This is a genomic window from Streptomyces sp. NPDC006624 (assembly GCF_040611555.1).
Taxonomy (GTDB): Bacteria; Actinomycetota; Actinomycetes; order Streptomycetales; family Streptomycetaceae; genus Streptomyces.
The window spans coordinates 1-56,344 of record NZ_JBEXOM010000029.1 but is presented as its reverse complement, the minus strand read 5'-3'; the positions used below and the strand labels follow the sequence as shown (position 1 = coordinate 56,344).

The following is a 56,344-nucleotide window of genomic DNA, read 5'->3' as shown; positions in this document are numbered from 1 at the left end:
CGGGCGGTGACGTCCCCCGGGGCGGGGTGCTCGTCGGGGCCGAGCGTGACGAACGGGCCGCCCACCTCGGTCATGCCGTACACCTGCCGGAAGCCGCAGCCGAGCCGCTCGACCGCGTCCGCGTAGACGTCGAGCGGCATGGGGGCCGCCCCGTACAGGACCTCGCGCAGGGACGACAGGTCGGCGCGGTGGGACGCCTTCGCCTGGAGCATGAAGCGCAGCATCTGCGGCACCAGCCACATGTGCGTGGCGCGGTGCCGCTCCACCGCGGACAGCGCCCGCTGCGGGGTGAAGCCGGGCATCAGCACGACCGTCGCGCCGGCCGCCAGATAGGTCAGGGACACGACCATGCTGCCGTGGTACAGCGGGCAGCAGTTGACCATGACGATGCCGTCGGCCGGGCGGGCCATCACCAGCCAGCCGAGCGCGATGGCCCGGAACGACGCGCTGTCGACGGTGACCCCCTTGGCCTGCCCGGTGGTCGCCGAGGTGTGCAGCACAGCGATCGGGTCCGTGTCGGCGACGTCCGGCAGGTCCCGCTCGGCGGCCAGGGTGCCCAGCGCCGCGAACGCGGGCTTGTCGAGGGCCAGCCGGAGGCGCACCGACTCCGGCAGCGCGCGGTGCCGGTCCAGCAGCTCCGACTCGCCGAGGACGGCCACCGCCCCGACGCGCTCGACGATCCCGGCGACCTCGGGCTCGGCCAGGCTGTGGTTCAGCGGCACGAACAGCGCGCCGAGCCGGGCCAGCGCGAAGTAGCTCTCCAGCACCTCGATCCGGTCCTTGGAGAGCACGGCGACCCGGTCACCCCGCCTGATCCCCGACTCGGCCAGTCCACGCGCCAGTTCCAGCGTCCGGTCGTGGAACTCGGCCCAGGTGACGCTGCGTTCCTCGTCGATCAGGGCGGTCCGGCCGGGCCGGCACTGGCGGTTGCGCTCCAGCAGCTGCGTCAGCCACATCACGCACCGCCGCTCGCCCCGGCGACCGCGCGCTCGGCCACGAAGCGCTCGTAGTCGCCGATCGTGTGCAGCTCCTCCATGTCCTCCGCGGTGATCTCCACGCCGAGCCGCTGCTCGACCAGGAGGACCAGGCGCACCAGGTCCCCCGAGTCGATGCCGCTGGCGGCCAGGACGACGTCGTCGCCGACCCGGTCGGCGTACTCGGCCGTGCCGGTGAGTTCGACCAGCAACTCCCTGATGGTGCTCATGGTTTCCCCTTTCGCCTCGGCGTGCCGGCCGCCGCGCGGTGTTACGACTGTCACCCCCTGTAGAGGCGGTGCGGCCCGCTCCCACTCCCCGGGCCCGCCCGTGAGCTTTGTCACGCGCCCGAACCGCGCGCGGCGGGGATAGCCGGGCCGCGCGCCCCGCCTCTTACCGCAACGAAGCCACCCGCCACCCGGCCCGCCGGGGGCGGTCCGAGCCGAAGGAGTGATGCGAGTGCCCAGGCAGCCGGTACGGGTGCGGCCCCCGGGACGGTGCCCGCAGTGCCGCACCGCGACGGCGGAGCACGGGCGCGCGGGCGGTGCCCGGTGACCCCGCGGACCGCCGGCGCCCCCGCCGCCGTCCCGCCCGCACCCCACGCGCTCCCCGCCACGGCCGGTACCGCCCCCGAGGCGGACGACGACGCACTGCTCGCCCGCTTCGACAGACTCATCGCCGACGGCGAGACGATCGAACCGCGCGACTGGATGCCCGACGCGTACCGCCGCATGCTGGTCCGCCAGATCGCCCAGCACGCCCACTCCGAGATCATCGGCATGCAGCCGGAGGGCGCCTGGCTCACCCGCGCCCCCTCCCTGCACCGCAAGTCGGTCCTCCTCGCCAAGGTCCAGGACGAGGCCGGCCACGGCCTGTACCTGTACTCCGCCGCCGAGACCCTCGGCGTGGACCGCGCCGACCTGCTGGACGCCCTGCACCGCGGACAGCAGCGCGCCTCCGCCACCTTCAACCACCCGGCGCTGACCTGGGCGGACACGGGCGCCATCGCCTGGCTGACGGACGGCGCCGCCGTCATCAACCAGGCACCCCTGTGCCGGACCTCCTACGGGCCGTACGCCCGCGCGATGCGCCGCGTCTGCCAGGAGGAGGCCTTCCACGTGCGGCAGGGCTACGACCTGATGCGCGCGCTGTGCGACGGCACACCGGAGCAGAAGGAGATGGCGCAGGACGCGGTGAACCGCTGGTGGCTGCCGGCCGTGGCGCTGATGTTCGGGCCGCCCGACACCGAGGCGGGCGGCGCCGACGCGCGGACCGCCGCCCTGGGAGCCGCCGTCTCCCGCCGCGCGATGGCCTGGGGCATCAAACTCCACACCAACGACGAACTGCGTCAGCGCTTCGTCGACGGCTGCGTCCCGCAGGCCGAACGCCTCGGCCTGACGCTGCCCGACCCGGCGATCCGCTGGAACGAGCGGCGCGGCCACTACGACTTCACCCCGGTCGACTGGGACACCTACCGCGAGGCGCTCGGCGACGCCACCCACTGGGCGCGCCAGCGCATCGCGCACCGCCGCGCCGCGCACGAGGACGGCGCCTGGGTCCGGGAGGCCGCCGCCGCGTACGCCGCCCGCACGGACGACGCGACGGCAGGAGAGGACGCATGAGCAGGGCACGCGAGGGCGCACCGGCGTCCTGGGAGGTCTTCCTGCGGGCCCGCCGGGGCCTGGCCCACCAGCACGTCGGGTCGGTGCGCGCGGCCGGCCCCGACGCGGCGCTGGCCGCGGCCCGCGACCTGTACACGCGCCGGGGCGAGCCGCTGTCGCTGTGGGTGGTCCGCTCCGACGCCGTGCACGCGGCCTCCCCGGACGAACGCGACCCGTACTTCGCGGGCGCCCGCCACAAGCCGTACCGCCACCCCGAGCACTTCGCGCCGCTGACCGAGAAAGGCCCCGAAGGTGACCACCACGCGTGACGTCCCGGCGGCGCTCCCCGGCCCGCTGCCGGGCGAACCGCCGTCCGCCGCCCCCGACCTCGCCCTGCACGCGCTGCGCCTCGGCGACGACGCGCTCGTCCTCGGACAGCGGCTGTGCCAGTGGATCACCCGCGCGCCGACCATCGACGAGGACCTGGCCCTGTCCAACATCGCCCTCGACCTGATCGGCCACGCCCGGATCCTGCTCGCCCGCGCCGGGCGGCTCGACGGAACCGGCCGCACCGAGGACGACCTCGCCTACACACGCCGCGAACGCGCGTTCACCAACGCCCTGCTGACCGAACTCCCCAACGGCGACTTCGCCACGACCGTGGCCCGGCAGCTCGCCTACACCCACTACGCCGTCCTCCACTACGAGGCCCTCGCACAGTGCGCCGACACCGAACTCGCCGCGTTCGGGACGCGCGCCGCCAAGGAGGTCGCCTTCCACCGGCTGCACGCGGACCGCTGGACGGTGACACTCGGACGCGGCACCGACGACAGCGCCCGCCGCATGCGGCACGCCCTGGACCGGGTGTGGCCGTACACCGGCGAACTCTTCGAGGAGGACGAGGCGCTGCGCCGCCTGGCCGGCTCCGGCGCCGTGCCCTCCCCGGCACCGCTGCGCGGGACATGGCTCGCACGCGTCACCGCCGTCGTCACCGAGGCGGGGCTCCCCGTCCCCGAACCCACCTGGTCGGCCACGGGAGGACGCTCCGGCCTGCACACCGAGGAGTTCGGCCCGCTGATCGCCGAACTGCAGTCGGTGCACCGCCAGTTCCCCGGGGGCACCTGGTGAGCGCGCCCGCACCGTCCGCGGCCCGCGACGCCCGTGAGGTGCGCGCCCGCGTGGAGGCGCTCCCGGACCCGGAACTGCCGGTGATCGGCCTCGGCGACCTCGGCGTGGTGGGCTCCGTCGCCCCGGGCGCCGACGGCGTCCTGGAGGTGGAGATCACGCCCACCTACCTGGGCTGCCCCGCGCTGCCCGAGATCACCGCCGCCGTACGCGACGTCCTCATCGCCTGCGGCCACCCCGACGGCCGCGTCCGGCAGGTCCTCAGCCCGCCCTGGACGACGGACCGCATCACCCCCGAAGGGCGGCGCAAGCTCGCCGCGCACGGCATCGCCCCGCCCCTCACCCCCGCCCCCCACGGCCCGGTCCCCGTCGGGCTGGGCGACGTGCCCTGCCCGCACTGCGGCTCCCGGGCCACCCGGCCGCACAGCCCCTTCGGGCCCTCCCGCTGCCAGTCGGTGCTCTGGTGCACGGCGTGCCGCGAGCCCTTCCCCCACCTGACCGCACTGTGAGACCCACCGTGAACACCGCCACCGCACCGCCCGCCCCCCTCGACGCAGGACCGCCCGGCCCGGCACGCCGCACCGGCCCGCACGCCCTCGACGTCACCGACGTCCGCCCGCTGACCGCCGACACGGCGGCCGTCACCCTGGACGTGCCCGCCGCGCTGCGGGACGTCTTCCGCCACCGCCCCGGCCAGCACGTCACCGTCCGGCACCACCGGGACGGCGCCGAACTGCGCCGCACCTACTCGGTCTGCCCGCCACCGCGCCGGCCCGGCACCCTCCGCCTGGTGGTCAAACGGGCCGGCCCCGGCGGCTTCGGCGAGCACGCCACCACCCGGCTCGCACCCGGCGACCGCCTCGAAGTCTGGCCGCCCGCCGGGCACTTCGCCGTGCCGGAGCTGCCCGGCGCCCACCACGTCCTCCTCGCGGGCGGCACCGGCATCACCCCCCTGGCCCCGATGGCCGCCCACGCGCTGCGCCGCGACCCGGCCTGCCGCGTCAGCCTCGTCCACTCGGCACGCACCGCGGCCGACGCCCTGCTGGCCGACGAAATGGCCGAGCTGAAGGACGAGTTCGTCGACCGTCTCACCGTCCTGTACGTACTGACCCGCGAGGACCCGGGGAGCGGGGCCGGCCCGCTCGCGCGGCGGCTGGACGCGGCCGGGCTGCGCCGGGTGCTGACGGCCGTGGACGCCCGCCCCGGCCCCGGGACCGCGTTCGCCCTGTGCGGACCGCCTGGCCTCACCGACACCGCGCGGCGCGTGCTCGCCGAGTGGGGAGCCGAACCGTCCCTCGTCCGCTGGGAGTCGTTCACCTCCGGCGACGGCCCGGCGCGGCCACCGGAGCCGGCCGGACCGGCACCGGAGGCGGGACAGGCCCGGGTCACCGCCCTGCTCGACGGACGCCGCCGCACCGCCACCGTCCTGCCGCACGACCCCGCCCTCCTCGACGCGCTGCTGCGCACCCACCCCGACGTGCCGTACGCCTGCCGTGAGGGCGTGTGCGGCAGCTGCCGCGCGAAGGTCCTGTCCGGGCAGGTGACGGCGGACCGCCAGCACGCCCTGGACGAGGCGGACCTAGCCGCCGGCTACACCCTCGTCTGCCGCGCCCGGCCGCGCACCCCCGAGATCACCCTCGACTTCGACGCCTGACCCGCACGCCACGCCACCTCTCAGCGAAGGAGACCCACACGATGACCGCCACCGCCCGGCACGAGGGGAAGACCGCCCTGGTCACCGGAGGCAGCCGGGGCATCGGCAGAGCCGTCAGCCGCCGCCTCGCCCGCGAGGGCGCCCTGGTGGCGGTCCACTACGGTCACGACGAGGCGGCCGCCGAGCGGACCGTCAAGGAGATCGAGGCCGACGGCGGCCGCGCCTTCCCCGTGCACGCCGAACTCGGCGTCCCCGGCGACGCCGACACCCTGTGGTCCGCCTTCGACCGGGCTCTGGCGGAGCAGGACGCCCCGGCGGGCCTGGACATCCTCGTCAACAACGCGGGCATCACCGTCCCCCGCCCCCTCGCCCAGGTGACCGAGGCCGACTACGACCGCGTCTTCGCGATCAACACCAAGGCGCCGTTCTTCATCATCCAGCGCGGCCTGGACCGCCTGAGGGACGGCGGCCGGATCGTCAACATCTCCTCCGTCGCCACCCGCGTCGCCTTCCCGGCCATCGTCTCGTACACCATGACCAAGGCCGCCCTCGACTACCTCACCCTCTCCCTCGCCCAGGAACTCGGCCCCCGGGGCATCACCGTCAACGCCGTCGCACCCGGCTACACCGAGACGGAGATCAACCCCACCCTCGCCGTCCCGGAGATCCGCCGCCGCTACAGCGAGGCCTCCACGTTCGGCCGGCTCGGCGATCCGGCGGACATCGCCGACGTCGTCTCCTTCGTCGCGAGCGACGACGCCCGCTGGGTGACCGGCCAGTGGATCGACGCCTCCGGCGGCGCCCACCTCGGTGTGTGACCCGTACGCACCCCTAGGAGACACCATGAACGACCGCACGTCCGCCCTCGACGAGCCGGTGACGGACGACGCCCTGACCCGGCCCTTCACGGGCGCCAGCCCCTACGACGCGTACGTCCACGCCTCCGTCCTCAACTCGCTCCAGCACCCGCTCACCGAAGCCCCGGACGAGATGGGGTTCCTCGTCACCACCCAGGTGATGGAGCTGTGGTTCACCCTGGTCGTGCACGAGTGGCGCACGGCCCGGGTGGCCTTCGCCAAGGACGACCTGCCCGCCGCCATGGACGCGCTGGCGCGCAGCCGCCGCGCGCTCACCGCCCTGGGCGGCTCCTGGGCGCCCATCGCCGCGCTGACCCCCGCCCAGTTCAACGGATTCCGTGCCGCGTTCGGCAAGGCGTCCGGCTTCCAGTCGGCGATGTACCGCCACATGGACTTCCTCCTCGGCGACAAGTCCGCCGGGCTGCTGCGCGCCCACCGCGGCGACCCGGCCGTCCACGAGGCGCTCGCCGAGACCTACCGCGAACCGACCCTGTACGACGAGGTGCTGGCCCACCTTCACCGCCAGGGCCTGCCCGTGCCGCGCCACATCCTGGAGCGTGACGTGACCAGCCCGTACACCGGCGACCCCGGGGTCGTGGACGCCTGGCGGCACGTCTACGCCGGACCACAGCACCACCCGCACCTGGCGCTGGGCGAACTGCTCACCGACATCGCCGAACTCGTCACCCGCTGGCGCTTCGACCACGTCCTGGTGGTCCGCCGCGCCATGGGCGCCAGACCGGGCAGTGCCGGCTCCGCCGGGCTCGCCTGGCTGGAGCAGCGGGCGGCCCGGCCGGTCTTCCCCGAACTGTGGGAGGTGCGCGGTGACGTCTAGGACCATCTCCGCCTTCGCCGCCGAGGAGGAACAGCGCGTCCTGAGTCTGAAACCGGTCCTGGCCCCGGTGCACGGCCGCTACGGCGACCACCCCCACCAGTCCTACGACGCCTGGCCCTCCGAGGACCCCGGCGCCCCGCTGGTGATCCTGCTCCACGGCGGTTACTGGCGCTACGACCGGATGCACCTGACCCCGTTCGCGGCGTGGCTCTCCACCCAGGGGTTCAGCGTGCTGCTCCCCGGCTTCCGGCGCTCCGGCGGCGCGGGCGGCTACCCCGAGACGTTCGACGACGTCGCCCGTATGGTCGACACCCTCCCCGAAGGGCGGCCCTACGTCCTCGCCGGCCACTGCTCCGGCGGGCACCTGGCGCTGTGGTGCGCCGCCCGGGGCCTGCTGCCGCCCGGCTCGCCCTGGCACACGCGCACCCTGCCGACGAGCGTGCTCGCCCTCGCGCCGATCACCGACCTCACCGCCACCCGCCGCGACGGCCTCAGCAACGACGCCGCCCTGCAACTCCTGGGCGGCGACGGGCACTTCGCGCAGCGGCTGCCGCAGGTCGACCCCCTCACCCTGCTGCGCGGCGCCGGCACCACCGGCGTCCCCACCGTGCTGCTGCACGGCGCCGCCGACGAGGAGGTCCCCCTCAGCCAGTTCAGCGACTACGCGGCCGTGCACCGGGACCTCAGGACCGTCGTCCTGCCCGGCACCGGCCACTACACCCTCATCGAACCCGGAGCGCCCGGCGCCCGCGCGGTCGCCGCCACCCTCCGGGAGATGGCCGCCGCCTTCAGCCCGGGCGACCCCGGCCGCGCGGGCGAGGAGGCCGCACACCGATGACCACCGCACTCTCCGCACCGGCCGCCCTGCGCGAACGGGCCGCACGGCTGGACAGCGACGACGACCTGGCGCCCCTGCGCGCCCGCTTCCTGCTCCCACCGGACGTCGTCTACCTCGACGGCAACTCCCTTGGCCCCCTGCCCGCCGCCGTGCCGGCGGCCCTGGACGACGTGGTGCGCCACCAGTGGGGCACCGGCCTCATCGGCTCCTGGAACGACGCCGGCTGGTGGGAGGCACCCCTGCGGGTGGGCGACGCCGTCGGCGCGCTCATCGGGGCCGCGCCCGGGCAGACGGTCGCGGGCGACTCCACCAGCGTGCAGCTGTTCACCGCGCTCGACGCCGCCACCGCGCTGCGCCCCGACCGCCCGCTGCTGGTAACCGACCCCGGGCACTTCCCCACCGACCGCTACCTGGCGGACGCGGTCGCCCGTCGCCGGGGACGGGAGGTACGGCGGGTGCCACCGGCGGACCTCCCGCGCTTCCTCGCCGCCGAGGGGCACCGGGTCGCCGCCGTCAGCTACACGCCCGTCGACTTCCGCACCGGAGAGCTGTACGACATGCGGGCGCTGACCCGGGCCGCCCACGACGCCGGTGCCCTCGCGCTGTGGGACCTGTGCCACGCGGCCGGTGCCCTGCCCCTGGACGTCGACGCCCTCGGAGTCGACCTGGCGGTCGGCTGCGGCTACAAGTTCCTCTCCGGCGGCCCCGGCGCCCCCGCCTTCCTCTACGTCGCCGAGCGCCACCACGCCGCACTGGAGACACCGCTGCCCGGCTGGACCGGCCACGCCGACCCGTTCCGCCTGGCCGAGGAGTACGCGCCCGCCCCCGGTATCGCCCGTGCCCGCATCGGCACCCCGCCGATCCTGTCCCTGCTCGCCCTCGAAGCGGCCCTCACCGCCTTCGACGGCGTGGACCTGACCCGGGTCCGCGCCAAGAGCCTGTCCCTGACGGGCTTCTTCCTGCGCTGCGCGGACGAACTGCTCACCCCCTTGGGCTTCACCTCCGTCACCCCGGCCGACCCCGGCCGCCGCGGCAGCCAGGTCACCCTCCGCCACCCGCACGCCCGGGGCCTGGTCGCCGCTCTCGCCGGGCACGGCGTCATCGCCGACATGCGCGCCCCCGACCTGCTGCGCTTCGGCGTCAACGCCCTCTACACCAGCCACGGCGACCTGCTCACCGCCGCGCTCCGCCTGCGGGACCTCACCCGGAACGCCGCCTACGACCCCGCACCCCCGTCGGCGGGGCCGGTGACCTGAGCGCGACGCCCCGCCCGCCAGGGGCGCACCACCTCGGTCACCTCCTGCCGCGCGGGCGGCTACCGGTACCGGATGTGGAGGTGGTTGTCGTGGTTCGGGTAACTCGTGGTCAGTCCTTCCGAGATCAGCTGCGGATCGTTGAAGTAGACCAGCGCGACATGGCCCGGAGCCTTCGCCCGGATCTCCTGCACCAGCCGCCGGGTGGCCGCGCGGTCGTAGGACGCCGACTGCCAGGTGATGCGTCCCGCGGTGCACTGCGCCGAGTCCGTGCGCACGGGCCACACGTCGATGTCCATGCCCACTTCGTGGCCGGCGTGGCCGGGGATGTCCCCGCCGTGCTCGAAGCTCGCGTCGCCCACCGGCAGCACGCCGTTCCCGGTGCCGGCGAAGGCGGCGGCCGCCGCCTCCAGCTGGGCGGCGGCGCCCGCCGTCGCCCAGTGGGCGTCCGCGTTGCCGTCGGGGCTCCGCGCGCACATCGTGCCCGGGCCGAAGTCGACGTTCTCGAAGTGCCACAGCAGGTTCCGCCACGTGGCGGGTCCGGCGACGCCGTCCACGCCGAGCCCGGCGTGCGACTGGAAGGCGCGGACCGCCGTGTACGTGGCCGGTCCGAAGACCCCGTCCACCGGGACGCCGGCCGACCGCTTGGCGTTGAGCAGCGACTGCACGGCCCGCACCGCGGGCCCGCTGTCGCCCTGCCGGACCGTGACGGCGAGCGCGCCCCAGGTGGCGGGGCCGACGACGCCGTCCGCGGTGAGCCCTTCGGACTGCTGGAAGCCGACGACGGCGCTGCGCGTGCCGGAGCCGAAGACACCGTCCACGGCCACCTGGCGGCCGTGCGCGGCCAGCAGGTGCTGCAGTGCCACGACGTCGGTGCCCCGGTTGCCGTCGCTCGTCAGCGGGAACGCGGCCTGGGGGAACGCCTGCGCGGGCGGGCCCGCTCCGAGGAGCAGGCCGGTCACCGCGGCGAACAGCGCGAGGACGCGGGCGAGTTGCCTCATGGTGTCTCTCTCACCTTCCCGACTGGAGGGCGCTCCAGGTGCCGGAGCCGACGATGCCGTCGTTCGCCAGCCCGCGCGCGGACTGGTAGTCGCGTACGGCTTGTGTGGTGCCGGAGCCGAAGACGCCGTCGACGGCGACCGTCCGGCCGAGCGCGGCGGTCAGGGCGCGCTGCAGGCGGCTGACCGCCTCGCCGGCCGAACCGTCCTGGAGGGTCGGGGTGGTCCCGCGGGACAGCAGCGCGGTCCAGGTCCTCGAGCCGACCACACCGTCCGCCGTGAGCCCCTTGCCCGACTGGAAGTCCTTGACGGCGGTGGTGGTGGCGGAGCCGAAGATCCCGTCCGGTGCGCCCGGATCGTGCCCGGCGGCCCGCAGCAGGCACTGGGCCGCCGTCACCAGGGGACCGGTCGAGCCGCTCCGGACGGTGCTGTAGGCGCTGAAGTCGAGGTTCACCCCGGTGCAGCCCGGCTGCGGCGAGGTGCCGGTCCCCACGTCGAGGTAGTCGCGGTCGATGGTGAGGGGGTGACCGCCGTAGGACTCGGTGACCTCGCCCGCGTACTGGTGGATGCGCTGGTGGCCGGCCCAGTGGGTGGCCGGCACGTAGGGACCGGTGCCGGTGTCGGCGGCGCCGTTCCACCACGCGTAGAAGATGTGGTCGACCCGCGTGTACGCGCTGTTGTCGTACTCGTCGGCCGCGTCCCTGATGCCGGAGGCGGCGCTGGAGTAGAACCCGGACAGGTAGCCGCCGGCGTGCAGCCGCTCGGTCCAGCCGGAGAGGTAGGACAGCACGGCGGCCTTGCAGGAGGGCGTCGAGTCGTACGCCTCGATGTCGCTGTAGAGCGCGCTGCCCGCCGGGATGCCGAGGTCCGACGCGGCGGCGATGGCGTCCGCGGCGGCGGTCGCTCCCTGGGAGCGGGCTGTGGCCGGGTCGGCGGACATCCGCAACGAGTAGCCGGTGCAGGGCGCTTGGCGGCCGACGTCGATGGGGATCAGGCGCCAGCCGCCGGCGGTCTGCTCGCTCACCCAGCTCGCGGTCAGGTTCGGCTGGGCGCAGCCGCGGAAGGAGCCGCTGATGTAGACGCCGATCGCGCCGTAGGGCGAGCCGGTCCGCCAGGCGTCCATGGCGGCTGCCGAGGGCGCGGTGCAGGCGTCGAAGCCCAGGCCCCGGTAGGTGCCCGGTTGCGGTCCGGCCGCGGCCTGGACGGCGGGGGCGGAGCGCGTTGCCGTACGGGGCAGTGCGGTGCGCTCGGCGCCCGGCGTGAGCTCGGCCGAGGCGAGGACGTCGCGCACCAGGCTCTCGGTGCCGGGTGTGTGGACGGCGGTGACGAGGACGCCGGCGTCCTCGACCACGATCTGGATGGTGCCGCCGCCGGACGCGGGGGAGGGGACGGTGGCCCTGCCCTGCGGTGTCCGCGCGGTCGCCCCCGTCACCCGGCCGGCGGAGCGGGCGGTGAGGGGCTCGACGACGAGGCCCGCCGTGCGGCCGACGACCCGCGCGGGACAGTCGGACCGGTCCGCGGGTTCGCCCAGGTGGACGGCGGGGGTGTCGAAGCGCGGACAGGCGTGCGGGGTGTCGGCCAGGTCGACCACGCGCCAGTGAGCGGGCACCTGGACGCGGTAGCCGTGGTAGGTGACGGTCCGCCGCTGCTCGGGTGCGGAGGCCGCCGGGGCGGGCCCGGTGACGGCCAGGGCGGCGAGAGCCGCGAGCAGCGTCGGCAGGACCGTTCCGACGCGGAGGCGTCTGAGGGTGCTCGATGACATCGGACCACTCCTGCTCGGTGGGAGGAGAGCGGGGGAGGCGGGCGCGGCGGGTCTGCTCCGTGCCCGGGGAGCGGTGCGCGTCCCGGCCGGACCGTGGGGGCCGCTCCGTGCCGGGACGCGCGGGGTGTGGGGCTCGGACGCCGGTCAGATGCCGCACGTGGGCGCGGACCAGGAGCGGCTGGTGCGTCCGTCGACGTGGGTGTGGTCGTCGTGACCGGGGTAGCCGGGACCGAAGATGCCGCCGAAGCCGTGGGACCGGGCCCGCTGGGCGAGCTGGCAGAGCGACGGGTTGCCGACCAGATCGGCGGCGTCACCGTACAGGTGCCGGCTGTTCGAGGCGCCGCCGACCGCACTGTTGCACGAGTAGGAACGGAACCCGCTGGTCACGACGAGCGGCGTGTCACCCAGGGCGCGCCGCATGGCCTCCAGCTTCCACATCGTGCGCAGCGCGTTGGACTTGGCCGTCGCCGCACTGACCGCCCCGCCGGACCAGGTGGAGTTGCACTTGTTCATCTCGGCGTAGGTGAAGTGGATCGGCGTGCAGTCCGGGTCCTGGAGGGCGTAGATCTTGCTGAACGTGCCGGGACCCGCGACACCGTCCGCCGGGAGCCCGTACGCCTGCTGGAACTTGGCCACCGCGGCCTTGGTCCGCGCGCCGAAGGCGCCGTCGACGGAGAGGATCTCGCCGGGGTCCACGTGCCCGGCCACCCGGATCTGCAGCTCGGTCACATCGGAACCCGACATGCCCTCCGACAGCGTGCGGTTCCAGGTGTAGCACTCGTCGGCCTGCGCCGGACCGGCCGTGGCCAGCACACCGCCCGTAGCGGCAGCCATGGTCATGACAATTGAGAGGAGTAGTCGGATCGTTCGTCGCAGCATCGCGCCTCCGCCTCGAATCCAGGTCCCCCGTGAGGGGTTCGAGCCGAGTGTGGCGCCGGGGCCGCGACGCTGTCCACACCGTCACCACTTGCCACAGGACAAGACCATCGGCACACGGTGCTGGCAGGTGAACGCGGTGGCGTCACCGGGTGCGCCTGCGCCACGACGGAGGCCGGAATGAGCGGACACGGACGGGGGACGCCCGTGACCGCACGGCGCGTGTCGCAGGTCGCAGGTCGCAGGCCGCCGGTCGACGGTCACCGGCGGGGCCGTACCGGCCGCCGCCCGGCCGCCGCCCGGCCGGCGGTCGGACGGCAAGGGCAGGTGGGATGCCCGGCCCCTGCCGAAGTCGGGCACCGGGTCAGCCCCGCCCCGCGGCGCGCAGGGCCCGCGCCAGCCACTCCAGCTCCTCGGTCGCGTCGGGCGACGCGTACTGCCCCCGCACCCGGGCGACCAGCCCTCGGTACCGCTCCGCCTCCGCCTCGATGCCGGCCTCCAGACTGCGCAGCACGGCGGCACGATCGGCGTCTCCGAACAGCCGGGACAGCACCCCGGCCGCCTCCGGACCCTCGGGGTCCACCCCGCGTTCCCTGACCTCCGCGACGATCTGCACGGCCTGCCTGGCCCACCAGACGGACGCACCGGCCGGACGGCGCTGCCCCGGCGCGGGTGTGTTGAGCTCCAGCCAGGTGCGCAACCGGGCGCGGAAGCCGGGATCCCGCACCAGCTCGGCCAGTTCGATCCAGGCGTCGACCTGCTCGGGTGTGGGATCGTCGGGCAACTCGACGCTGAGGGCGCGCAGGCGGTCGCGCAGACGCGGGTCGAGGTCGAGGCCGCCGAACACCTCCTCCTTGAACTCGTCCATGATCTGCGTGCGTTCGGCGGCGGAAAGCCGCGCCAACCGGTTCATCAGTGCTGTCTCCTCAGCGGTCGAGCCCCGTTTCGCCACGGTGGACAGGACGGCCCGGCTCACCTTGAGCGAGCGGATCCGCGCGTCGAGCGCGGCCACATGTGCCGCTGCGACCTCGGCGACCGTGGCGCGGCCGCTCAGGACGCGGCACACGTCGTCGAGCCCGAGCCCCAGTTCCCGCAGCGTGCGGACCAGCTCCACGCGGGCCACGGACCCGGCGTCGTACAGCCGGTAACCGCTCGCGGAGCGGGCGACGGGCGGCACCGCCCCCGCGTCCGACCAGAAGCGCAGGGTGCGCACCGCGAGTCCGGTGCGGTGCGCGAGCTGGCCGATGGTGAGCACGTCGGGTCGTTCGTCGTCCATGGGTGCGATCCTGGACCTTCCAGCCGCTGGAGACTCAAGCGGCCGTGGGGCACGACTCGGGAGTTGCGGTCCGCGCATGCCGGGCGGTCCCGGCTCCCGCGTGACGCACGGACCGCCCCCGCTTCAGAACAGCCGCTCCTGGCAACCGCGTTGAGCGGAGCGCGGCGCGGGCCGGCCCGTCCTCGCCGGAGCCGGTTCGTCGCCGAAGAGGGGGGCCGTGCCGCACTCGTCCAGCTCGGCGGGGATCCGTCCGTCCACCTCCGGGCGCGGGGGCGCGTCACGGTTGAAGTCGTCCGGAGTCATGCGCACCCAGTCGCGCCCACCCGGCTCACTCACTCCTCGTCACCGCCTCTTCCCCGGGCCCACTCCCGGAAGGCCTCCCGGGGTCACGTGCTGCCCACCCATGATCAGTTCCACGGTCCGGGCGCTTGTGAACACCCGGAGTCCCAGGGCGTGACGAGTGACCAGCCGTGACGGCTCGTCAGGGTACCCGGACCGACTTTGAACACACCGATGACAAAGTATGGACATGACAAGCGAAAGTCTCTTACCTTTGCGGCGCAACCCGCGCTCCACCCCGTGAACGACCGGAACGGTCCGGCACGGTCCGGTCCCCAGCACAGGAGGACCAATGCGCCAACGACCCTTCTCCCGACCCCGAAGACACCTCCGCGCGCTGCTCGCGTCCGCCGTCCTGGCCGGCGGCGCCCTCGCCGCCGCCCCGGTGGCCGCGGCCGATCCCGCACCGCCGCCCGCCGGGCCCTCCGCGGCGGCCGCCGCCGACATACCGCCGCAGGAACCCGGAGTCACGCTGCGCGTCTACGACGTCCAGGCGCCGCTCGGCAAGCTGTGCACCCTCAAGCCGGGACAGACCCCCAACCACGACAAGCTGATGCCCACCGTCGACTGGTCCACGGCCGCCGACTTCGGCGGATTCGAGGACCGGTTCGTCTCGGAGGCGACCGGCTATCTGATCGCCCCGCGCGACGGCTCGTACGTGTTCCGCCTCACCAGCGACGACGGCTCCCGGCTGTCGCTCGACGGCTCCACGGTGATCGACCACGACGGCCTGCACGGCGCCGAACCGAAGGACGGCACGGTCCACCTCACCGCCGGCTCCCACCCCTTGCGCGTCGACCACTTCGAACGCGACGGCGGACAGCAGGTCCAGCTGTCCTGGAAACCGCCGGGCGAGAGCGAGTTCACCCTCGTGCCCACCGAGGCACTGAGCACCGACGCCGATGTGGTCCGGGTGACGGCACCGGGCCGCAAGGAGTGCGAGGCGAGCGGGGACTCACCCGGCGACGGACTGCCCCTCACCTCCGTACGCCCCGACCTCGACCTCACGGACCTGCGCCCCGAGGGTTTCGAGCCGCAGGTCAGCGGCATGGACTGGCTGCCCGACGGGCGGCTCGCCATCAGCACCTGGGGCGGCACTGACAACGTTGCCGGTGAGGTGTACCTGCTCGACAACGTCACCGGCCGGACCAGCCGCGACAAGGTCACCGTCAAGAAGGTGGCCGGGGGACTGCGCGAACCCATGGGAATCAAGTACGTCGACGGTTCCCTCTACGTCTCCCAGAAGCACGAACTGACCCGGCTGGCCGACGAGGACGGGGACGACGTCACCGACACCTACCGCACGGTGGCCACCTGGCCCTACGGAGGCAACTTCCACGAGTTCGCGTTCGGCCTGCTCTACCGCGACGGCTACTTCTACGTGAACCTCTCCGTCGCCATCGACCTCGGCGGCGCGACCACCACCCCGCAGCCCGCTCCCGGCCGCGGCACCACCTACAGGATCAGCAAGAAGACCGGCCGCATCAGCCCGGTCGCGGGCGGACTGCGCACGCCCAACGGCATCGGATGGGGCCCCGGCGGCGGCCTGTTCACCACCGACAACCAGGGCGGCTGGCTCCCCTCGTCGAAACTCGTCCAGATCAAACAGGACCGCTTCTTCAACCACTACACCGAGCCCGCCGGCCCCTTCGAGTCCTCGCCCGTCACCGCACCGGTGCTCTGGCTGCCGCAGAACGAGATCGCCAACTCACCCTCGACGCCGCTGTACCTGAAGAAGGGCCCGTTCGCGGGGCAGATGCTGATCGGCGACGTCACCTACGGCGGTCTCCAGCGCGCCTACCTGGAGAAGGTGAAGGGCCAGTACCAGGGCGCGGTCTTCCGCTACACCCAGGGCCTGGAAGCCGGCGTCAACCGCCTCACCCTCGGCCCCGACGGCGCCGTCTACGCCGGTGGGCTCGGCGCCGACGGCAACTGGGGCCAGGAGGGCAAACTCCGGTTCGGGCTGCAGAAACTGACGCCCAACGGCGGCAACACCTTCGACATCAAGACCATGCGCGCCGTCCCGGGCGGCTTCGACCTGACGTACACCCAGCCGGTGTCCGAGCAGACCGCCGCACAACTCGCCGCGCGCTACCGGATCGAGCAGTGGCGCTACACCCCGACCACCGACTACGGAGGCCCGAAGATCGCCGAGGAGAGACTCGCGGTGCGCTCGGCGACGCTCTCCGGCGACCGCCGCACCGTCCGGCTGCGGACCGACGGCCTCAAGCCCGGCCACGTCGTGCACGTGCGCTCCCCGCGCCCCTTCACCTCGGCCTCCGGTGAGGCGCTGTGGAGCACCGAGGCCTGGTACACGCTCAACGCGATGCCCGGCAAGCAGCCGCCCGCCGCCACCCTGTACGAGGCGGAGGAGGCCCGTCTCACCGGTACGGCCGGCATCAACAGGGACCACTCCGGCTACTCCGGCAGCGGCTTCGTCGACCGGTACGCCACCGAGGGCAAGGCCACGACGACGTTCGACGTGACCGTCCCGGCAAGCGGCACCTACGACGTGAATCTGCGCTACTCCAACGGCCCGAACCCGTTCGCCGGCACCAAGTCCCTTTCTCTGTACGCCAACGGGGAGAAGGTCCGGCAGACCCGGCTGCCCTCGACCGGGGACTGGGACTCCTGGTCCACCCGGACCGAACCGGTGACCCTGCGCGCCGGCCGCAACTCCCTCTCCTACCGTTTCGAGGCCGGCGACACCGGTCATGTCAACCTCGACCTGATCACCGTGCATCCACGCGGCGCCGAGGTGACGCTCTTCGACGGCACCGCCGGCTCCCAGGCCCGGTGGCAGCACACGGACGGGCGAAAGGTGGCGTGGCCGCTGACGGAGGAGAAGGCGATGGAGGTGTGCTGCGGCGACATCCGCAGCAAGGACGCCTACCAGGACTTCGCCCTGCACGTGGAGTTCCGCGTCCCGCTGCTGCCGCCGGACGTCACCGGCCAGGACCGGGGCAACAGCGGCATCTTCCTCCAGGACCGCTACGAGCTGCAGATCCTCGACTCCCACGGCGACACGTCACCCGGCACTGACGAGGCGGGCGCGATCTACCTCAAGAGAGCACCCGACACGAACATGTCGACCGAGCCGGAGACCTGGCAGAGCTACGACATCGTCTTCCGCGCCGCCCGCTTCGACGACAGCGGCAACAAGACCGCCGACGCCCGCGTGACGGTCGTGTGGAACGGCCGGACGGTCCACGACGACGTCGCACTCGACGGACCCACCGCCTCGGGCCGGTCCGAGACACCGGCGGCGGGAGCGATACGGCTGCAGGACCACGGCAACAAGGTCCGCTTCCGCAACATCCAGGTGCGGCCTCTGTAGCGAACCGTCGCCGACGGCATCGACACTCAGGCCAGGAGGGGGCTGGTGGCGGCGGTCACCAGCCCTCTTCCCCGCCGCTCCTCGTGGGTGCGGCACGATGGGACCATGCGAACCCGACCAGTGCTGATCTTCGACGGGGACTGCGGCTTCTGCACCACGTCGGTGGGCGTCGTCCGGCGTCTGGTGCGCCCCCGGTGCGAGGTGGTGCCCTGGCAGCACGCGGACCTCGCATCGCTCGCCGTCACCGAGGAGCGGGCCCGCTACGAGGTCCTGTGGGTGACGCCCACCGGGCGGGTGTACGGCGGTGCGCAGGCCGTGGCGAAGATCCTGCTCAGCGCGGGCGGCGCGTGGCCCGTCGCGGGAGCGGTCCTCACCCTCCCACCCGTGCGCTGGGCCGCCCACGGCGTCTACCGTCTCGTGGCCCGTCACCGCCGGCGACTGCCGGGAGGGACACCGGCGTGTGCGGTGCCCGCGGCGAAGACGCACCGGGCGTAGCCCCGGCCGGCGGTCGGTTCAGCAGGACTCCTCGAACTTCACCGCCGTGAGGGTCACCGGCTGACCGTCCAGCCTGGCGCCCGCCGCGGGCTCCTGCCCGCACACCTTCCAGTTCGACTCCATGAGGACCATGCGGTCCTGCCCGGAGGCGTCCTTGACGGTGATGCTCGTCGAGCGGTCGAGGGCCTGGCGGGCGACCTTGACGGCCTTGCCCTCGAAGTCGGGCATGGTGTCGCCGGCCGCCTCCGGGGAAGCGCCCTCGTCCTTGGCGGGGCAGTCCTCTTCGAGCTTGACCGTCGCGAAGTCGACCTTGGTGTCGGTGGAGTGCACGCCCGCCTTCGGCGTCTGGGAGCACACCTTCCAGTTCCGGTCGAAGGCCTGCATGCGGCCCCGCCCCAGGGCGTCGTGCGAGGTGAGGCGAGAGAAGCCCGCTTCCTGCGCCTGGTCCTGAGCGGACTGGAGCCCCTTGCCGGCCATGTCGGGCAGCGAGGCGGACTCGGCCTTCGCGGTCTCGTTCCCCCCTCGGCCGGGCTTGGAGTCGCTGCCGCCGCCACTGCCGGCGCCGCCTTCGCAGGCGGTGAGGATGAACAGGGCCGCCGCGATGACTGCGGCGACGGCGGTGCGCTGGATCATGGTGTCCCCCAGGTGCGGTGCAGACGCTGAGGGAGCATCATGCGCCGCAAGGGGGCGGCGTGGACGCGGAGTGACGCCACTGTGACACGAACGGGTGCCGGGTTCTGCAGACCGCTGACAGCGGGCGCCGGTGTCTTCGACCATCTCTACGGCACCCTGCTCGCCGGACACGCCACCCGCACCCGCGCGTCACGAGCCCTCTTGCCTCGCCTGCGCCCCTTGGTCAGTCCTTGCCCCGGTAGTTCATGAACCAGTGGGTGTCGAAATAGCGGGCCATCGTGAACGGGTGCTGCGGGTCGACGAGGATGCGGCACACGAACTCCGCGGCCTGACAGTCGAAGGACACGTCCTCGCCGTCGAAGGTCCGGATCACGACGGGCCAACGGTCGGGGTTGTCGTCCTCGGCCCTCCAGCAGTACAGGTTCTCGTGCTCAGTGCACGCCCAGATCAGCAGGCGGTCCTCCCGGTGAAGCGTCCACGGCTCCTGGATCAGACTCAGGAAGCCGTCGAAGGCGCCCTCGCCGAACGTCTCGACCATGCGCCTGTAATCGCCCGGCAGCGCGGTGCCCAGGCGCGACTCCACTTCCGCCCAGTCCACGTCCGGCCGCTGGGCGGGCTGAGTCCAGCCGGTGATCCGTCTGAGCCGCTCCATCCAGTCGACGTCCTCCTCCGCAGCGACCGCCAAGGGCTCAGGCACCTCCCTGTGGGCGACCACCAGCACCGGCCGCTCGACCCCCTCGGCGTCGCGCGCCGTGCCCGTGCCGACCCACTGATCCCCGTAGGCCCACGCCCGTATCGTCACGGCTCGGTCTCCGAAGGGGACGAGCAGTGCCGCGCCCTTGGACTCGTCCACTGTCGGATCGGTGAAGCCGTCGAGGACGAGCGTGCGAGGGGCGCCGTACCTGCCGTCGAGCAGGCCGGTCAGCTCCTGCGCGTCCAGGTCGTCGGGCAGATACAGGTAGCCGTCCCCCGGGCCGAGTCGGGCCAGCAGGTCGTTGACGGTCGCTTGCGTGAGCTCCATGGCGGACAGTGAAGCGCACTGCACTGACATGCGCCTGCCCACGGACACAGGTGACGGCGATTCGGGCGGCGTCGGGGCTCACCGCCCGCCCCGCCCGCGTCAGACGCGATGCGCCGTCCCGCGGTTCCTGACCGTCTTCACGTACAGGAGGAAGTCCTTCGCCATGGCCAGCACCTGCCGGTTGGTCATGGCGGACGCCACGTCAGGGCGGTGGTCGGGATACCGCAGCGACTCCAGGGTGCTGAACTGCGCAGCGGCCTTCTCGTAGACGCGGTAGGCGTTGTCGGTGCACAGGTATGAGGTGACCGAGGGAGTCCGGACGGGCTTCACCCCGTCCGTGAAGAACGGCTCCTCGACCACTCTGACCGAGAAGTCGTCGTTGCCGGCTGCCAGGTCGTGGGAGTAGCCGAAGTCGATCTCGTCGCCGGCGATGGGCCGGGGTGAGGTGAAGCTCGTCGACTGGGCTCTGGTGGCCCGGCGCATGATGTTGCCGATGAGGAACTGCCCGTCGTCCGGCTGCAGATAGACGACCTCCTTCACCGAGGCCAGGCACATGATGCCGGTGCACTGCGCGCAGGATTCCAGCGAGGTGTACACGGTCACGTCGCTGAGCAGCGTCGCGTAGCCGGAGGAGACCCGTTCCAGGCCCCTCGGGGTGGCCGACTCGGCCCGGTCCGTGAGCGCGGTCGCGAACATCCGGCGCTCCTGGCGCTGCGGAACGCCGGCTCCGTGCCGCGCGTTGGCCTCGTCGAGCTGCCACGGGTCGTAGACCTGGTTCAGCGCGAACACCCGCCGCACCAACCGGGATTCGGCGTGCTCGACCGAACTGTCGAAGATGTCGTTGTGGTTGAAGTCGTAGTCGATGACGCGGCCCTCGGCGTCCACCGCGAGCGCGGCGATGTTGTGCCCCTGGTAGGTGCCGCCCCTGTAGACCTTGGGCGATGCGGACAGCAGCTGGTTCGCCCGCCACTGCCCGTAGTCCCCGGCCTCGCCGTACTTGTTGCCGTTCCAGCGGTCGAGGATGATGCTCATCAGCAGCAGCGAGTAGATCCGGTGGCGCTCCTGCACGGGCGGGTCGACGGGCTGCTCGTCGAGCTGCACGAACTCGCGCACGCTCTTGTCCCAGAACGGCTTCAGGCCGGGAGGGACGGGCCTGACCGGTGCCCCTCCGACCCTGCTCCCGGGGCGCTCCTCGATGTCCACCATGCCGGCTCCTTTCGTTGAGGTCGCGCTTATCTCGTGGTGCCGGTGCCGTCCCGGTCCGCCTGCTGCCGGCGGAGGTTCGAGCAGGCCGAGGGGTAGGTGTCGCAGTAGCTCCTGTACTGCCGTACGGAGGTGGCCGCGAGCATGGCGTGCGCGACCGCACGGGAGAGGGTGTCGGCCGCCGCGGCGCTGATCCGGGACAGGGCGGGGGCGTCGTCCGCGTCGTTGTTGGCCAGTTTCCGGCCGTTTCCGGTGGCCACCGAGAAGACGGTGTCGCCGTCGTCGAGGGTGTGCGCGGGGTTCATCGCCCGGGCCAGACCGTCCTGCGCCGCCGCGGCCATCCTGGTCACCGCCGCGTTCTCCATGCTCGCGCTGGTGGCCACGACCGCGATCGTGGTGTTCCGCTGTGAAGCCTTCCCCGTGACCGGTCTGCACTCGGCGCGGGAGGGCCTTCGCAACCCGGCGAACTCACGGCCGATGCCGAACGCGGCCCCGTACAGGGTGCAGTCGCGCGGATTCACGGTCGAGCCCAGGGCGTTGACGACGACCAGCGCTCCGACGACGGTCCCGTCGTCCAGGACCACGCTGGCCGTGCCCACCCCTCCCTTGAGTGAGCCGTACCCGGTGAGGGCCCCGGTCCCCGCTCCCACGGTGCCCTGCCGCACCGGCCCGCGCCTGGCCGCGTCCATCGCCCGGTAGCCCCAGGAGGCCGTGGGCCTGGCCTTGTCGTCGCCTCCCCGGCCGATGTCGTAGATCACCGCTCCCGGCACGATGGGGATCGTGACCCCTTCGCGGTCCTCCAGCCAGCGCATCACACCGGTGGCGACGTCCATGCCCCAGGCGCTGCCCCCGGTGAGCACGATGGCGTCCGTCCCGGGATTCGCGCTGGCAGGGCTGAGCATGTCCGTCAGCCACGTGCCCGGCGATCCACCGCGCACGTCGACACCGGCGACCGGCTCGTCCGGCGTGCGGACCACGGTCGACCCGGTCAGATAGGGCGGCCTGGTCGACTGCACCTGGCCGACCAGGATGCCGGGGACGTCGGTGATGGCGTTGAACCGGCCCGGCACACCGTCGCCGGTCCTGACCGGTGTGACCTCCGGGGCGGCGTGAGCGCCGCCCAGCGCGAGACAGGCCGACATCGAGGCACAGACCAGGGCGCAGGCAAGCAGGCGGGTGGGGCGAGACGTCATGGGACTCCTTCCGCGCAGGGCGCTGACGGGCACGCCGCCCGGCCCGGCGGTGGCCGAGAGGGACGCTATCGGCGCCGGTGGCCCACGCCCGGGTGACAGGCGGGGCGCTGGCCCGAACGAGGAGGAACGGCGCCGCGGCACACGCCGGACGGCCGATCACCCGGTTTTCGCGACGGCCGGGTCCGTCGTCTGATCGCGGGCCGCCCGCCGATCTCACCGGACCGGGCCGCCCGCCGATCTCACCGGACCGGACCGGCCGGCGCCCGGTGGCCCTCACGGGTCCGCGCGCCACCCGCTGCGTCAGGCGCCGTACGCCCGGGAGGACCCGGCCGGCCCGACCGGCCACGAAGGCGGCGACCGGCCCCGCCGCTCCGGGGCGCCGAGGGCGGGGGAGCGCTTCAGTCGCCGCTGCCGGGACCGCTCATCCCGCCGACGCCCGCCGGATGCGAAGGGCCCGGCGGCGTGCGAGCTTGGCCGCAGGGCGTGCCCGTCGGACATGACCGGGGGATTCGTCCCGCGCAGTCGGGTACCCGGCGCCTGATCACAGACCCCCCACCGCCGTGGCCGCGCGCCGGCCGCGGCTGATCGAAGCAGAGGGACGAGAGCGATGAGCCAGCCCAACCCCGTCAAGCGGGCGGCAGACAAGGTCAGCGAGGCCATCCGGGGCACCGGGGAGGGACCGGAGGAGGGCGTCCCCGGCAAGCCGGCCCCGGAGTCCCCGAGTGTCGCGGAACCGACGCAGCCGCGCGAGCCGCTGCCGCCGAAGCCCGACCAGAGCGGACCCGACACGATGTCACCCACGGGGCAGGCGACCGGCGCGGCCCAGGCCCGCATGGCCCAGTCCGGCGCCTACCTCACGAACGCCCAGGGCACACGGCTGTACGACACCGACCACTCGCTCAAGGCCGGCCCGCGCGGTCCGGTGCTGCTGCAGGACCACCACCTGCGTGAGAAGGTCATGCACTTCGACCACGAGCGCATCCCCGAGCGCGTCGTGCACGCCCGCGGCGCGGCGGCGCACGGTGTCTTCAAGAGCTACGGCACCGCGAGCGCGGTGACGAAGGCGGCCTTCCTGGCGCCGGGCGCGGAGACGCCGGTGTTCGTGCGCTTCTCCACGGTCCTGGGATCCCGGGGCTCCGCCGACACGGTGCGTGACACGCGCGGGTTCGCGACGAAGTTCTACACCGAGGAGGGCGTCTTCGACCTCGTCGGCAACAACATGCCGGTCTTCTTCATCCAGGACGCCATCAAGTTCCCGGACATCATCCACGCCGGCAAGCCGCACCCGGACCGGGAGATCCCGCAGGCACAGAGCGCGCACGACACCTTCTGGGACTTCGTCACGCTGCACACCGAGGCCACCCACCACACCCTGTGGAACATGTCCGACCGGGGCATCCCGCGCTCGTACCGGATGATGGAGGGCTTCGGCGTCCACACCTTCCGTCTGGTGGCCGCCGACGGCTCCACGACACTCGTGAAGTTCCACTGGAAGCCGAAGCTCGGGGTGCACTCCCTCGTCTGGGAGGAGGCGCAGATCGCGGGCGGCGTCGACCCCGACTTCCACCGCCGCGACCTCGCCGACGCCATCGAGGCGGGTGCCTACCCGGAGTGGGAGCTCGGCATCCAGACCTTCCCGGACACCCCGGACCAGACCTTCGAGGGCATCGACCTGCTCGACGCGACCAACCTCGTCCCCGAGGAGCTCGCCCCCGTGCAGCCGATCGGGCTGCTGACCCTCGACCGGAACCCGTCGAACTACTTCGCCGAGACCGAGCAGGTGGCCTTCCACGTCGGTCACCTCGTGCCCGGCATCGACATCACCGACGACCCGCTGCTCGCCGGACGGCTGTTCTCCTACCTGGACACCCAGATCACCCGGCTGGCCGGCCCCAACTTCGCGCAGATCCCCATCAACCGGCCGCACGCGCCGGTCAACGACATGCAGCGGGACGGCTTCCACCAGGACGCCGTGCACCGGGGCGTCGCGCCCTACCGGCCCAACTCGCTCGACGGCGGCTGCCCGTTCCTGGCGGGGGCGGAGACCGGGGCGTACATCGAGACGCCGGTGAGGGTGCCGGAGGCGACGAAGGTCAGGGAGGCCCCCGAGTCGTTCTCCGACCACTTCAGCCAGCCGCGCCGGTTCTGGCTGAGCATGAGCGAGGTGGAGCAGGAGCACATCATCGGCGCCTACACCTTCGAGCTGGGCAAGTGCTACGAGCAGGCCGTCAAGGAACGGGCGTTGCAGGTGCTGGCCAACATCGACGCCCGGCTGTGCGCCCGGGTCGCCGAGGGCCTCGGCCTGCCCGCGCCCGAGGCGACCGTGCCGCCGGCCGATGTGGAGCCGAGCCCGGCGCTGTCCCAGGTCGGGCGGTCCTGGCCCACCGACGGCCGCCTCATCGGCATCGTCACGGGCCCGGACGGCGACCTGGAGGGCGTGCGAGCGGCGCGCGAGGCGGTACTCGCCGCGGGCATGGTGCCGCTGGTCGTCGCCCCGACGGGCGGCGAGGTCGGCGGCGTGACGGTGCAGCGGACGTTCGTGACCGCGCGTTCCGTCGAGTTCGACGCGCTGCTGGTGGCCGGTGCGCCCGCCGCGGGCAACGACGCCCACGGCTCCCGCGACGCCAAGGCGGCCGCCGCCGGTACGCCGGGGGCTGTCGACCCGAGGGTGACGCTGCTGCTGACGGAGGCGTACCGCCACGGCAAGGCGATCGGCGCCTGGGCGAAGGGCGAGGCGGCACTGGAGGCGGCCGGGATCCCCGCCGGCGCGCCCGGCGTCGTGGTCGGCCGGGACAGCGCCTCCGCGCTGGAGCGGCTGCGGGAACTGATGGCCACGCACCGCGTGTGGGACCGGTTCGTCACCACGGTCTGAGCCCCCGGCTGCCGCTTTCGCTGACACTCCGCGTGCCTTCGCCTCCTGCGAGGCGAAGGCACGTTCGGCAGGGGCCCTACGGGTGGAGCGTCTACGGGTGGAGCGTCCCCTCGCCGGTCACCAGGATCGCGGCTTCCTGCCCGGGCCCCACCGCCACGGGTCCCGCGACCCGGACGTCGACCGGATCGTCGAGGCCCCGCACGGCCACCGTCACCTTGGCGTCGTGGCCGTAGTAGAGCACGTCCCGGACCGTCCCGCGCACGGCCTCCTCCGTCCGCGGATCCGCCAGGCGCAGTTGCTCCGGGCGCAGGACGACGGTGCCCGAGCTCCCGCCCTGAGGCGGTGCCGCCAGTGCCACGGTCCCCAGGGGGGTCGAGGCGGCGGAGTCGCCGTCGTGGACCTTCCCGGGCAGCAGTACGGCGTCGCCGACGAAGCCGGCCACCCACGGGTCGGCGGGGCGCCGGTACAGGTTCTGCGGCGTGTCGCACTGGGCGACGCGCCCCTGCCGTACGACCGCGACCAGGTCGGCGGTGGACAGGGCCTCCTGCTGGTCGTGGGTGACCAGCAGCGCCGTCGCCCCGGTCGCCAGGAGCGCGGCGCGCACGTCCGCGCGGACCCCGGCGCGCAGCGCGCTGTCGAGGGCGTTGAACGGCTCGTCGAGCAGGACGAGCGCGGGGCTCGGGGCGAGTGCCCGGGCCAGGGCTATGCGCTGCTGCTGCCCGCCGGACAGCTCGTGCGGCATCCGGTCGCCGTACCCGGCGAGCCCCACGAGGTCGAGCATCTCCTGCGTCCTGCGGCGGCGTTCGCCGCGGTCGAGTCCGGTCAGGCCGAAAGCCACGTTGCGGGCCACGCTCAGGTGCGGGAAGAGGGCGCCCTCCTGCGGAACGATCCCGATACGGCGCCGCTCCGGAGGCAGATGCACGCCGGGACCCACGACGGTGCGTCCGCCGAGCGTGACCGTGCCCGCGTCGGCGCGCAGGAACCCGGCGACGACGCGCAGGAGCGTGGTCTTGCCGCAGCCGGAGGGCCCGAGCACGGCGGCCAGCGTCCCGCCCGGCACGGTGAGGTCCAGGCCCCGCAGGACGGGGGCTTCAGGACCGTAGGACTTGGTGAGTCCCTCGATGCGCAGTTCGTTGTGGTCGTCGCTCATGTGCGGTGCCTGCCCAGGAGGTAGGAGGGGACGGCGGCCAGGAGGATCAGGGCTGCGGCGTAGGGCGCGGCGGCCGCGAAGGAGCCGGCCCCGGTCTCGGTCCACAGCCGGGTGGCCAGGGTGTCCATGCCGGTGGGGCGCAGCAGCAGGGTGGCGGGCAGTTCCTTCATGCACACCACGAAGGTGAGCGCGGCGCCGGCCGCCACGCCGGGTGCGGCCAGCGGCACGGTCACCTCCCGCAGCACCCGCAAGGGGGAGCGGCCCAGCGAGCGCGCCACGTCCTCCAGGACGGGGGGCGACTGCAGGACGGCGGCTCGGGTCGCGGCGACCGCGACCGGCAGGAAGAGCACGGCGTAGGCGCAGATCAGCAAGGGGAGTTGCTGGTAGAGCGGGTAGGCGTAGCGCACCGCGAAGAAGACCAGGGAGAGCGCGACGGTGATGCCGGGCAGCGCGTGGCCCGCGTAGGCGGTCTGTTCCAGCAGCCGGGCTCCGCGGCCCCGGTGCCGGGCGGCGATGACCCCGACGGGCAGCGCCAGCAGCGTGGTGAGGGCCGCTCCCGCTGCGGCGACGCCCAGGGTGGCCCAGGCGGCCTCGGACAGCGCGCCGAGGTCCCAGGTGGCCGAGTTCCCCACGGCCAGCCAGTAGCCGAGCGTGCCGAGCGGGAAGGCGACGGCGGCCGCCACCAGCGTGGCGCACCAGGCGAGGGCGGGGACGCGCCAGCGTCCCAGAGGGGCCGGGACGGCCGGCCGGGCGGTGCCGCCACCGGTCCTGGCATGGCCGGCGCGCCCCCGGGTGCGCGCCTCGGCGGCGACCAGCGCCACCGTCATCACCACCAGCACGACGCTGAGGGCGGCGGCCGGGGTGCGGTCGAAGGAGGCGCGGTAGGAGGTGTGGATGGCCCGGGTGAACGTGTCGTACCGCATCAGCGAGACGGCCCCGAAGTCGGACAGCACGTACAGCGCGACGAGCAGCGCTCCGCCCGCCGCCGCCGGGCGCAGCTGCGGCAGCGTGACCCGCAGGAAGGTGCGCACCGGCCCGTGTCCGAGGGAGCGCGCGGCCTCCTCCTGCGCCGGGTCGATGCCGCGCAGCGCGGCGGCGACCGGCAGGTGGACGTACGGGAAGCTCACCAGGGTCAGCGCCAGCGCGGCCCCCGCGAATCCGGCGGTGCCCGGTGCGGCGGCCAGCCAGACGAAGGCGGCGACGTAGCTGGGCACGGCGAGCGGCAGGGTGACCAGCACCGACCAGGCGCGGGCCCCGGGCAGGGCGGTGCGTACGGTCAGCCAGGCCAGGGAGACGCCGAGCACCAGGCAGGCCGCCACCACGACGGCCGTCAGGCCGAGGCTGCGGGCGAGGAGTTGAGCGGTGCGTTCGTCGGCGACGACGTCCCAGGCGTAGCGCGGCCCGCGCTCGAGGGCGCGGACCGCGAGGTAGCCGAGGGGCACCAGGGCGAACAGGGCGGCGACGCAGGCGGGGACGAGCAGGACCCACGGGGGCCTGCGGCCGGCGCCCGGCCTGCGCGGCGTACGGACGCGCCGGCGCCCGGCGGGAGCGGGTGCTCCGGCCGGGGCGCCTGCGGACGCCGTTGTGGTCATGTGGGGCTCACGGTTTCCGTCGGTCTTCTCACGCTTCCCCTGCTCCTCAGACCAGTCCGGCGTCCTGGAGCATGGCCAGCGTCTCCTGGAGGGATTCGAGCTTGCCGAGGTCGATGTCGGGGGATTCCAGGGAGTCCAGCGGCGGCAGGTCCTCGACGCTGCTGGTGACGCCCGCGGCGAGCGGGTACTCCTTCGTCTCGTCGGCGAAGTAGGTCTGCGCCTTCTTCGACAGCAGGTAGTCGACGGCCTTGCGGGCGGTCTCGGACTGGCCGGTGTCCTTCAGGACGCCGACGCCGGCGACGTTGACGAGCGCGCCGGGGTCACCGCCCGGGAGGAAGCTGAGCCTGGCGTCGACGTTGTCCTCGCCCTTCTCGGCGACGCGCTCGTACCAGTAGTAGTGGTTGACCAGGCCGAGGGAGACCTCGCCGGACTCGACGGCGTCCAGGGTGGCGAGGTTGTTGGTGTACACCTTGCCGTTGGCCTTCAGGCCCTCGAGCCACGCGCGGGTGGCGTCGTCGCCCTCCAGGACGCGCATGCCGGTGACGAAGGCCTGGAAGGAGGCGTTGGTGGGCGCGAAGCCGACCTTGCCCTTCCACTCGGGCTTCACCACGTCGGCCACGCGGTCCGGGACCTTCTCCTCGGCGACCTCGTCAGGGTTGTAGGCGATCACGCGCACGCGTCCCGACAGGCCCACCCAGTCGCCCGCGCCGCCGCGGTAGGCCTCGTCCACCGCGTCGAGGCTCGACTGCGGCAGCTTCGCGAGCACGCCCTCCTTGGACAGCGCGCCCAGAGCGCCGGCGTCCTGCGAGAAGAACAGATCGGCCTTGGTGCGGTCGCCCTCCTCCAGGATCTGCGCGGCCAGCTCCGCGCTGTCGCCGTAGCGCACCTCGACCTCGGTGCCGACCGCCTTCTCCAGCTCGTCGAGGATCGGCTTGACCAGCTTCTCGTTACGCCCGGAGTAGATGACGAGGGCGGAGTCGCCGCCGTCAGCGGAGCCGCCCTTGCCGTCGCCGGAGCCGCAGGCGGCGAGGACGGGCAGGAGCAGGCCGGCCGCGACGAGCGCGGTGATCCGACGAGCCGAGGGGCGTCGCATGTGGTGTGCCTTCCTTGGTGGCCCGCCGGTACGGCGCGGGTGCGTCGTGCGGGTCGGCGAGCGGTGAAGCGATGCTTTCAGGCCAGCTGTGAACATGCTATGAATAAGGTAAACCTTGCCTAACCGTCAAGTGGCTGTGCTATTCGCGGACGCCGCCGCAGAAAGGTCACGCGCCCGTGAACGACCTCAGTCCGCCCCTCCCGACCTCGCTGACCTCGCCAGATCAAGACGATGTCCCGGTTTCGACCCCGGCGGCGCCGACGCTGCCGCGGGGCGTCCCGTTCGCGCGGCACCTCGCGTCCCACGGCGACCGTGTTGCAATGATCACGCCATCGGGCCAGGTCACCTACCGCGCGCTCGCCGAACGCGTCGCCGCCACCGCCGAACGCCTCGGCCCGGCACGCCGCCTCGTCCTGCTGGCCGGCGCCAACCGCGAGGGCGCCCTGGTGGTCCACCTCGCCGCCCTGGCCGCAGGCCACCCCGTCCTGCTCGTCCCCGGCGACAGCGCCGCCACCCTCGACGCCCTGACCGCCGCCTACGACCCGGACGTCATCGCGCGCCCCGACGACCACGGCACCTGGATCCTCGACGAACGGCGCCCGGGCAGCGCCCACACCCTCCACCCCGACCTCGCGCTGCTGCTGAGCACCTCCGGCTCGACCGGCTCACCCAAGCTGGTCCGGCTCTCCCACGACAACCTCCAGGCCAACGCCGAGTCCATCGCCGCCTACCTGGACATCCGCGACACCGACCGCGCGGCCACCACCCTGCCCATGCACTACTGCTACGGCCTGTCCGTCATCCACAGCCACCTGCTGCGCGGCGCCGGACTGATCCTCACCGAACGCTCGGTGGCCGACACCGCCTTCTGGGAGGAGTTCCGCGCCGGCCGCGGCACCTCGCTGGCAGGCGTGCCCTACACCTTCGACCTGCTCGACCGCGTCGGCTTCGAGCGGATGCGGCTGCCCCACCTGCGCTACGTCACCCAGGCCGGAGGCCGCCTGGCTCCTGACCGGGTGGCCCGCTTCGCCGCGATGGGCCGGCGCTCCGGCTGGGAGCTGTTCGTGATGTACGGGCAGACGGAGGCGACGGCCCGCATGGCCTACCTGCCCCCGGCGCTCGCGCACGAACGCCCCCAGGCGGTGGGCGTCCCCATCCCCGGCGGCTCCTTCCGGCTCCGGCCGGTCGACGGCGCCGACGCCCCCGGCACCGGCGAACTGGTCTACTCGGGCCCCAACGTGATGCTCGGCTACGCGGAGAGCCCGGCGGACCTCGCCCTCGGCCGGACCGTGCACGAACTGCGCACGGGGGACCTCGCCCGGCGCACCGCCGACGGACTCTACGAGATCGTGGGGCGCCGCAGCCGCTTCATCAAGATCCTCGGCCTGCGCATAGACCCGCACCGCGTCGAGACCATGCTGGAGGAACACGGCATACCGGGCGCCTGCGCGGGCGACGACGACACCCTGGCCGTCGTCGCGGCGCCCACGGCGGATGCCGATCCGGCGGCGATCCGGCGCCTGGTGGCAGAGGGCTCCGGCCTGCCGCCGCGCGCCATACGCGTCCGGCTGGTCCCCGAACTCCCACGGCTGCCCTCGGGCAAGCCCGACTACGAGGCGGTACGCCGCCTGGCGCGCGACGCCCGGACCCCGGCACCCGGCCCCGGCAGCCACGACCTGCGCGCCCTCTACGCGGAGATCCTCGACCGGACCGACGTCACCGAGGACAGCACCTTCGTCGGCCTGGGCGGCGATTCCCTCTCGTACGTCGAGATGTCACTGCGGCTCGAAGAGGTACTGGGCGAGCTGCCCGCCGACTGGCACACCACGCCGATCCGCCGGCTGACCGGCCCGCGAACCGCCCCGCACACACCGCGGACCACCCCGCGGCGCAGGCTGCGGCGCAACCTGGAGACGGGCATCGCCCTGCGGGCCGTCGGCATCGTCCTCATCGTCGGCTCCCACATCCCCGTCTTCCTCGTCCAGGGCGGCGCCCACGTCCTGCTCGGCGTCGCCGGCTACAACTTCGCCCGCTTCCACCTCTGCGCGGGCGACCGCCGCGAGCGCCTGCGGAGGACCACCCGCAGCATCGCGCGCGTCGCCGTGCCCAGCATGGTGTGGATCGCCTTCGCCCTGCTGCTGACCCGCGAGTACGACCTGGCCAACGTCGTCCTCGCCAACAGCCTCTTCGCACAGGACAACTCCGACCCGGAGTGGCGCTACTGGTTCGTCGAGGCGCTGGTCTACTTCCTGACCGCGGTGACGGCGCTCCTGGCGATCCCCTGGCTGGACCGCGCGGAGCGGCGCAGCCCGTTCGGCTTCGCCCTGGCACTGGTCGCCGTGGGACTGATCGGCCGCCTCGACCCCTGGAACCTCGCACACGTCCGCTTCCACCTGAGCCCCACCGTGGTCTTCTTCCTCTTCGCGCTGGGCTGGGCGGCGGCGCGGGCACGTACGAAGGGCCAGAGACTGCTGCTGACAGCCGTCGTGCTGGCCGCCGTGCCGGGACTCTTCCCCGGGGAGCAGACCCTGCGGACGTCGATCGTCGTGGGCGGCCTCGCCCTGCTGCTCTGGGTCCCGGCCCTGCCGAGCATCGACCCGCTCAACCGACTGGCGGGCGTCCTGGCGGGCAGCTCGCTGTACATCTACCTCACGCACTTCCACGTCTACCCGTACCTGAGGGACCACTCCCCGGCGGCGGCCCTGCTCGTCTCCCTGGTGGCCGGTGTGGCGTACGGGGCGGTGGCGACCCGCCTGATGCACAGGCTCCTGTCGCCGCGTCAGCCCGCCACCGCGCCCGCCGCTTCCGGCGCGACGCCCGCCCCCGGCGGCGGGGACGCGGTCCAGCTGCGCGGACCACGGGACACCCCTCCCTCCCGGCTGCGCAGCCCGCAGCTGCACTGATCACGAGCGGTGCCGCCGGCCAGCAGGGCGGGGTGATGCGCCGGGCTTTCGGCGGCGGAGGGTAGCGGACCCGCGGACGGTCGAGCCCTGTCCTCACGGCTGCGACCGGGCGGCCGGCGCCGAGGATTCCCCGACCGCTTCTCACGCCGCCTTGCAGTGCTCGCCGGCTCTCAGGGCGGTCCGCAGCCGTTCGTGACGGTCGAGGTCTTCCCAGGTGTCGTGGTCGGGCGGGCCGGGGTCGCGGCGTCCGGCGCGCCAAGCCCAGACGCCGGCGGCGATGCCGACGGTGAGAGGGATGAGCAGCCACAGCACGGCGCCCACGGTTCGGCCTCCTTTCACGTGACGGATCCAGGGGCGGGCGGCTCTCAGGAGGTCAGCTGCTTGGGCGTTCCGCCGGAGACGGCGATCCTTCGGGGCTTGGCGTGGGCGGCCAGCGGGATGCGCAGGGTGAGGACGCCGTTGTCGTAGCCCGCCTCGGCGGCGGCTGTGTCGAGGGCCTCGGACAGGGCCAGACGGCGGGTGAACCGGCCGGTGGGGCGCTCGGTCAGCACGGGGCGGGCGCCGGCCGGGATCGAGGAGGGGCGTTCGGCGGTCAGGGTCAGCGTGTGATGCTCCGTGGTCAGCTCGATGGTCGAGCGGTCCATGCCGGGCAGGTCGAACTGCAGGTAGAGCGCTTCGTCGTCACGCCACGCGTCCGCCGGGATGACGGTGCCGCCGGAAGCGTCGTGACGCGCGAGCTGATGCACGAGCCGGTCGAGATCGCCGAGAAGGTCCGTACGCGCGAGCATGTCCAACTTCTCCCTCCCTGGACGCGGGCCGCGGTGTGCTGCGGCCCGACGATCGAGTACCGCGTATTCGTATAGCCGAAGGAAGGAACTCTGACAACTTCGCACTGCGTGAAGTTGATAGGGCTTGGCTCAAGCTTCGGGTGCGGGCAGGTGATGCAGCGTGGATGTCCGGCGGATCGAGGGTGAAGCTCGCCTGCCGGTCGCTCGCGGTGCTCGCAGTAAGTTGAGTCTCTGCTTGTCAATCCGTGCTCGCTGTCACGAGCGCGACGGACGCTCCGGTTCCCCGCCGTCGGCGTCGAAGATCTTGGTGAAGGTGGCCCCGCACCGGCACCGTGAGTGCTCGATCAGTTCGCCGTCGTTCGACACACTCAGCCCCTGGCTGAGCCGCACGTGCACATGATCACCCATGAGGAGCTGCTTCCCTTGACGTGGCTGCTCCGGCCATGGTGGGGGCCGGTAGCCGAGGCCGACAATGCCGCAGCTCACATGCGGTGGTGGATCGTGGCGTCGGCCCACACCCGCGGGCACCCCTGACGCGCATCCGGCCCGCGGCGCCTCGGCACTGCGGGCCGGACGAGCCGAGGCGGGCCATCTCCTGACGCGCACCTGTGCGGATCAGCCCTCGATCACCCGGCCGGCTCAGTCGACGACTGGGAGGCCCGTCCGTTCACCGGATCGCGACTGTCACGGCCGAGTGGTCGGTCACCGACGGCACGGTGTCGCCGTCGCGTCCGGACGCACCCGAAGCTGGGGCCACGACGAACGCCACGAAGGCATCGGTCGGCCAAGCAGCAACCCGGAGGTGCTCACCCTGCCGGCTGAGGTCCCGGCGTTGCCGGTGCCGCCAGGGTCTCGGACTGCCCGGCGCGGCGCAGCGACGCGGCGACGAAGCCGTCGGCCTTGAGTTCCTCGATCAGCTCCCGCAGGAAGCGAACGGTCTCCGGCCGGCGGGTCGTCGTCGTGCCGACGGCCTGGCGGATCTGCATGAACCCCTGCTCGATCAGCCGCACTTCGGGGTGCGCGTCGGCGTACGCCGTCATCGGCTGCCGGATGCCGGCGCCCACCTCCAGCTTCTGCGCGGCGAAGGTGTCGACACCCTCGTCGCCTCGCACCAGGATGGCGTGGCGCAGGGTCCGCGTGAGGTGGAGGTCGTAGGCGGACCCGGCCTTCACGCCGATCCTGATCCCGGGTGCGTCGACGTCCTCGGGCGTCTCGAGAGCGGAGTCCCGCGGCACGGCGTACACGCCTTCGATGAGTACGTACGGTGCGGTGAACGCGACCTCTGTTTCGCGGGCGGGCTCGATGGCGAGGAAGCAGACATCGGCCCGCCCCTCGCTCATTGCCTCGAAGGACTTGCGCGCGGCGTCGAAACAGAGGAACCGGACCGGCACTCCGAGCCGGGCCGCGATGGCCCGGGAGAGATCGACGGTGATGCCGCTCGGCGCGTCCGGTGTGCCCTGGGCGAGGACGGGATTGCCCAGGTTGACGGTGGCGCGCAGGACGCCGGTGGGCGCAAGGTCGGCGACGACCGAGGGAAGGGCCATGCCGGGATTCTAGGTTCCGGCGCGGAGGCAACGCCCGTGGCACACACAGGCGTTGAGGGGAGGCCGACCTTTCCCCTTCTCTTTCCCCCTTTCCCGCCCGCTCAGCGCCTGCGGGGACCCCCGGACGAGACGGCGCTGGGCGGTTGGCATAGTGAGTGCCTGCCGCCTGGCAGCGGCGAAGCCAGGGGGAGACATGCAACACGACGTTCGGGACGGATCGCGGGCTCGTCTCGTGTCGTTGCTGCCGCACGGCGCCCGGGAAATCGTGAGCCTGCCCGGCTGGACGAGGCTCGGTCACTGCTGAGTCCTGCAGAAGGACGAGCGGCGGCCGCACCGCTTCGACCCGGCACTGCGGCGGACCCTTCGCCGCGATGGGCCGGGCGAGACGACGCTCACCGTTTGTGCAAGCGGCGGATGGGTGGGTACCCGCGTTCGGTGGCCCGGCGACGACGGGCGGCTCACGCGGTGCGGGTGTGCGGATTGGGGAGTTCGAGGTGGGGTTGCGCGAGGTGCGGGGTGCCCGGGCGTTTCGGGGCTGTGCCCGGATTCTGGCGGGTCGCTACCGTCTTGATGCTCTGATCGGTTCCGGAGGCGCGGCCGACGTGTACCGCGGTGTCGACCTCCGGTTGAAGCGGCCGGTCGCCGTGAAGGTCTTCCGCGCCGGAACCGGCTTCGACACGGAGGAGGCTTTCCGCAGCGAGGCGGTGATTCTGGCCCGGCTGCAGCATCCGGGACTGGTGACCGCATTCGACGCCGGACAGCATGGCGGCGAAGCCTTCCTGGTCATGCAGCTGGTCGAGGGGTGCACCCTGAAGTCCCGCATCGCCGAGGGCCCTCTGTCGTGCGAGGCCGCGGCGGCGCTCGGCGCGGCGTTGGCCGAAGCCCTGGCTCACGCCCATGAGAAGGGGATCGTCCACCGGGACGTCAAGCCCTCCAACATCCTCCTCGACTCCTGCGGCGTGCCCAAGCTGACGGACTTCGGCATCTCGCGGCTCCTGGACGCGACCACCCGCACCGCCACCGGCACCCTGACCGGCACGGCCGCCTATCTCTCCCCCGAACAGGTACGGGGACGCCCGGTCGGCCCGCCCGCCGACATCTACGCCCTCGGCTTGGTCCTGCTCGAAAGCCTCACCGGCCGCCTCGAGTACGGCGGCGGCCCCCTGGAAGCGGCCATAGCGCGCCTGCACCGCCCGCCCGAGCTTCCGGACTTCCTGCCCGTCGGCTTCGCCACCCTCCTGCGCGACATGACCAGCCTGGAAGAACAAGACCGCCCCACGGCAGACGACTGCGCCCAAACCCTCACCCGCCTCGCCGGAACGGGCACTCGGACTGCGGCAGCGCCCGTTGCCCGGCCCGTGCTCCGCGTCGTACCTCCCACAGCCGCCGATCACGCCGGCAGCACGCACCGGAGCCTGTCCGCACGGCCTGAAGGGTCCGCCCCCACGCACAGCCGCCTCCGCAGGCGCGGTGCGGCGGCCGCACTGGTCGCCGCTCTCGCCGCCGGACTGGTCGTCACCGACGGTTTCTCCCGCCACGACGCCACAGGCGAAGCGGCTCCGTCCGGCCCTCGCCCAGCCGCCCCTTCCGCGTCCCCGGACAACACGACCCACGACGACGACACGCCCCCCGTGGCTTCGGCCTCGGCAACCCCTCCTTCGCGCAACCCCTCCACCCCGACCCGCAGCGCTCCTACGGCCACGACCGAGCAGGCGGCAGCGAACGCGGCCGGGAAGGACAAGGCAAAGGTCCGCGACCAACTGCCGGGCAAGGCGCGAAAGAGCGAGAAGGGCGAGCCAGACCGGAAGGGCCAGAAACACAACAGGTCAGGCAAGGGGAAGAAAGCACCGGGGCGGCGGTCGTGAGCCCTGGCCGGGGCGTGCCTCCGTTCACCGGGATCACGACATCAGCATGCGCGTCCACACCACGGCCAGGAACGCGCAAGCGAGCGTGAACAGGCCCTGCACCACGGCGGTGACCGGCATCCTGAGTCTGGCGTGCACGACGGAGCTGATCACCGCCACGGCGGGGAACCCCCAGATGACGAGCCACATCAGAGGCGAAACGTCGCGGTCGTGCGTCGTGGGGGAGGAGTGCGGCGACGGTGCGGTGCCCAGGCCCACGGCCATGGACAGCATCGCGCCGACGACGAGGATGACCGCGTCCGCGACCAGGAGCAGCAGGGCGACCGCGATATCGATCAGTCGGGAAGGGCGCTCACGGGCCTGGTGAGCGGCCGGGGTCTCAGCGTCGGGCGCGGGCGGCGAAACCATGACCCGACTGCACCACGGAACCCCGTGTTCGGCATCGCTGGGGACGGCAATGGGTCCCGACCGTGACCATCAGGCCCGCGCACTCCGGGGCCCGTCTTCCGCACCACGTCCCCTCACCCCTTCACCGCCCCCGACGTGAGCCCCTGCACGATGTGACGGCTGGCGAAGGCGAACAAGAGCATCGTGGGCGCGATCGTCAGCACGGCCGCCGCTGACATCGAGCCCCAGTCGATGTTGAAGCTGGAGATGAAGCCGTTCAGCGCGGTGGGGACGGTCTTGTTGCCGTCGCTGTTCATGAGCGTCACCGACAGGAACAGTTCGTTCCAGCAGTTGACGAAGTTGAAGATGAACGCGGCGATGATGCCCGGGCGCATCACCGGCAGCAGCACCCGGAACAGCGCCCCGAACCGCGACAGGCCGTCGATCATGGCCGCCTCCTCCAGCGCGTCAGGGATGTTCTCGAAGAAGCCGCGCAGCATCACCGTGCAGAAGGGGATGCACACCGCGATGTAGACGAGGACCAGGCCGAGGCGGTTGTCGACCAGCTTCAGGTCGGTCATCAGCAGGTAGAGCGGTCCCAGCGCGATGAAGGACGGGATCATCTGGGTGACCAGCGCGGCCATCAGCAGCGCGGACTTGGTGCGGAACTCGAAGCGGGCCAGGACGTACGCCGAGAGCATCGAGATCGCCGTGGCCGTCACTCCGGCCACGGTCGAGACGATGAGGCTGTTGGTGAGGTACGTGCCGAAGTCGGCCGTGCCGAACAGGCCGCGGTAGTTCTCCAGGGAGAGGCGCTCGGGCCAGTAGGCGATGGGGAAATGGAAGATGTCGCCCGGTGCCTTCAGGGAGGTGGCGGCGATCCAGTAGAGGGGGAAGACGGTGAAGAGCAGCCACACACCGAGGAAGGTGAACTTGACGGCCCGGCCGGCCGCGGACTCCTTGCCGATCACGACCTCGCCCCTTTCTTCTCACGCGTGGCCAGGAGGAAGAACACCGCGAACACCAGCAGGGCCGCCACCACGAGGAGGCCGAGCGCGGAGGCCTTGCCGTAGTCGCCCTGCTGCGTGATCTTGATCATCCAGGTGGTCACGATGTGCGTCTCGTCGTTCGGCCCGCCGCCGGTCATGCCGAAGATCAGATCCGGGAAGTTGAAGATCCAGATGACCCGGAGCAGCACGGTCAGGGCCAGCGTGGTGCGGATGTACGGGATGGTGATCTGGAAGAGGGTGCGGGCCTTGCCCGCGCCGTCCAGCGCCGCCGCCTCGTAGAGCTCGTCGGGAATCGACTGGAGCGCGGCCAGGATCATGATGGTGAAGAAGGTGACGCCGTACCAGACGTTGGCGATGAGCACGGCCACCATCGCCGTCTGCGGATCCGCCAGCCAGGCGATCGGCTCGTCGATCAGACCGGCCTTCTGCAGCAGGTCGTTGACGACGCCGAACTCGCTGTTGAACAGCCAGCGGAACAGGATGCCGATGAGGAACCCGGAGATCGCCCAGGGGAAGAAGATCAGCGCCTGGTACACGCCGCGGAGGCGGAAGCGCCGGCGCAGCCACAGCGCGAGCGCGAAGCCGATCACCAGTTGCGGGACGATCGAGCCGATCACCCAGACCGCGGAGTTGCTCAGCACCGTCCCCCAGGCGGGGTCGGCGAAGACGTCGGTGAAGTTCTTCAGACCGACCCACGAGGTGTCGGTCAGGTCGGTCAGTTTCCAGTTGCGGAAGGCCATCTGGCCGCCCGCGATCACGGGATAGTAGGTGAAGATCGCCACGAAGATCGCGGCCGGCGCCATGAAGGCGGCGATGCCGAGGCCGCGCCGGGTGGTGAACTCCCGCTTGCGCCCGCCCCCTTGGGGGAGGCCTCTCCTGCGGGAGGCCTCCCCGGCATCCGGCGGCGCCGTCTTCGACGTCGTGCTGGACGTGACGGACATGTCTACTGCTCCTGCTGCCACTTCTCGGTCCAGTACGCGTCCCAGCCCGCGAGGAGCTTCTTGGGCGTCGTCTTGCCGAGGATCAGCTTCTGCACGTCCGTGTCCGCCCGCTGCTGCCACTCGGCCCACCAGCTCACGCCGCGCGGCTGGGTGACGACCAGGTACTTGTCCGGCTGCTCGGTCATGGTGACGTAGCTCGACCAGGGGCCGGTCTTGTAGAAGGGGTCGCTGGTCGCGGACTTGAGGATGGGCACCAGGCTGTTCTTCTTCGTGAACGCGGTCGACGCCTCACCCTGGGACAGGAACTCGACCAGCTTCACGGCCTCGGCCTTGTGGTCGCTGCCCTCGGCGACGCCCCAGCCGGCGGTGGCCAGCGGCTGTACGGTCTTGCCGCCGGGCCCGGCCACCAGCGGGGCCGTGCCCCACTGGTCCTTGGAGATCGACTTCGACTCCGAGACCGTGGCGATCACTTCCGGGTCCTGGAGCAGGAACGCCGTGGAGCCGTTGGAGAACGCCTCGACCATCTCCGGATAGCCCCAGGAGACGGACGACTTGGGGGACGCCTGCTGGAACAGCTCGAGGTAGGTCTCGATCGCGTCCTCGGCCTCCGGGGCGGAGAAGATCGTGCGGCCGTTCTTCAGCTTGAAGCCGTTGGCCGGGTCCACCTGGTCGGCGAGGTAGGCCTCGATGGCGGCGGTGGCGTTGCTGTTGGAGTTGGCGCCGCCGCGGAAGGCGTAGCCGTAACGGCGTTCGCCCGGGTCGTGGATGGCGGACGCCTGCTCCAGCAGTTCCCGCCAGGTGGCCGGCGGCTTGTCGAAGCCCGCCTTCTCGATCAGGTCGGTGCGGTAGAACAGGCTCAGGCCGTAGAAGCCGTACGGGACGAAGTACGTACGGCCCTTCGCGTCCTTGGAGGCGTTGACGGCGTTCTCCGTCATGGCCTGCCAGCCCTTCCAGCCGTCCAGGTCCTTCTTCATGTCGTGCAGCCAGCCGTTGTTCGACCAGGGTCCGACGGTGATGTCCCGGACCTCCAGGACGTCCACCCCGCTGCCGGACTGCAGCATCTGCTGGAGCTTCTGGTCGGCCTGCTCGGTGGGCGGCGAGACCAGGTTGACCTTGATCTTGGGGTTCTGCTGCTCGAAGTCGGCTATGAGGTCCTTGAGCAGGTCGGTGCGGGTCGGGTTCGTCAGGCTCTCGACCATGTTGAGGGTGACCGTTCCGCTCGCCTCGGGGCTCATGGTGGAACAGCCGGTGAGGACCGTCGCGGCGGCGGTGCCGAGCGCGAGAACTGCCGTCCTTCTTCTCATTGTGCTGACCTCTTTCCTGAGTTCTCTCGTGCCCACGCGCTGAGGACGGGGACGCATTCCTCGGCGAAGTACTCGTAGTCGGCCGCGGTGTTGTACACGTGGGCGGACAAGCGCAGGTAGCCGATGCCGCCGAAGCTGGTGAACGCCGCCTCCACGCCCAGTTCCCGGGCCACCCGGTCCCGCAGGGCGTCGGCCTGGATCCGGTCGGCGGCCAGACCGTCCGGCAGGCGCACCAGGCGCATGCCGGGCACGGGCATGCCGACGTCGACCGAGGGGTCCACGCCGGCCGTCTCGGCGAGCGCGGCGCCGATGACACGGGCGCCGTAACCGGCCAGGTCGTCCATGTAGCGGCGGGCGGCCGCCCAGCCCCAGGTGCGCTCGACGAAGGCGAGGGACGCCGGCGCGGCCAGCTGGGCGGTGGCGTCGACGGTGCCCTGCTGGTCGAACCGGTCGGGGAAGGGATCGGCCGCGGCCCAGGAGTCGATCAGGGGGTGGAGCCGCTCGCGCAGCGGGCCGCGGGCGACCAGTGCCGCGGTGCCGCGCGGGGCGCATCCCCACTTGTGCAGGTTGCCGGTCCACAGGTCGTACGTGGCGCCGGCGAGCGGCGCTTCGAGCAGACCGGGCGCGTGCGCGCCGTCCACGAGGACGGGGATGCCGCGCCTGCGGGCCTCCGCCCCGATGCGCTCCACCGGCAGCCGGCGTGCGGTCGCCGAGGTGATCTGGTCGACGACGACCAGCTCGGTGGCGTCGCCGAACTCGGCGGCCACCGCCTCGTACGCCGCGTCCTCGTCCGCGTCCAGCGGCACCCGGGCGGTACGGACCCGGCCGCCCCAGCGACGGGCCAGCCGCTCGGCACCCATCGTCACGGCCCCGTAGCCGTGGTCGGTCACGACGATCTCCCCGCCGGGACGCAGGGCGAGCGCGGCATAGACGACACTCACGCCGGCGCTGGCGTTCGGCACCAGGGCGAGATCGTCCGCGCCGACCCGCAGGAAACCGGCGATCTCCACCCGGGCCGCGGCGAGCCGCTGGGGCAGCGCCGGGAACCACACGACGGGGGAGCGTTCCATCTCCACGCGCAACAGCTCCTGCCGCTCCTGCGCCACCAGCGGCACGGCCCCGAAGGAACCGTGGTTCAGGTGCTTGAGGGCAGGGTCCAGCGACCAGGCCCGGTCGGCGGGCCTGCCGTCCGCCAGCAGCAGAGGGCGCGGTGCGGTGGTCACCTCGGTCTCGCTCACAGGACTCCACATCTGGGGCAGGGCGGTCCTGCGGAGGCTGAGACTCCGCCGGACACATCTGATGACTCGGCATCCTGCACATCTTCTGGAGCGGAAACAAGGGTCGTACAGTGAAAGTCATCAGATGACTTCCCGAGACACATCCCCGACACGTCTGATGACCCGGCGGGCCTCGCTACAGTGCTCCGGGGGGCGCGGCCTGACCGCGTCCCGTCAGGGGAGGAAGAAGGGGACGGATGTCCGCAGTCGAGAAGGCCTTCCACGGCCTGCGGCACATGATCGGGACGGGACGCCTCGGCCCCGGCGAGCGCATCCCGCCCGAGGGCGATCTCTGCGAGGAACTGGGCGTCTCACGGGGCTCGCTGCGCGAGGCGGTCCGGATGCTCGCCGCCCTGGGCGTCATCGAGCCCCGGCACGGCTCGGGCACCTACGTCTCACAGCTGAGGCCCGAGGACGTCATCGGCAGCCTCTCCCTCACCCTCGAACTCCTGCCGCTCTCGGGCCTGTTGGAGGTCTACGAGATCCGGCGCGTCCTGGAGGCGCACGTCGCCGCCCAGGCGGCGGCCCGCTGCACGCCCGAGACGGTGGACACGCTCTTCACCCTCATCGCGGACATGGAAGCCACGACCGACCCCACCCGGGCGTCGGAACTGGACCACCGCTTCCACGCGGAGATCGCCCGCGCCGGCGGCAACCCCACCCTGGCCACCCTCCTGGCGGTCTTCCGCGCCCGCTCCCGCAAATACCAGGTCTTCACCCTGCCCGAGGGCCCCGAACTGCGCAGGAAGAGCGACGACGACCACCGCGTCCTGGCCACCGCCATCGCCGACCACGACCCGGTCGCCGCGGCCGGCGCGGCACAGGCACACGTCGCCCAGACGGAGCGGTGGCTGCGGGCGTTCATGCCGCCGGTCGAGGAGAACGGCGGAGCGGACTGAACCCCGGGCACCAGCACGTCGGAACGCGACGGCGGGCGGCGAGGTCCTTCGTGCCGCAGGGGGCGACGAGGAGCCGGCGCAGGGCGGCCCGAGTTCAGGCAGCGCGCCCGCTGCTCCGTCTCCCCCTCGCCGACGAAGGAAAGCCGTGGCTTCCCGGGCCGTCACCCCTCACTGGCGGCGGCTCTGTTCGGTGACGTGCTGAGCGGAGTCGCGGGCCTGGTCGGCGACGCCGCCTGCCTGGTCGCGGGCTTGCTTCTGGGTGTTGCGTACGGCCTCGTCGGCGGTGTCCTTCACTTCCGCCGCCGCGCTCTGTGCCGCCTCCTGCACGCCTCCCTTGAGGTTCTGCGCGGACTCGACTGCCGCCTCCTTCACCGGTTCGAGGGCCTGCTGCCCCTGCTCCATCAGGCCCGAGGCCGCCTGCTCCTCCTTCTGCGAGGTCGGCAGCAGGGAGGAGGCCAGCACCCCGGTGCCGAAGGCGATCAGTCCGGCCGCCAGCGGATGCCCCTGTGTCTGCCGCATGGCTTGTTCGGGTGCCTGCCGGGCCGCCTCACCTGCCTGCTGGGCGGCGTCGCGGGCGGTGCCCGTGGCCTGACCGGCGCCTTCCTGCAGGGAACCGGCTGCCGACCGGGTGCTGCCGGCGAGGCTGTGCGCGGTGTCGGAGGCGGAGCCCATGACCCGCTCGCGCAGGCCGGTGACCCTGCCCCGCACCCGGCGGGTGCGGCGACGCATCATCTGGTGCGGACTGGCCCGGTCGGCGAGTCGGCTGACATCGGTGGACAGACGATCGCGTGTGGCGTCGATCTGCGCTCTCATCTGGTCGGGTGACGTGCCCATCGGGTGTTCTCCTTCATCGTTTCGACGGTGTGCTCGGGGGTGGGGGAGACGGTGCGCATCCGGGCGCGGCCCCGCGTGTAGAGCACGGCGGCCACCAGGCCCCACACGCCGGTGACGATCAGCGCGGCCCAGCCCCCGTCCATCACGTTGGCCAGGCCGAGGACGGCGGCGAGGGACAGGAACAGCAGGACCATGTATCCGGCGAATCCGGCGCCCCCGTACATGCCCGCTGCCTTGCCCGCCTTGGTCGCCTCCCGCCTGACCTCGATCTTGGCCAGCTCCACCTCCTGGCGGAAGAGCGTCTGCACGTCCGAGGTCACCCGGGACAGCAGCTCACCCACGGACTCGTCCTGGCCGTAAGGCCTGCCTTGGTCGCGTTGGATCGAGGACACCTCACACCCCCGGGTGCGGAGGCGCCGGCATGCCGCCGGGAGCCGGAGCTGTGGGCGGCGCGGGCGGTGCCGGCGACGTGCCCGGTGGCGCCAGCGGCTGCGGCGGCGTCCACTGACCCGAACCCGTCGGAGGCGTCACCGCGTCCGGCTCGTCCCGGTGCTGTGGTTGCGCCCCTTGGGCGGACTGTTCCTGCCCGTCGGTGGACTGGCCGGCCTTGCCCGCCGCCTTCCCGAGCCGCCCGACGGCCAGCCCGGCCAGCAGTGCCCCGCCCAGGAACACCCCCGGGCGCCGACGCGCGAAGCTCTGAAGCTCGGAGACGATGCCTTCGACACCTTGCTTGTCCACGTAGTCGGCCGCCCGGTGCCCGCGGTCGGCGACCTGAGTCACCAGGCTGCGCGCAGGCGAGTCTTCCGGAGCGTTGTCGGCGAGCCCGGCCATGTCCTGTGCCCACTGCCGCAGCACTTCGGCGGCTCTTCTGGTCTGTCCTTCGGCTTCCTCCATCGCGCGGCTGCGCAGTTCCTCGAGGGCCGAGCCGGCCTGCTGCCGCGCCTCTCCGGCGACCGCCTTCGCCTCCTGGACAGCCGTGGACTTCACCTGACCTGCGGCTTGTCTGGCCTGACCGGCAGTGGCCGACGTCTCCGCCTTGGCTGTCTCCCCGGCCTGCTGCAGCCTTCCGCTCCCGTCCTGTACGGACCCACTCATCAGCAACTCCCTCGGTGCACGGCCCCACGGCTCTCACGGGGCTGTTTCAACCGAGTGACTTCTCAGGCGACATTCACACGCATTGGCGAAGATTTACCGATATGGGCAAATCGCCCGGGACGTCAGTCAGTCATGCCGATGGTCGCGCCGCTTGTCATGAGTGGCGGCCCTGACCAAGCTCCTCCTGGCCGCCAGTTGCTCCGTGAGTCTGTGTCCGGGGCCCGCCGCGTGGAAGGGGGGCCGTGCCCTGACCTTTCGCACGGACGAGACGCACCCGGCCATGTGGCCGGGTGCGTCCATGTCGTCGGGGAGCGGTGAGGGTTCAGGTTCAGTTCACCGCGCGCGGTGATGGATCAGCGGTCGCCGTGCCCGTGCCCCTGCCCGTGCCCGTGGCCGTGTCCGTGGCCGTGCTGCTGTCCATGTCCGTGCCCGTGTCCGTGGCCCTGCCCGTGCCCGTGGCGGTGGTGGTGGCGGTGGCCCCACGACTCGTCGTCGATGAAGCGGCCGCGGTGGTTGCGGAGGGTGGCGGTGTCGGAGTGGTTGTCCCAGACGTAGTCCCGGCGGTCCTGGTAGAGGTCGCTGCGGGTGTCGCGGCCGAAGCCGGTGTGGATGCGGACGGTGGCGCGGCCTTCGAGGCGGTAGTGGTGGAACGTGTAGGTCTGGCCGTCCTCGTTCTTGAGGGTCCAGCCGTCGAGGTTGACCGCGCGGCGGGCGGTGTTGGTGATCTCCACCCATTCGCGGTTGAGGGAGCGGTTGGAGTGGTCGTCACGGCCGGGGGAGTCGTACTGGACGGCGGTGATCTCCACCTTGAACCGCGCGGGGTGGCCGTGGTCGGCGGCTGCGGGCAGCGCGGTCACCGAGACGAGGGCGCCGGCGGCGAGAGTGGCGGCGGCGAGACGACGGGCGCTGACTGTAGCGAAGGCGGACAAGAGGTCCCCTTACTGTGCGGACACCTTCCCCGGGGGCCTGCTGGAGGCCGCCACGGGCGGTCGGTGTGGTGAGCGTGGCGGCCGGCTGGCCGCGCACACACTCTGTCCACGGCGTGGAGAAGTTGAGGGGGCAACATGGCGCTTGTTACGAGTTGTCCATTTTTCTATGACTCTCGCCTGCAACATCCACTTATTTCGTCCGGGAGTGATGTTGACGCACCGACAGTCGGCACGCCCCTTGTGGGAAGCGGGCTGCGGCGTCAGTCCGCCACACTGCGCCACCCCGCAGCAGACCCGGCCGTCACCCGAAAGTGAGTAACAGCGGCACTGAGGTCGGGCATGGCTGCAGGGCCGGATTGCGCGGCTATATGCCGTGATGTCCGCGCGGTGCAGATGAAGACGGCTGCCGTCTCTGCACGCCGGGCCTTGCCGTCTCGGTGGAGGTCAGGCGTTCAAGGCCTCTTCGGTGGTCGAGTGGCAGGAGATGAGCATGTCGACGCCGACCAGCTGCAGGACGCGCAGCACGGACGGCTGGGCGCCGGCGATACGCACCCACCCGCCCGTGTCCCCGACGCGCTGATGGACGGTGACGAAGACGTTGATGCCGCTGGAGTCCATGAAGGTCACGCCGCCGAGGTCCGCCACGACCCGCGCCGGCGTCGCCGCACCGGAGGGCAGCAGCGCCTCGGTGAGCAGGTCCTTGGCGTCGTGGTCGATCTCGCCCTGCAGGGTGACCAGACGGATGCCGTCGACGGTGGTGTGGTCGGCCGACAGGCGGCAGGGCCGGGCTGCTCCGTGGGTGTCTGTCACCGTTATCCTCGACTGTTCGCTGATGGGACCAGGACCCCCGGCACCATGTGTGCCGACAGCCTGCCCCGATGCTACGACGAACACGCGTTCGTCATACTGTGCAGGCCGCACAAGACATGTGTGGCGGAGCGCGGGGTAGGCGCAGACCTGTGAACGGGGGTAACAAGAGTGGATCCGGCTGAATCGGTCCCCGAGGGCGAAGACCACGTGTTGCCCGACGCCCCTGTGATTCAGGACACCATCGCCCTCGACGGTGAGGGATATGTCATAGCCGAGGCCCGTCACAGAGCGGCCGAGTTCCTCGCCCGGGTCCAGTCTGAACACGGCGTCCCGGTATCCGCACGTGCCATGGACCTGACTCAGCTGGTGGTCAGCGAGCTGGTCACCAACGCCCACAAGTACGCTCCCGGACCCGTGCTGGTGGAACTGCGGATCGCCGGGGACGGGGTGGAAGTGGTGGTGTGGGACAGCGACCCGGTCCTTCCGGTGGCCAGGGCCGCTGACGCGGGCAGGGTCGGCCAGCACGGCCTGGAGATCGTGATGGCCGTCGCGCAGGGCTTCGAGGTCCAGCGGGAGCCGGTCGGCAAGCGCATCACCGCCCGCATCGCGTTGCTCGACGACCCCGGCGGTGACATCGCCGGACGCAACCCGGTGTAGCGCCTGCCCGCGCCGCTGAGCGGCGTCTCCGCGGATGCCCCGAGCCGTTGCCACCGATGCCGAGATCGGTGAGGTCCTGATGGGTCGGCCGGGGGCCTCATGTGCTGGGGATGCCGGGCGGCAGAGAGTGATCTCAGTCGCCGGGACGGCCGGGAGCCCGGTGTCACGTGGGGAAGGGATCATCGTCCCGTGCGCGGGCGGCCGGCCAAGCCCACCGGACCCGATGCCATCTCCGTGCCCGCGCCCCGTCACCCTCAAGATGTCGGGCCCTCCGGCTGAACTCGTACAGCCTCAGCCATCAAGTGCGAACCCCGTGCGAACCCCCACACCTCTCGCAGGTCCGCCGGGTCGCGATAGTGCAGCCCCGTCATCCCCAGCGCGACAGCAGCCTCGATGTTCTCCAGCCGGTCGTCGATGAAGAGACAGCGTTCGATGTCGGTCTCCGCCCGCGCGGCAGCGATCTCGTAGATCTCACGGTCGGGCTTGACCACTCCGACCCGGGCGCTGCTGACCACATGGTCCGCCAGGTCGGACAGCCCCAGCAGTGCGAGGTCGCTCTCCAACTCCAGCGTCGCGTTGGTGACCAGGACGAGCGGCATCTGTTCCCGTATCCGGCGCAGCGCCGTGACCACCACCTCGTCAGCCCGGAACGGCGCCTCAGCCAGTGCCGTTCCCAGCTCGCGCGCCTGGGGCTCCGGGACCTCACCTGCGAGTCCCGACACGATGGCCTCCACCCACTCCTCCTTGCTGATCTTTCCGAGGAGCAGCGGCAGATCCGTCTCCGGCGCATAGGCCACCCTGGTGGTTGTCCCCTCGGACAGCCCGGCCGCCTGTTCCAGCGCCGCCAATCGGGTCAGGTCGTAGAAGCGGATCACGTTGTCGACGTCGCACAGAACCGCGTCGTACGACCTGCCGCAGGTGTCGGTGATCGTCATCGCCCCTGCATAGCACGACGATCACCACGAAGGTGCCGGCATGGCCTGCGGGCACTGCGCGGAGTCGGGCACCGAGGAACTGGACGCAGCCACTGGACGCAGCCACAGCCCTCGCCGCCCTTCGGCTGCTGACGGCACGGCCGGGTGTGAGGACCGGGCCCGAACCCGGTCCTCACACCCTCACGTCACCTCACGCTCGGTGGCGGCTAGCAGCCCGGCTTGATGCGGTCCGCGGTGCGGCCGAAGGCGAAGTCCGCGTCCGACTGGCCGGGTGCGAACCGGTGCCACCGGCCGTTGCCCGGGGGCGGTGAGTCCTGGAAGCAGCCGTCGACCGTGGCGACGAACGAGGCGACCTTGTCGGCGAGTCCGTGCCTGCCGAGGAAGACGTTGCCCTCGTCGGGGCTCCAGTCGTAGCGGTGACCCTGGAAGTCGCGCTGCGACCACATGCAGACCTTGCCGGCGGGGCAGTCCGGGGCGGGTGCGGCCTTGACGGTGCCGACGGCGGCGGAGACCGGGGCAGCCGAGGTGGCGGGGGAGGCGGTGAGGGCCAGGGCGAGTGCGGTGCCGGCTGCGGCGAGTACGCCCATGACCGCTGTCGGGCGGCCGGACGGACGGGGGGTGGGCTGGGTGTCGTGCACGGTGGTGCCTTTCGTTGCGGCGTTCCCGCTCAGCGGGGCGCTTGGTGGCTGATGCGCCTTCAGCATTCGGCGCCCGGCCGCCCGGGGGCCTGAGGCAGGTGTCCTGTCACCGCCCGGTTCCCGGCCCGGGGGCCCGCCCACGGGCGGAGACCCGCACGGCTGCGTCGCCGCAGGGCAGCGACCTTCTGGCCGGGCAGTCGTTGCTCATGCGCGGCGTCGTCAGCCGGCAGCCACGGCCCGCGCGGTCGTGCGCGGCGGCACGGGGCCGGTGGTCTCGTCCCTGAGTGGAGAATCGAGGAATCATGGTGCTGACACGTGCGAGGGCAGGCCTCACGGCACTCGCCCTGGCCCTGCTTCTCACCGCAGCGCACACACCCCCGGAGCGGCCGCCCGCAGCAGGCACCCGGCAGACAGCCCCGGCCGCCCCCGCACGCGGCGGCTCGAACTACTTCACCCATCAGGTCGACGCGGACTGCGAACGCGAGCCGTACGGCGTCGTGAACAGCTACGACAAGGCGCCGGACGTGATCGAGCGGCAGGTGACGCAGATGGCCCGGGCGGGTCAGAAGCGGCTTCGGATCCCGGTGTACCACCACCGGGGGCAGGACTCGGGCACGGTCATGGATTCGACGGGCGGCCGGCTCGACGCGGCGAACGTACGGAATCTCAGTGCGCTGCTTCGTACGGTGAAGTCGGCCGGGTTCGAGGCCGTGGAGGTCGGGTTCTTCCCTCAGGACGCCAACGACCCCACCGGGTGGGCCGCCTTCGACCAAGGGCTGTACGAGGAGAACTGGGGGATCGTGCGTCAGGTGCGCTCCGTGGTCGCCCGCTCGGGGCTCGCGTACACGCTCGATCTGCTCAACGAAGGAGCCCCGCCCGCGGGGGAGCGGGTGTGGCTGCGCTACGCCAAGACACTGTGGCAGGACTACCGGCGCAGCTTCGGGGTCGCTGACACGGTCGGTTTCTCGATGACTGTGTGGATCGCCGGGCGTGTGCCGCAGCTGCCCGAGGTCTACGGCGACAGCCCGCCGCCCGTTCTGGAGATCCATCTGTACGGTCAGCCGGGGGAGAACGGCGACGAGTACCAGCAGTTCATGGCGGCGGACGAGGCGCTGGACGAGATCGGCTACCGGCAGCCGGTGATCGTCGGAGAGACGTACTACGACGATGCGGTGGCTGCCGACGGGATCCGCAGGGCCGTCGCGGACGCCCGGCGCCCGGTGCTCCACCTCACGCAGTGGCCGATCCTGCGCCGGGCGAAGTGCCCGGCAGCCGACGTCGCACCCCCCGTCGCCTACGACGCCTACGCGGCGGCCGGATTCTGACCAGCCCCTCTGCAGCTCAACTCCCGCTGCCCGCACTGCGTTTCGGCGCTTGGGCGAGGGGACGGCACCCCGCCTCTCACCGTCGCGTCCGACCGCCGCACGAGGGGCGGAAGTCATGACCGGGGAAGTGCACCGCCCATTCGTCACGGTCGAGCCCGGGGCCGTCCAGGGCGCAGATACGGCGGGCCACGCCGGCGGCGTCGTTGGACCACCAGCGGATCGCCCCGTCCGCTCCGGCCGTGGTCAGGGTGCGTCCGTCAGGGGTGAAGGTCACGTCCCTGACCTGGTCGGTGTGACCGGTGAGGGCGGTCAGCAGCGCGGGCCGTCGAGGGGTGCGGATGTCCCACAGCTGCACGGTGCGGTCGTCGCTGACGGCGGCCAGGGTGTGGCCGTCGGGGGCGATGGCCACGCCGCGGGAGGCCTCGCGGTGCCCGGCGAGCACGCTCACCGGGGTGGTGATGTCGGAGTGCCCCGAGCGCACGCCCGGTCGGTGGCGGCGGGGGATGCTCCACAGCCGGGTCTTGCGGTCGTCGTCGGTGGTGGCCAGCAGGCGCCCGTCGGGGGACGGTGCCACGTCGTTGACCTGGTTGGGGTGCAGGAAGGTGGCGATCAGGGCCGGATGGTGACGGTCGGTCAGGTCCCACACCCGGGCCCGGTAGTCGCCGCCCGCGGTCACCAGCAGCCGGCCGTCCTTGCTCAGGGCGAGGGAGTTGATCCGGTCGTGGTGCTCGGTGAGGACCGTCAGCGGCACGGGGCGGCGTGGATCGGTGATGTTCCACAGCCGGGCGTCGTGGTCTTCGCCCCCTGTGGCCACCAGCCGCTTGTCCGGGCTCACGGCCGCGGTGTAGACGGCTTCGCGGTGACCGGTGAGCACGGCGAGCAGTCGTGGGTGCCGCGGGTCGGTCAGATCGAAGAGCCTGGCCTTGTGGTCCGCGCCGGCGGTGACCAGCAGGCGGCCGTCGGCGCTGGGTTCGGCGGCGTTGACCGCTGCCGGGTGCGGGACGGAGGCGACCGCCGCGCCGGATCCCGGGCGGGCCGCGTCCCACAGCCGCACGGTGCGGTCGTCACCGGCGGTGACCAGCATCCGCCCGGCGCGGGTGTAGGCGACGGAGTTCACCGGCCCCGTGTGGCCTGCCGCCACCGGCGGCGGCAGGTGCCACAGCAGCACACGCCCCTCGTCGTCCCCCGTGACGAGCGAGCCGTCGGGGCTGAACCCCACCGCCCGTACCGGATTGGGCTGGGGCAGTGTCGCCACTTCCCTCCGGGTCGGGACGTCCCACAGGCGGGCGGTCTGGTCGTCGCCGCCGGTGGCCAGTCGCCGTCCGTCCTGGCGGAAGGCGACGCTGTGGACGAGTCCGATGTGCCCGTCGAGGACTCGGGGCCGGCCGGCGTGGTAGGGGTCGCTCACGTCGGTCAGCCGCAGCGTCCGGTCGAAACTCACACTGGCCAGCAGACGGTCGTCCGGTGAGAACGCCACCCCCCTCACCTGGGCCGCGTGGGCCGAGACGACATCGGCGAGCCGGGGGCGCGTACGGCGGGTGACGTCCCACAGCCGCACCGTGTGGTCGTCGCCGGCGGTGGCCAGCGTGCGGCCGTCGTGGCTGAAGGCCGCGCTGTTGACGACCCCGGCATGTCCCCGGCCCCGCGGGGCGCGGGCGGGTACGGGGCGCGTCGGGTCGGACAGGTCCCACAGCCGCAGTGTGTCACCGGTGGCCGCGGCCAGCGTCCTGCCGTCGGGTGTGACAGCCGCCGCCCGCACCTCACCGCCGATCGGGAGGGCGGCCAGCTGCCGCAGCCGCTGCCGTCCCTCGGGGCCCGACAGCGACCACACGGTCACGGCCGCGTCGGCGCCCCCGGTCACCATCAGCCGCCCGTCGCGGCTGAACGCCACCGCGTGCACGGCGTCCGCGTTGCGCAGCGCCTCGACTGCCACCGGCCGGGTGGGGGCCCGTAGATCGCTCAGCCGGGTCACCCCGTCCTCGCCCGCCGTGGCCAGGACCGATCCGGTGAAGGCGGCCTGGCGGACCGTGTAGCGGTGGCCCGGCAGCCGGGTGGAGAACACACTGCCCGACGAGGCGAGCAGCGCACCGCGGGTGTGCGGGGTGCGGGCGAGCCGGTAGGCCGCCAGGCTCACCCGCATCGCCAGGGACGGGTCGACCTGCCGCAGCCGCCCGGCCTCGTCGACGGCCACCTGGGCGGCCGTACGCTCGCTCTGGGTGAGCGCGTCGGCCCGCAACCGCAGAGCCAGCCCCGTCGAACCACCGGCCAGCAGCACCAGCACCGACAGCAGGACGACCAACTGCCGCAGCCGGCGCGTGTGCCGGCGCCGCGCCTCCGCCTCCGCCCTCTCACGCTGGACTCCCGCCTGCAGGAAGCGGCACTCCAGCGTCTCGGGGTCGAACCGGTGGCCGGCCATCCACTCGACGGCCGTGGCGAGCTGCGTGCCCCGGTACAGCAGCGCCGTGTCGCCACCCCCGGCCTCCCACGCCTCGGCCGCCTCCACCAGCCGCTGACGCTGCCGCAGCCCCGCCCGGTCGGTGTCGATCCAGTCCCGCAGCCGGGGCCAGGCACTCAGCAGCGCCTCATGGGTGATCTCCACACTGTCGGCGTTCATCGTCACCAGCCGGGCATCGGCGAACGCGGACAGCACCCCGGCCGCCGCCCCCGCATCCGCCGCCGACGACAGCAGCCGCTCACGGGACACGCGGCGCCGCGTGTCCTGCTCCTCCTCACCCACCCGCACCAGACTCAGCAACACCTGGCGGCACGCGGCCCGCCCGGCCGGGTCCAGCCGCCCGTACACGCGCTCGGCGCTGGCCGCGACGGCCCCTCGGATGCCGTCGGTGAGCTGGTACCCGGCCACCGTCATCCGCCCCTTGTCGCGGTGCTGCCACGTCGTCCACAGGGCGTGCGACAGCAGGGGCAGGGTCCCCGCCCGCCGGTCCTGGGCGTCCTCGTGCCGCGCCCCGAGGTCGTTGAGCAGCAACTCCACCAGGCCCGCTTCGAGTTCCAGCCCTGTCTCCCGGGCGGGACGCGCGATGGCCTCGCCCAGTTCGGCGCGCGTCATGGGGCCGAGCGGAAACTGCCCGTCCCGCAGCGCCGCGACCAGTTCGGGAAAAGACAGGCACGGCCCGTAGAAGTCGGCCCGGACACCGAGCACGACCACGATCACGACCGCCCGCGGCCCCGGCGGGACCGGCGGCGCCCCACCCGCGGAGGATCCTCCCTGCCCCGCCGGAGCCGCACCGCCGCCAGCTCCCCTGCCCGCCTCGGTCTCCGGCCGCTCCCGGCCCTCCGGCCTGGCCAGCACGTGCAACGCCCTCACGAACGCACGGCGTTCCTGCTCGTCCGTACAGAGCGTGAAGATCTCCTCGAACTGGTCGGCCACCACCACCAGCCCCGGCGTCATCCGCCCGGCTCCACCGCGCCCCGCCCCCTGCCGCGGCACAGCGGCCCGCTCACGCAGCGCCCCGAGCACCAGCGAGCGCAGGGCCTCCGGCCCGGACGCCGCTGCCCGCACCGTCTCATCCCGGCTCAGCCCCGTCACCTCCGCCAGACCACGCGCCAGTTCCCGCAAGGGCCGGGCCGTGGGCGTCAGGGACAGGGCCGGCCAGGACGCCGAACCCGGCACCGGCAGGGCACCACGCGCGACGGCGGGCAGCAGACCGGCGTGCACGAGCGAGGACTTCCCCGCACCGGACGGGCCCACCACGACCACCGGCCCACCCGAGCCGCTGATCCGTTCACCCACACGCGCCACCAGCGAGGCCGTCGCCCGGTCCCGGCCGAAGAACCACCGCGCCTGCCCCGACTCGAAAGAGGCGAGCCCGGGGTAGGGGCACACCTCGCCCGTACCGCTGCCGGTGCCCTCCGGCGCGAGCCGCGCCAGAGCGCCACCGGCCCGCAGTGCCCGGTCGCAACTGTCGGCAAGGGCCGGGGTGGGGGCCTTCTGCCCGTTCTCCACCTTGCTCAGATGGCTGCGGCTGTAGTGGGCCCGGGCGGACAGATCCGCCAGCGACAATCCCCGCTCGGTGCGCAACCGCCGCAGACACTGCCCGAACGTCTCCGCACCGGCCTCCGGCGGCGCAGCCCCACCGCCCCGAACCCCGCGTCGCGCCGCCGGCGCGGCGTCGCCGCCACCGTCGCGGCCCTCGTCTTCCCGCAGGTCGGACGATGTTTCCTGTTTCCGGTCGATCAAGACGACAGGCACCCCCTCGGCACGGTGTCCCACAGGCCGCACGCTGGATTCGACAGCGGCCCGTGACCGCGAAGTTACGGGCAGTGCGACCGGCCGGGGGTGTGATGCCGCCACGACCCCTCCAACGGGTGCGCTGCGCCCACGGAGTTCACAGCCGTCCGACCCGCCGCCCGACTCGGCACGGCTCACCCCCGGCACCCGACCGTTCCAGCTCCCGGAGACTCCCATGCCCCAGTACGACGACCCCGGCTCTCTCGCGCTCCGCCCCCACCCGCCCATCGGCCCCCGCAGGCAACCGCTGCAGCCCTCCACGGACACCCCGACCACCCCGACCACCCCGGCCGCCCCGCCCCCGCACGAAGCCCCTCGAACCGCCCGTCCACGCCTGCTCCGCGCCAGGGAGGAGGAACGCCGGCACCTGCGCCGCGAGCTCCATGACGGCCTGGGCCCCCACCTGGCCGCCGTCCAGCTGAGACTGAACGCCGCGCAGGCATGCGCTCCTCTCCCCGCAACGGCGGCAGAGCACCTGCACATCGCGGTCCAGGCACTCGGCGAAGCCCTCCTGGAACTGCGCCACCTCACCAGCGGCACCATCCCGCCCGCCCTCACCGGGCGCGGCCTGCTCGACGCCACCCGGACCTTGGCGCACCACCTCACCTCCGGGGACGTCCAGGTGATCGTCGCCGACCCGCGTCCACCGCTGCCCACCCTGACCCCCGCGGTGGAAACCACCGCCTACCGCATCACCGCCGAAGCCCTCACGAACGCCGTCCGCCACGCCGGAGCCCGGCGGATCCACGTCGACTTCCGCATCGACCTCCTCATGCTCACCATCAGCGTCACCGACGACGGAATCGGCCTGGACCCCCGGGCCGCCACAGGCACCGGTCTGGCCTCCATCGCCGCCCGCGCCGCGTCCATCGGCGGCATCGCCACCCTCGACACCGGCCCCCACGGCACCGCCGTGCACATCGCCCTCCCCCTCGCCCCCGCCCGCACCCACCAGGACGACCATGAGTGAACCGGCCCGGCCGCCCCGCACGCCCGACGACACCGGAGCCCTCCGCAAAGACGTGCTGCTCGTCGAGGACCACCCCCTGTTCCGGGAGGGACTGGCCGCGGCGATCGGTCTCGACGCCGGATTCCGTGTGACCGCCCAGGCCGCAACCGGCGAGGAAGCCCTCGCCGAAGCCGCCCGCACCACCCCCGACCTGGTGGTCATGGACCTCGGCCTGCCGGGACTGTCCGGCATCGAAACCACCCGGCGGCTCCTGCACGCCCACCCCGGCACCGGCGTCCTGATCGTGACCATGTCCGAAGACGACGACAGCCTGCTGGCGGCCCTCCGCGCCGGCGCCCGCGGCTACCTCCTCAAAGGCGCCCCGCGCGAAGAGGTCCTGTGGGCCCTGCACACCATCGGCCGGGGCGGCGCCGTCTTCGGCCACCAACTGGCCGAACGGTTCCGCGCCCTCCTCGCAGCCGTCCACAGCACCCCGGCCAGGGAGGCCTTCCCCACGCTCACCACGAGGGAACGGGAGATCCTCGACCTGCTCGCGGGCGGACTGACCTACCGGCAGATCGCACACCGGCTGTTCATCGCGGACAAGACCGTACGCAACCACGTCGGATCGGTCTTCTCCAAGCTCCAGGTGCGTGACCGCGCCGCAGCGATCGTGCGCGCCCGCGACGCCGGACTGGGCACGCAGGCCCCGTAGTCGGCGGGACCACGCCCACCGGCGGGCACCCCGACGACACCCCCGGCAGCCCCACTCGCTCGCGCCCGGTGGTACGCCCGGCGTGCCCGCAGGGGTGAACGGGCTCTCACGGGGTAGAACGGCTGTTGGCTCCTGCATGTGCAGGGGCCGGAGCATGCCCGGATCAAGGGCTGTTCCCGGGCATGGACGAAGGATCGACCAGTATGGCCAGCGGCACCGTGAAGTGGTTCAACGCCGAAAAGGGCTTCGGCTTCATCGAGCAGGACGGCGGAGGCCCGGACGTCTTCGCGCACTACTCCGAGATCCAGGGCAGTGGATACCGGGAGCTGACCGAAGGGGAGCACGTCACCTTCGACATCGGCCAGGGCCAGAAGGGCCCGCAGGCCCAGAACATCGTCCGCGGCTGATCCCGCCCAGGACACAGAGAGGGGCGGCTGCCTGACCCGGCAGCCGCCCCTCTCCCGTACTTCCACCGATCAGCACCGATCAGCACCGGCCGGCACCGGCCACGGAGCCCGGCCGGCGGAGTGACGGACTCCGGAGCCGGGCGTGCCGTCATCGGGTGAGCACGTAACAGGTGGCGCGGGCCGCGCCGTGCTCGCCCCAGTCCCACTTGTCGGTCGGCCAGGTGAACCAGTGCGTGTCCCGCTCGGCGGACTCCGCGCGCCAGGCGGCGGGAGACCCTGGAACGGCCTGGTCACAGGCGGTCTCAGCCTGCCGCCGGGCCCCGTCCGCCCCCGGATAGGTGGTCTTCAGTTCCGGCTGGGCCAGGATGCGGGCGCCGTGCTTCGTCCCGCACGGGCGGCTCACGACCAGGCGGTCCGAGCTGGTGCCGGTGTGCGGGTCGAAGCAGACGCCCGGATCCAGTTCGTCGATCTCGCGGACGGTGTCCCGCGCGGCGAGCTGCCGGGCGGCGGACGGCAGCTTCGGGGCGGGCGCGCCGTGCCGGCTGACGGTCAGCTCGGCCCGGATCCCCTTCAGGCTCCGCAGCGCACCCCAGTCCCGCGCCTTCAGAGCACCCAGGTCGGCCGACGCGCGGGTGACCCGCCCCTTGCCGTCGGCGCGGAGCACGAGGTCGACGGGCAGGGGCGCGGCGGCCTCGTCAGTGCCGCGGTGCAGCAGGTCCCGCAGGTCCTTCGGGAACAGGGCGAGGGAGGCGGGCGCGGGGGTGCGGACCGTGTACGTCCGGCCGGTCCCCGCCGGGGAGGACTTCGTCACCCGCCCTCCGGACGCCGGCAGCTCCAGCAGCGTCCCCCCGAACGGCACCTGGGTGCCGGCCAGGGCCTCGGTGTTGTGGTTGCCGTCGGCGGTGA

At 72.7% G+C, this 56,344-nt stretch carries 51 protein-coding genes and 1 pseudogene (1 of these 52 cut by a window edge); 20 read left to right on the top strand and 32 right to left on the bottom strand.

The window, feature by feature from the left end; genetic code table 11:
- Both ABZY20_RS34025 and ABZY20_RS34020 read right to left on the bottom strand, forming a co-directional pair.
- Positions 1–956, bottom strand: partial view of an AMP-binding protein gene (locus tag ABZY20_RS34025; protein ID WP_356446885.1) — the 5' portion only. 529 nt of this gene lie to the left of the window's left edge; only the first 956 of its 1,485 coding nucleotides appear in the window; the start codon lies at positions 954–956; the stop codon falls past the left edge of the window.
- Positions 956–1,204 (bottom strand): acyl carrier protein, encoded by a 249-nt coding sequence (locus ABZY20_RS34020; protein ID WP_356446862.1) that lies wholly within the window; start codon positions 1,202–1,204, stop codon positions 956–958. Before ABZY20_RS34020 ends, ABZY20_RS34025 begins: the two co-directional genes overlap by 1 nt.
- Positions 1,205–1,624: 420 nt before the next feature.
- Here ABZY20_RS34020 and paaA point away from each other — a divergent pair, with 420 nt between their 5' ends.
- From paaA to ABZY20_RS33975, 9 genes are read left to right on the top strand one after another with little or no spacing between them, the layout of a single operon-like run.
- Entirely contained in the window at positions 1,625–2,596 is a 972-nt protein-coding gene (gene paaA, locus ABZY20_RS34015) for a 1,2-phenylacetyl-CoA epoxidase subunit PaaA (RefSeq protein WP_356446883.1), read from the top strand.
- On the top strand, positions 2,593–2,904 hold the full coding sequence (gene paaB, locus ABZY20_RS34010) for a 1,2-phenylacetyl-CoA epoxidase subunit PaaB (RefSeq protein WP_356446860.1): 312 nt from the start codon (positions 2,593–2,595) through the stop codon (positions 2,902–2,904). The genes paaA and paaB overlap by 4 nt, the downstream gene beginning before the upstream one ends.
- Positions 2,905–2,929: 25 nt before the next feature.
- Positions 2,930–3,703, top strand: coding sequence for a 1,2-phenylacetyl-CoA epoxidase subunit PaaC (gene paaC / locus ABZY20_RS34005; protein ID WP_356446881.1), 774 nt, complete (start codon positions 2,930–2,932; stop codon positions 3,701–3,703).
- Positions 3,700–4,209, top strand: coding sequence for a 1,2-phenylacetyl-CoA epoxidase subunit PaaD (paaD, locus tag ABZY20_RS34000; RefSeq protein WP_356446858.1), 510 nt, complete (start codon positions 3,700–3,702; stop codon positions 4,207–4,209). Before paaC ends, paaD begins: the two co-directional genes overlap by 4 nt.
- 8 nt (positions 4,210–4,217) lie before the next feature.
- The gene (locus ABZY20_RS33995; protein WP_356446856.1) at positions 4,218–5,354 is read left to right on the top strand and encodes a 2Fe-2S iron-sulfur cluster-binding protein; all 1,137 of its coding nucleotides are present in this window, start codon (positions 4,218–4,220) and stop codon (positions 5,352–5,354) included.
- 41 nt (positions 5,355–5,395) lie between these two features.
- Positions 5,396–6,172 carry an SDR family oxidoreductase gene (locus tag ABZY20_RS33990; RefSeq protein WP_356446854.1) on the top strand — a complete coding sequence of 259 codons (777 nt, stop codon included), beginning with the start codon at positions 5,396–5,398 and terminating at the stop codon, positions 6,170–6,172.
- Between the two features lie 25 nt (positions 6,173–6,197).
- Complete coding sequence (locus ABZY20_RS33985; RefSeq protein ID WP_356446852.1) at positions 6,198–7,046, top strand: tryptophan 2,3-dioxygenase family protein; 849 nt, start codon at positions 6,198–6,200, stop codon at positions 7,044–7,046.
- Positions 7,036–7,884, top strand: a complete 849-nt coding sequence (locus ABZY20_RS33980; protein ID WP_356446850.1) for an alpha/beta fold hydrolase — start codon at positions 7,036–7,038, stop codon at positions 7,882–7,884. Before ABZY20_RS33985 ends, ABZY20_RS33980 begins: the two co-directional genes overlap by 11 nt.
- Positions 7,881–9,140 carry an aminotransferase class V-fold PLP-dependent enzyme gene (locus tag ABZY20_RS33975; protein ID WP_356446848.1) on the top strand — a complete coding sequence of 420 codons (1,260 nt, stop codon included), beginning with the start codon at positions 7,881–7,883 and terminating at the stop codon, positions 9,138–9,140. Before ABZY20_RS33980 ends, ABZY20_RS33975 begins: the two co-directional genes overlap by 4 nt.
- A 59-nt stretch (positions 9,141–9,199) precedes the next feature.
- Here ABZY20_RS33975 and ABZY20_RS33970 read toward each other — a convergent pair whose 3' ends face one another.
- The 5 genes from ABZY20_RS33970 to ABZY20_RS33950 all read right to left on the bottom strand — a co-directional run bounded on the left by ABZY20_RS33970 (position 9,200) and on the right by ABZY20_RS33950 (position 14,385).
- Positions 9,200–10,138 (bottom strand): penicillin-insensitive murein endopeptidase, encoded by a 939-nt coding sequence (locus ABZY20_RS33970; protein ID WP_356446846.1) that lies wholly within the window; start codon positions 10,136–10,138, stop codon positions 9,200–9,202.
- 10 nt (positions 10,139–10,148) lie between these two features.
- Positions 10,149–11,897, bottom strand: coding sequence for a glycoside hydrolase domain-containing protein (locus tag ABZY20_RS33965; RefSeq protein WP_356446844.1), 1,749 nt, complete (start codon positions 11,895–11,897; stop codon positions 10,149–10,151).
- Between the two features lie 144 nt (positions 11,898–12,041).
- The gene (locus tag ABZY20_RS33960) at positions 12,042–12,776 is read right to left on the bottom strand and encodes a D-Ala-D-Ala carboxypeptidase family metallohydrolase (protein WP_356446842.1); all 735 of its coding nucleotides are present in this window, start codon (positions 12,774–12,776) and stop codon (positions 12,042–12,044) included.
- Between the two features lie 361 nt (positions 12,777–13,137).
- Complete coding sequence (locus tag ABZY20_RS33955) at positions 13,138–14,049, bottom strand: MerR family transcriptional regulator (RefSeq protein ID WP_356446840.1); 912 nt, start codon at positions 14,047–14,049, stop codon at positions 13,138–13,140.
- 123 nt (positions 14,050–14,172) lie between these two features.
- The gene (locus ABZY20_RS33950) at positions 14,173–14,385 is read right to left on the bottom strand and encodes a hypothetical protein (protein WP_356446838.1); all 213 of its coding nucleotides are present in this window, start codon (positions 14,383–14,385) and stop codon (positions 14,173–14,175) included.
- 295 nt (positions 14,386–14,680) lie between these two features.
- Here ABZY20_RS33950 and ABZY20_RS33945 point away from each other — a divergent pair, with 295 nt between their 5' ends.
- Positions 14,681–17,725 (top strand): family 16 glycoside hydrolase, encoded by a 3,045-nt coding sequence (locus ABZY20_RS33945; RefSeq protein ID WP_356446836.1) that lies wholly within the window; start codon positions 14,681–14,683, stop codon positions 17,723–17,725.
- 105 nt (positions 17,726–17,830) lie between these two features.
- Positions 17,831–18,220 carry a DUF393 domain-containing protein gene (locus ABZY20_RS33940; protein WP_356446834.1) on the top strand — a complete coding sequence of 130 codons (390 nt, stop codon included), beginning with the start codon at positions 17,831–17,833 and terminating at the stop codon, positions 18,218–18,220.
- An 18-nt stretch (positions 18,221–18,238) separates the two neighbouring features.
- Here the strand turns inward: ABZY20_RS33940 and ABZY20_RS33935 are convergent, their stop codons facing one another.
- The 4 genes from ABZY20_RS33935 to ABZY20_RS33920 form a co-directional block, all read right to left on the bottom strand.
- Entirely contained in the window at positions 18,239–18,853 is a 615-nt protein-coding gene (locus ABZY20_RS33935) for a hypothetical protein (RefSeq protein WP_356446833.1), read from the bottom strand.
- A 223-nt stretch (positions 18,854–19,076) separates the two neighbouring features.
- The gene (locus ABZY20_RS33930) at positions 19,077–19,874 is read right to left on the bottom strand and encodes an SMI1/KNR4 family protein (RefSeq protein WP_356446831.1); all 798 of its coding nucleotides are present in this window, start codon (positions 19,872–19,874) and stop codon (positions 19,077–19,079) included.
- A gap of 99 nt (positions 19,875–19,973) precedes the next feature.
- Positions 19,974–21,080, bottom strand: coding sequence for a hypothetical protein (locus ABZY20_RS33925; RefSeq protein WP_356446829.1), 1,107 nt, complete (start codon positions 21,078–21,080; stop codon positions 19,974–19,976).
- Positions 21,081–21,106: 26 nt separating this feature from the next.
- Positions 21,107–22,270: a P1 family peptidase gene (locus ABZY20_RS33920; RefSeq protein WP_356446827.1), complete on the bottom strand. Its 1,164-nt coding sequence runs from the start codon at positions 22,268–22,270 to the stop codon at positions 21,107–21,109.
- A gap of 607 nt (positions 22,271–22,877) precedes the next feature.
- On the opposite strand from ABZY20_RS33920, the gene ABZY20_RS33915 reads away from it, so the two are divergent.
- The gene (locus tag ABZY20_RS33915; RefSeq protein ID WP_356446825.1) at positions 22,878–25,142 is read left to right on the top strand and encodes a catalase; all 2,265 of its coding nucleotides are present in this window, start codon (positions 22,878–22,880) and stop codon (positions 25,140–25,142) included.
- A gap of 91 nt (positions 25,143–25,233) precedes the next feature.
- On the opposite strand, the gene ABZY20_RS33910 is transcribed toward ABZY20_RS33915, so the two are convergent.
- From ABZY20_RS33910 to ABZY20_RS33900, 3 genes are read right to left on the bottom strand one after another with little or no spacing between them, the layout of a single operon-like run.
- The gene (locus tag ABZY20_RS33910; protein ID WP_356446823.1) at positions 25,234–26,292 is read right to left on the bottom strand and encodes an ABC transporter ATP-binding protein; all 1,059 of its coding nucleotides are present in this window, start codon (positions 26,290–26,292) and stop codon (positions 25,234–25,236) included.
- A complete protein-coding gene (locus ABZY20_RS33905; protein ID WP_356446821.1) occupies positions 26,289–27,884 on the bottom strand; it encodes an iron ABC transporter permease in 1,596 nt (531 codons plus the stop codon). The genes ABZY20_RS33910 and ABZY20_RS33905 overlap by 4 nt, the downstream gene beginning before the upstream one ends.
- Before the next feature lie 46 nt (positions 27,885–27,930).
- The gene (locus ABZY20_RS33900; protein WP_356446819.1) at positions 27,931–28,977 is read right to left on the bottom strand and encodes an iron ABC transporter substrate-binding protein; all 1,047 of its coding nucleotides are present in this window, start codon (positions 28,975–28,977) and stop codon (positions 27,931–27,933) included.
- A 209-nt stretch (positions 28,978–29,186) separates the two neighbouring features.
- On the opposite strand from ABZY20_RS33900, the gene ABZY20_RS33895 reads away from it, so the two are divergent.
- Positions 29,187–31,880 (top strand): AMP-binding protein, encoded by a 2,694-nt coding sequence (locus ABZY20_RS33895; RefSeq protein ID WP_356446879.1) that lies wholly within the window; start codon positions 29,187–29,189, stop codon positions 31,878–31,880.
- 141 nt (positions 31,881–32,021) lie between these two features.
- On the opposite strand, the gene ABZY20_RS33890 is transcribed toward ABZY20_RS33895, so the two are convergent.
- The 4 genes from ABZY20_RS33890 to ABZY20_RS33875 all read right to left on the bottom strand — a co-directional run bounded on the left by ABZY20_RS33890 (position 32,022) and on the right by ABZY20_RS33875 (position 34,212).
- Complete coding sequence (locus tag ABZY20_RS33890; RefSeq protein WP_356446817.1) at positions 32,022–32,201, bottom strand: hypothetical protein; 180 nt, start codon at positions 32,199–32,201, stop codon at positions 32,022–32,024.
- A 44-nt stretch (positions 32,202–32,245) separates the two neighbouring features.
- The gene (locus ABZY20_RS33885) at positions 32,246–32,668 is read right to left on the bottom strand and encodes an Hsp20/alpha crystallin family protein (protein WP_356446815.1); all 423 of its coding nucleotides are present in this window, start codon (positions 32,666–32,668) and stop codon (positions 32,246–32,248) included.
- A 255-nt stretch (positions 32,669–32,923) separates the two neighbouring features.
- Positions 32,924–33,076 carry a hypothetical protein gene (locus ABZY20_RS33880; RefSeq protein WP_356446813.1) on the bottom strand — a complete coding sequence of 51 codons (153 nt, stop codon included), beginning with the start codon at positions 33,074–33,076 and terminating at the stop codon, positions 32,924–32,926.
- A gap of 398 nt (positions 33,077–33,474) precedes the next feature.
- Positions 33,475–34,212 carry a transporter substrate-binding domain-containing protein gene (locus ABZY20_RS33875; RefSeq protein WP_356446811.1) on the bottom strand — a complete coding sequence of 246 codons (738 nt, stop codon included), beginning with the start codon at positions 34,210–34,212 and terminating at the stop codon, positions 33,475–33,477.
- A gap of 494 nt (positions 34,213–34,706) precedes the next feature.
- On the opposite strand from ABZY20_RS33875, the gene ABZY20_RS33870 reads away from it, so the two are divergent.
- A complete protein-coding gene (locus tag ABZY20_RS33870) occupies positions 34,707–36,077 on the top strand; it encodes a protein kinase (RefSeq protein ID WP_356446809.1) in 1,371 nt (456 codons plus the stop codon).
- Between the two features lie 33 nt (positions 36,078–36,110).
- On the opposite strand, the gene ABZY20_RS33865 is transcribed toward ABZY20_RS33870, so the two are convergent.
- The 5 genes from ABZY20_RS33865 to ABZY20_RS33845 all read right to left on the bottom strand — a co-directional run bounded on the left by ABZY20_RS33865 (position 36,111) and on the right by ABZY20_RS33845 (position 40,957).
- On the bottom strand, positions 36,111–36,485 hold the full coding sequence (locus tag ABZY20_RS33865) for a DUF6234 family protein (protein ID WP_356446807.1): 375 nt from the start codon (positions 36,483–36,485) through the stop codon (positions 36,111–36,113).
- Between the two features lie 113 nt (positions 36,486–36,598).
- Positions 36,599–37,435 (bottom strand): carbohydrate ABC transporter permease, encoded by an 837-nt coding sequence (locus ABZY20_RS33860; RefSeq protein ID WP_356446805.1) that lies wholly within the window; start codon positions 37,433–37,435, stop codon positions 36,599–36,601.
- Complete coding sequence (locus tag ABZY20_RS33855) at positions 37,432–38,415, bottom strand: sugar ABC transporter permease (protein WP_356446803.1); 984 nt, start codon at positions 38,413–38,415, stop codon at positions 37,432–37,434. The genes ABZY20_RS33860 and ABZY20_RS33855 overlap by 4 nt, the downstream gene beginning before the upstream one ends.
- A gap of 2 nt (positions 38,416–38,417) precedes the next feature.
- On the bottom strand, positions 38,418–39,719 hold the full coding sequence (locus tag ABZY20_RS33850; protein ID WP_356446801.1) for a sugar ABC transporter substrate-binding protein: 1,302 nt from the start codon (positions 39,717–39,719) through the stop codon (positions 38,418–38,420).
- Positions 39,716–40,957, bottom strand: a complete 1,242-nt coding sequence (locus ABZY20_RS33845) for an aminotransferase class V-fold PLP-dependent enzyme (protein ID WP_356446799.1) — start codon at positions 40,955–40,957, stop codon at positions 39,716–39,718. Before ABZY20_RS33845 ends, ABZY20_RS33850 begins: the two co-directional genes overlap by 4 nt.
- Before the next feature lie 236 nt (positions 40,958–41,193).
- Here ABZY20_RS33845 and ABZY20_RS33840 point away from each other — a divergent pair, with 236 nt between their 5' ends.
- Positions 41,194–41,895 (top strand): FCD domain-containing protein, encoded by a 702-nt coding sequence (locus tag ABZY20_RS33840; protein WP_356446797.1) that lies wholly within the window; start codon positions 41,194–41,196, stop codon positions 41,893–41,895.
- A gap of 168 nt (positions 41,896–42,063) precedes the next feature.
- Here the strand turns inward: ABZY20_RS33840 and ABZY20_RS33835 are convergent, their stop codons facing one another.
- The 5 genes from ABZY20_RS33835 to ABZY20_RS33815 all read right to left on the bottom strand — a co-directional run bounded on the left by ABZY20_RS33835 (position 42,064) and on the right by ABZY20_RS33815 (position 45,563).
- Positions 42,064–42,729, bottom strand: coding sequence for a DUF3618 domain-containing protein (locus tag ABZY20_RS33835; RefSeq protein WP_356446795.1), 666 nt, complete (start codon positions 42,727–42,729; stop codon positions 42,064–42,066).
- On the bottom strand, positions 42,705–43,070 hold the full coding sequence (locus ABZY20_RS33830; protein WP_356446793.1) for a phage holin family protein: 366 nt from the start codon (positions 43,068–43,070) through the stop codon (positions 42,705–42,707). Before ABZY20_RS33830 ends, ABZY20_RS33835 begins: the two co-directional genes overlap by 25 nt.
- Before the next feature lie 52 nt (positions 43,071–43,122).
- Positions 43,123–43,824 carry a hypothetical protein gene (locus ABZY20_RS33825; protein WP_356446791.1) on the bottom strand — a complete coding sequence of 234 codons (702 nt, stop codon included), beginning with the start codon at positions 43,822–43,824 and terminating at the stop codon, positions 43,123–43,125.
- A gap of 353 nt (positions 43,825–44,177) precedes the next feature.
- Entirely contained in the window at positions 44,178–44,753 is a 576-nt protein-coding gene (locus tag ABZY20_RS33820; protein WP_356446789.1) for a lamin tail domain-containing protein, read from the bottom strand.
- A 444-nt stretch (positions 44,754–45,197) separates the two neighbouring features.
- Positions 45,198–45,563: an STAS domain-containing protein gene (locus ABZY20_RS33815; RefSeq protein ID WP_356446788.1), complete on the bottom strand. Its 366-nt coding sequence runs from the start codon at positions 45,561–45,563 to the stop codon at positions 45,198–45,200.
- 225 nt (positions 45,564–45,788) lie between these two features.
- Between ABZY20_RS33815 and ABZY20_RS33810 the strand changes: the two genes are divergently transcribed.
- Positions 45,789–46,220, top strand: coding sequence for an ATP-binding protein (locus ABZY20_RS33810; protein ID WP_356446877.1), 432 nt, complete (start codon positions 45,789–45,791; stop codon positions 46,218–46,220).
- 254 nt (positions 46,221–46,474) lie between these two features.
- Here ABZY20_RS33810 and ABZY20_RS33805 read toward each other — a convergent pair whose 3' ends face one another.
- Together ABZY20_RS33805 and ABZY20_RS33800 are read right to left on the bottom strand one after the other, a co-directional pair.
- Positions 46,475–47,155 carry an HAD-IA family hydrolase gene (locus tag ABZY20_RS33805; protein WP_356446786.1) on the bottom strand — a complete coding sequence of 227 codons (681 nt, stop codon included), beginning with the start codon at positions 47,153–47,155 and terminating at the stop codon, positions 46,475–46,477.
- 206 nt (positions 47,156–47,361) lie between these two features.
- Entirely contained in the window at positions 47,362–47,793 is a 432-nt protein-coding gene (locus ABZY20_RS33800) for a peptidase inhibitor family I36 protein (RefSeq protein WP_356446784.1), read from the bottom strand.
- A gap of 302 nt (positions 47,794–48,095) precedes the next feature.
- Here ABZY20_RS33800 and ABZY20_RS33795 point away from each other — a divergent pair, with 302 nt between their 5' ends.
- Positions 48,096–49,118, top strand: a complete 1,023-nt coding sequence (locus ABZY20_RS33795) for a hypothetical protein (protein ID WP_356446782.1) — start codon at positions 48,096–48,098, stop codon at positions 49,116–49,118.
- Between the two features lie 76 nt (positions 49,119–49,194).
- Here ABZY20_RS33795 and ABZY20_RS33790 read toward each other — a convergent pair whose 3' ends face one another.
- Complete coding sequence (locus ABZY20_RS33790) at positions 49,195–53,544, bottom strand: helix-turn-helix domain-containing protein (RefSeq protein WP_356446780.1); 4,350 nt, start codon at positions 53,542–53,544, stop codon at positions 49,195–49,197.
- On the opposite strand from ABZY20_RS33790, the gene ABZY20_RS33785 reads away from it, so the two are divergent.
- From ABZY20_RS33785 to ABZY20_RS33775, 3 genes are all read left to right on the top strand, one after another.
- A complete protein-coding gene (locus ABZY20_RS33785; protein ID WP_356446778.1) occupies positions 53,543–54,337 on the top strand; it encodes a histidine kinase in 795 nt (264 codons plus the stop codon). The two genes, ABZY20_RS33790 and ABZY20_RS33785, sit on opposite strands and share 2 nt — an antisense overlap.
- The gene (locus ABZY20_RS33780) at positions 54,330–55,031 is read left to right on the top strand and encodes a response regulator transcription factor (RefSeq protein WP_356446776.1); all 702 of its coding nucleotides are present in this window, start codon (positions 54,330–54,332) and stop codon (positions 55,029–55,031) included. Before ABZY20_RS33785 ends, ABZY20_RS33780 begins: the two co-directional genes overlap by 8 nt.
- Before the next feature lie 203 nt (positions 55,032–55,234).
- The gene (locus tag ABZY20_RS33775; RefSeq protein ID WP_031139796.1) at positions 55,235–55,438 is read left to right on the top strand and encodes a cold-shock protein; all 204 of its coding nucleotides are present in this window, start codon (positions 55,235–55,237) and stop codon (positions 55,436–55,438) included.
- 148 nt (positions 55,439–55,586) lie between these two features.
- Here ABZY20_RS33775 and ABZY20_RS33770 read toward each other — a convergent pair.
- Positions 55,587–56,344 (bottom strand): annotated as a pseudogene (locus ABZY20_RS33770) (hypothetical protein); the annotation flags it as partial.

Excerpts from the sequence above, each read along its gene's own strand:
- ABZY20_RS34020 (WP_356446862.1), bottom strand. The coding sequence starts at position 1,204 with ATGAGCACCATCAGGGAGTTGCTGGTCGAACTCACCGGCACGGCCGAG.
- paaB (WP_356446860.1), top strand. The coding sequence starts at position 2,593 with ATGAGCAGGGCACGCGAGGGCGCACCGGCGTCCTGGGAGGTCTTCCTG.
- ABZY20_RS33990 (WP_356446854.1), top strand. The coding sequence starts at position 5,396 with ATGACCGCCACCGCCCGGCACGAGGGGAAGACCGCCCTGGTCACCGGA.
- ABZY20_RS33985 (WP_356446852.1), top strand. The coding sequence starts at position 6,198 with ATGAACGACCGCACGTCCGCCCTCGACGAGCCGGTGACGGACGACGCC.
- ABZY20_RS33975 (WP_356446848.1), top strand. The coding sequence starts at position 7,881 with ATGACCACCGCACTCTCCGCACCGGCCGCCCTGCGCGAACGGGCCGCA.
- ABZY20_RS33970 (WP_356446846.1), bottom strand. The coding sequence starts at position 10,138 with ATGAGGCAACTCGCCCGCGTCCTCGCGCTGTTCGCCGCGGTGACCGGC.
- ABZY20_RS33965 (WP_356446844.1), bottom strand. The coding sequence starts at position 11,897 with ATGTCATCGAGCACCCTCAGACGCCTCCGCGTCGGAACGGTCCTGCCG.
- ABZY20_RS33960 (WP_356446842.1), bottom strand. The coding sequence starts at position 12,776 with ATGCTGCGACGAACGATCCGACTACTCCTCTCAATTGTCATGACCATG.
- ABZY20_RS33955 (WP_356446840.1), bottom strand. The coding sequence starts at position 14,049 with ATGGACGACGAACGACCCGACGTGCTCACCATCGGCCAGCTCGCGCAC.
- ABZY20_RS33945 (WP_356446836.1), top strand. The coding sequence starts at position 14,681 with ATGCGCCAACGACCCTTCTCCCGACCCCGAAGACACCTCCGCGCGCTG.
- ABZY20_RS33940 (WP_356446834.1), top strand. The coding sequence starts at position 17,831 with ATGCGAACCCGACCAGTGCTGATCTTCGACGGGGACTGCGGCTTCTGC.
- ABZY20_RS33935 (WP_356446833.1), bottom strand. The coding sequence starts at position 18,853 with ATGATCCAGCGCACCGCCGTCGCCGCAGTCATCGCGGCGGCCCTGTTC.
- ABZY20_RS33930 (WP_356446831.1), bottom strand. The coding sequence starts at position 19,874 with ATGGAGCTCACGCAAGCGACCGTCAACGACCTGCTGGCCCGACTCGGC.
- ABZY20_RS33925 (WP_356446829.1), bottom strand. The coding sequence starts at position 21,080 with ATGGTGGACATCGAGGAGCGCCCCGGGAGCAGGGTCGGAGGGGCACCG.
- ABZY20_RS33920 (WP_356446827.1), bottom strand. The coding sequence starts at position 22,270 with ATGACGTCTCGCCCCACCCGCCTGCTTGCCTGCGCCCTGGTCTGTGCC.
- ABZY20_RS33915 (WP_356446825.1), top strand. The coding sequence starts at position 22,878 with ATGAGCCAGCCCAACCCCGTCAAGCGGGCGGCAGACAAGGTCAGCGAG.
- ABZY20_RS33910 (WP_356446823.1), bottom strand. The coding sequence starts at position 26,292 with ATGAGCGACGACCACAACGAACTGCGCATCGAGGGACTCACCAAGTCC.
- ABZY20_RS33905 (WP_356446821.1), bottom strand. The coding sequence starts at position 27,884 with ATGACCACAACGGCGTCCGCAGGCGCCCCGGCCGGAGCACCCGCTCCC.
- ABZY20_RS33900 (WP_356446819.1), bottom strand. The coding sequence starts at position 28,977 with ATGCGACGCCCCTCGGCTCGTCGGATCACCGCGCTCGTCGCGGCCGGC.
- ABZY20_RS33885 (WP_356446815.1), bottom strand. The coding sequence starts at position 32,668 with ATGCTCGCGCGTACGGACCTTCTCGGCGATCTCGACCGGCTCGTGCAT.
- ABZY20_RS33880 (WP_356446813.1), bottom strand. The coding sequence starts at position 33,076 with ATGGGTGATCATGTGCACGTGCGGCTCAGCCAGGGGCTGAGTGTGTCG.
- ABZY20_RS33875 (WP_356446811.1), bottom strand. The coding sequence starts at position 34,212 with ATGGCCCTTCCCTCGGTCGTCGCCGACCTTGCGCCCACCGGCGTCCTG.
- ABZY20_RS33865 (WP_356446807.1), bottom strand. The coding sequence starts at position 36,485 with ATGGTTTCGCCGCCCGCGCCCGACGCTGAGACCCCGGCCGCTCACCAG.
- ABZY20_RS33855 (WP_356446803.1), bottom strand. The coding sequence starts at position 38,415 with ATGTCCGTCACGTCCAGCACGACGTCGAAGACGGCGCCGCCGGATGCC.
- ABZY20_RS33850 (WP_356446801.1), bottom strand. The coding sequence starts at position 39,719 with ATGAGAAGAAGGACGGCAGTTCTCGCGCTCGGCACCGCCGCCGCGACG.
- ABZY20_RS33840 (WP_356446797.1), top strand. The coding sequence starts at position 41,194 with ATGTCCGCAGTCGAGAAGGCCTTCCACGGCCTGCGGCACATGATCGGG.
- ABZY20_RS33835 (WP_356446795.1), bottom strand. The coding sequence starts at position 42,729 with ATGGGCACGTCACCCGACCAGATGAGAGCGCAGATCGACGCCACACGC.
- ABZY20_RS33825 (WP_356446791.1), bottom strand. The coding sequence starts at position 43,824 with ATGAGTGGGTCCGTACAGGACGGGAGCGGAAGGCTGCAGCAGGCCGGG.
- ABZY20_RS33805 (WP_356446786.1), bottom strand. The coding sequence starts at position 47,155 with ATGACGATCACCGACACCTGCGGCAGGTCGTACGACGCGGTTCTGTGC.
- ABZY20_RS33795 (WP_356446782.1), top strand. The coding sequence starts at position 48,096 with ATGGTGCTGACACGTGCGAGGGCAGGCCTCACGGCACTCGCCCTGGCC.
- ABZY20_RS33785 (WP_356446778.1), top strand. The coding sequence starts at position 53,543 with ATGCCCCAGTACGACGACCCCGGCTCTCTCGCGCTCCGCCCCCACCCG.
- ABZY20_RS33790 (WP_356446780.1), bottom strand. The coding sequence starts at position 53,544 with ATGGGAGTCTCCGGGAGCTGGAACGGTCGGGTGCCGGGGGTGAGCCGT.
- ABZY20_RS33780 (WP_356446776.1), top strand. The coding sequence starts at position 54,330 with ATGAGTGAACCGGCCCGGCCGCCCCGCACGCCCGACGACACCGGAGCC.
- ABZY20_RS33775 (WP_031139796.1), top strand. The coding sequence starts at position 55,235 with ATGGCCAGCGGCACCGTGAAGTGGTTCAACGCCGAAAAGGGCTTCGGC.